The sequence below is a fragment of the Loktanella sp. 3ANDIMAR09 genome (assembly GCF_001420005.1).
In the GTDB taxonomy this organism is placed as follows: domain Bacteria; phylum Pseudomonadota; class Alphaproteobacteria; order Rhodobacterales; family Rhodobacteraceae; genus Loktanella.
On sequence record NZ_LJAK01000010.1, the window covers coordinates 1 to 56,657 of the forward strand.

60 protein-coding genes (1 of these 60 running past the window's edge) are annotated in these 56,657 nt (G+C 60.6%); 38 read left to right on the forward strand and 22 right to left on the reverse strand.

The features are described from left to right. Positions 1–127 precede the first annotated feature (127 nt). Entirely contained in the window at positions 128–766 is a 639-nt protein-coding gene (locus AN189_RS13845) for a LysE family transporter (RefSeq protein WP_157057500.1), read from the reverse strand. A gap of 307 nt (positions 767–1,073) precedes the next feature. Here AN189_RS13845 and AN189_RS13850 point away from each other — a divergent pair, with 307 nt between their 5' ends. The 6 genes from AN189_RS13850 to AN189_RS13875 all read left to right on the forward strand — a co-directional run bounded on the left by AN189_RS13850 (position 1,074) and on the right by AN189_RS13875 (position 5,987). After that, positions 1,074–1,463, forward strand: coding sequence for a DUF3768 domain-containing protein (locus AN189_RS13850; protein ID WP_055296357.1), 390 nt, complete (start codon positions 1,074–1,076; stop codon positions 1,461–1,463). A gap of 155 nt (positions 1,464–1,618) precedes the next feature. Further along, a complete protein-coding gene (locus tag AN189_RS13855) occupies positions 1,619–3,601 on the forward strand; it encodes a ParB/RepB/Spo0J family partition protein (RefSeq protein WP_056037011.1) in 1,983 nt (660 codons plus the stop codon). A 72-nt stretch (positions 3,602–3,673) separates the two neighbouring features. Beyond that, complete coding sequence (locus AN189_RS13860; RefSeq protein WP_056037014.1) at positions 3,674–4,366, forward strand: hypothetical protein; 693 nt, start codon at positions 3,674–3,676, stop codon at positions 4,364–4,366. Beyond that, a complete protein-coding gene (locus tag AN189_RS13865) occupies positions 4,366–5,019 on the forward strand; it encodes a hypothetical protein (RefSeq protein WP_056037017.1) in 654 nt (217 codons plus the stop codon). Before AN189_RS13860 ends, AN189_RS13865 begins: the two co-directional genes overlap by 1 nt. Before the next feature lie 126 nt (positions 5,020–5,145). Next, positions 5,146–5,472, forward strand: coding sequence for a type II toxin-antitoxin system PrlF family antitoxin (locus AN189_RS13870; RefSeq protein ID WP_056037020.1), 327 nt, complete (start codon positions 5,146–5,148; stop codon positions 5,470–5,472). Beyond that, a complete protein-coding gene (locus AN189_RS13875; protein ID WP_056037023.1) occupies positions 5,469–5,987 on the forward strand; it encodes a type II toxin-antitoxin system YhaV family toxin in 519 nt (172 codons plus the stop codon). The genes AN189_RS13870 and AN189_RS13875 overlap by 4 nt, the downstream gene beginning before the upstream one ends. A gap of 269 nt (positions 5,988–6,256) precedes the next feature. Here the strand turns inward: AN189_RS13875 and AN189_RS13880 are convergent, their stop codons facing one another. Next, a complete protein-coding gene (locus tag AN189_RS13880) occupies positions 6,257–6,670 on the reverse strand; it encodes a helix-turn-helix domain-containing protein (protein ID WP_172794922.1) in 414 nt (137 codons plus the stop codon). Between the two features lie 16 nt (positions 6,671–6,686). On the opposite strand from AN189_RS13880, the gene AN189_RS13885 reads away from it, so the two are divergent. The 10 genes from AN189_RS13885 to AN189_RS13925 all read left to right on the forward strand — a co-directional run bounded on the left by AN189_RS13885 (position 6,687) and on the right by AN189_RS13925 (position 13,494). Beyond that, the gene (locus AN189_RS13885) at positions 6,687–7,154 is read left to right on the forward strand and encodes a mercuric transporter MerT family protein (RefSeq protein ID WP_230798174.1); all 468 of its coding nucleotides are present in this window, start codon (positions 6,687–6,689) and stop codon (positions 7,152–7,154) included. Between the two features lie 15 nt (positions 7,155–7,169). After that, positions 7,170–7,475, forward strand: a complete 306-nt coding sequence (locus AN189_RS13890) for a heavy-metal-associated domain-containing protein (protein ID WP_037275594.1) — start codon at positions 7,170–7,172, stop codon at positions 7,473–7,475. A gap of 17 nt (positions 7,476–7,492) precedes the next feature. Then, positions 7,493–7,747, forward strand: a complete 255-nt coding sequence (locus AN189_RS13895) for a hypothetical protein (protein WP_045685387.1) — start codon at positions 7,493–7,495, stop codon at positions 7,745–7,747. Continuing rightward, positions 7,744–8,130, forward strand: a complete 387-nt coding sequence (gene merF, locus AN189_RS13900; protein WP_037275593.1) for a mercury resistance system transport protein MerF — start codon at positions 7,744–7,746, stop codon at positions 8,128–8,130. The genes AN189_RS13895 and merF overlap by 4 nt, the downstream gene beginning before the upstream one ends. Beyond that, complete coding sequence (locus tag AN189_RS19180; RefSeq protein WP_157057501.1) at positions 8,127–8,264, forward strand: hypothetical protein; 138 nt, start codon at positions 8,127–8,129, stop codon at positions 8,262–8,264. The genes merF and AN189_RS19180 overlap by 4 nt, the downstream gene beginning before the upstream one ends. 1 nt (position 8,265) lies before the next feature. Then, entirely contained in the window at positions 8,266–9,696 is a 1,431-nt protein-coding gene (gene merA, locus AN189_RS13905; protein ID WP_037275592.1) for a mercury(II) reductase, read from the forward strand. Between the two features lie 23 nt (positions 9,697–9,719). Continuing rightward, entirely contained in the window at positions 9,720–11,072 is a 1,353-nt protein-coding gene (locus AN189_RS13910; RefSeq protein ID WP_037275590.1) for an NAD(P)/FAD-dependent oxidoreductase, read from the forward strand. Positions 11,073–11,201: 129 nt separating this feature from the next. Continuing rightward, on the forward strand, positions 11,202–11,870 hold the full coding sequence (locus tag AN189_RS13915) for a cytochrome c biogenesis protein CcdA (RefSeq protein ID WP_037275588.1): 669 nt from the start codon (positions 11,202–11,204) through the stop codon (positions 11,868–11,870). Next, positions 11,867–13,105, forward strand: coding sequence for an MFS transporter (locus tag AN189_RS13920; RefSeq protein ID WP_037275586.1), 1,239 nt, complete (start codon positions 11,867–11,869; stop codon positions 13,103–13,105). Before AN189_RS13915 ends, AN189_RS13920 begins: the two co-directional genes overlap by 4 nt. Before the next feature lie 32 nt (positions 13,106–13,137). After that, positions 13,138–13,494: a YnfA family protein gene (locus AN189_RS13925; RefSeq protein WP_037275584.1), complete on the forward strand. Its 357-nt coding sequence runs from the start codon at positions 13,138–13,140 to the stop codon at positions 13,492–13,494. Between the two features lie 9 nt (positions 13,495–13,503). On the opposite strand, the gene AN189_RS19385 is transcribed toward AN189_RS13925, so the two are convergent. Then, positions 13,504–13,689: a hypothetical protein gene (locus tag AN189_RS19385; RefSeq protein ID WP_172794923.1), complete on the reverse strand. Its 186-nt coding sequence runs from the start codon at positions 13,687–13,689 to the stop codon at positions 13,504–13,506. A gap of 162 nt (positions 13,690–13,851) precedes the next feature. Between AN189_RS19385 and AN189_RS13930 the strand changes: the two genes are divergently transcribed. The 3 genes from AN189_RS13930 (at position 13,852) to AN189_RS13940 (ending at position 19,299) form a co-directional block, all read left to right on the forward strand. Continuing rightward, positions 13,852–18,126 (forward strand): strawberry notch family protein, encoded by a 4,275-nt coding sequence (locus tag AN189_RS13930; RefSeq protein ID WP_056037025.1) that lies wholly within the window; start codon positions 13,852–13,854, stop codon positions 18,124–18,126. Positions 18,127–18,140: 14 nt separating this feature from the next. Next, positions 18,141–18,446, forward strand: a complete 306-nt coding sequence (locus AN189_RS13935) for a hypothetical protein (protein WP_056037027.1) — start codon at positions 18,141–18,143, stop codon at positions 18,444–18,446. A 124-nt stretch (positions 18,447–18,570) separates the two neighbouring features. After that, on the forward strand, positions 18,571–19,299 hold the full coding sequence (locus AN189_RS13940) for a DUF736 family protein (RefSeq protein ID WP_056037030.1): 729 nt from the start codon (positions 18,571–18,573) through the stop codon (positions 19,297–19,299). A gap of 140 nt (positions 19,300–19,439) precedes the next feature. Here AN189_RS13940 and AN189_RS13945 read toward each other — a convergent pair whose 3' ends face one another. From AN189_RS13945 to AN189_RS13955, 3 genes are read right to left on the reverse strand one after another with little or no spacing between them, the layout of a single operon-like run. Beyond that, complete coding sequence (locus tag AN189_RS13945; RefSeq protein ID WP_056037034.1) at positions 19,440–19,916, reverse strand: hypothetical protein; 477 nt, start codon at positions 19,914–19,916, stop codon at positions 19,440–19,442. 5 nt (positions 19,917–19,921) lie between these two features. Beyond that, a complete protein-coding gene (locus AN189_RS13950; protein WP_056037037.1) occupies positions 19,922–21,121 on the reverse strand; it encodes a nucleotidyltransferase in 1,200 nt (399 codons plus the stop codon). Further along, on the reverse strand, positions 21,118–22,104 hold the full coding sequence (locus tag AN189_RS13955; protein WP_056037047.1) for a CBASS cGAMP-activated phospholipase: 987 nt from the start codon (positions 22,102–22,104) through the stop codon (positions 21,118–21,120). The genes AN189_RS13950 and AN189_RS13955 overlap by 4 nt, the downstream gene beginning before the upstream one ends. A 285-nt stretch (positions 22,105–22,389) precedes the next feature. On the opposite strand from AN189_RS13955, the gene AN189_RS13960 reads away from it, so the two are divergent. From AN189_RS13960 to AN189_RS13990, 7 genes are all read left to right on the forward strand, one after another. Then, complete coding sequence (locus tag AN189_RS13960; protein WP_056037051.1) at positions 22,390–23,451, forward strand: ImmA/IrrE family metallo-endopeptidase; 1,062 nt, start codon at positions 22,390–22,392, stop codon at positions 23,449–23,451. A 7-nt stretch (positions 23,452–23,458) separates the two neighbouring features. Next, positions 23,459–23,944, forward strand: a complete 486-nt coding sequence (locus AN189_RS13965; protein WP_056037054.1) for a hypothetical protein — start codon at positions 23,459–23,461, stop codon at positions 23,942–23,944. A gap of 596 nt (positions 23,945–24,540) precedes the next feature. Continuing rightward, entirely contained in the window at positions 24,541–25,470 is a 930-nt protein-coding gene (locus AN189_RS13970) for a DUF2493 domain-containing protein (RefSeq protein ID WP_056037056.1), read from the forward strand. 538 nt (positions 25,471–26,008) lie between these two features. After that, positions 26,009–26,215 (forward strand): hypothetical protein, encoded by a 207-nt coding sequence (locus AN189_RS13975; RefSeq protein WP_056037059.1) that lies wholly within the window; start codon positions 26,009–26,011, stop codon positions 26,213–26,215. Positions 26,216–26,730: 515 nt separating this feature from the next. Next, complete coding sequence (locus tag AN189_RS13980; RefSeq protein WP_056037061.1) at positions 26,731–27,324, forward strand: helix-turn-helix domain-containing protein; 594 nt, start codon at positions 26,731–26,733, stop codon at positions 27,322–27,324. Continuing rightward, positions 27,311–29,644 carry a relaxase/mobilization nuclease domain-containing protein gene (locus AN189_RS13985; RefSeq protein WP_056037064.1) on the forward strand — a complete coding sequence of 778 codons (2,334 nt, stop codon included), beginning with the start codon at positions 27,311–27,313 and terminating at the stop codon, positions 29,642–29,644. Before AN189_RS13980 ends, AN189_RS13985 begins: the two co-directional genes overlap by 14 nt. 65 nt (positions 29,645–29,709) lie before the next feature. Then, on the forward strand, positions 29,710–31,653 hold the full coding sequence (locus AN189_RS13990) for a type IV secretory system conjugative DNA transfer family protein (RefSeq protein WP_056037263.1): 1,944 nt from the start codon (positions 29,710–29,712) through the stop codon (positions 31,651–31,653). 197 nt (positions 31,654–31,850) lie between these two features. Here the strand turns inward: AN189_RS13990 and AN189_RS13995 are convergent, their stop codons facing one another. Then, positions 31,851–32,723, reverse strand: a complete 873-nt coding sequence (locus AN189_RS13995) for a LysR family transcriptional regulator (RefSeq protein WP_056037067.1) — start codon at positions 32,721–32,723, stop codon at positions 31,851–31,853. 235 nt (positions 32,724–32,958) lie between these two features. Here AN189_RS13995 and AN189_RS14000 point away from each other — a divergent pair, with 235 nt between their 5' ends. Beyond that, positions 32,959–33,603: a hypothetical protein gene (locus AN189_RS14000; protein WP_253279626.1), complete on the forward strand. Its 645-nt coding sequence runs from the start codon at positions 32,959–32,961 to the stop codon at positions 33,601–33,603. Positions 33,604–33,799: 196 nt separating this feature from the next. Here the strand turns inward: AN189_RS14000 and AN189_RS14005 are convergent, their stop codons facing one another. The 14 genes from AN189_RS14005 to AN189_RS14075 form a co-directional block, all read right to left on the reverse strand. Next, complete coding sequence (locus AN189_RS14005) at positions 33,800–34,876, reverse strand: type IV secretion system protein (RefSeq protein ID WP_056037075.1); 1,077 nt, start codon at positions 34,874–34,876, stop codon at positions 33,800–33,802. Between the two features lie 12 nt (positions 34,877–34,888). Then, positions 34,889–35,299, reverse strand: coding sequence for a hypothetical protein (locus tag AN189_RS14010; RefSeq protein ID WP_056037079.1), 411 nt, complete (start codon positions 35,297–35,299; stop codon positions 34,889–34,891). Further along, positions 35,296–35,490, reverse strand: coding sequence for a DUF4177 domain-containing protein (locus AN189_RS14015; RefSeq protein ID WP_056037081.1), 195 nt, complete (start codon positions 35,488–35,490; stop codon positions 35,296–35,298). The genes AN189_RS14010 and AN189_RS14015 overlap by 4 nt, the downstream gene beginning before the upstream one ends. Further along, positions 35,487–36,473, reverse strand: a complete 987-nt coding sequence (locus AN189_RS14020) for an ATPase, T2SS/T4P/T4SS family (RefSeq protein WP_056037084.1) — start codon at positions 36,471–36,473, stop codon at positions 35,487–35,489. Before AN189_RS14020 ends, AN189_RS14015 begins: the two co-directional genes overlap by 4 nt. A gap of 4 nt (positions 36,474–36,477) precedes the next feature. After that, the gene (locus tag AN189_RS14025) at positions 36,478–37,857 is read right to left on the reverse strand and encodes a TrbI/VirB10 family protein (RefSeq protein ID WP_056037087.1); all 1,380 of its coding nucleotides are present in this window, start codon (positions 37,855–37,857) and stop codon (positions 36,478–36,480) included. After that, on the reverse strand, positions 37,854–38,549 hold the full coding sequence (locus AN189_RS14030; protein ID WP_056037089.1) for a TrbG/VirB9 family P-type conjugative transfer protein: 696 nt from the start codon (positions 38,547–38,549) through the stop codon (positions 37,854–37,856). Before AN189_RS14030 ends, AN189_RS14025 begins: the two co-directional genes overlap by 4 nt. 2 nt (positions 38,550–38,551) lie before the next feature. Next, positions 38,552–39,208 carry a virB8 family protein gene (locus AN189_RS14035; RefSeq protein ID WP_036562862.1) on the reverse strand — a complete coding sequence of 219 codons (657 nt, stop codon included), beginning with the start codon at positions 39,206–39,208 and terminating at the stop codon, positions 38,552–38,554. A 14-nt stretch (positions 39,209–39,222) separates the two neighbouring features. Further along, positions 39,223–40,032, reverse strand: a complete 810-nt coding sequence (locus AN189_RS14040; RefSeq protein ID WP_056037266.1) for a type IV secretion system protein — start codon at positions 40,030–40,032, stop codon at positions 39,223–39,225. Further along, positions 40,032–41,186 (reverse strand): lytic transglycosylase domain-containing protein, encoded by a 1,155-nt coding sequence (locus AN189_RS14045; protein WP_172794924.1) that lies wholly within the window; start codon positions 41,184–41,186, stop codon positions 40,032–40,034. Before AN189_RS14045 ends, AN189_RS14040 begins: the two co-directional genes overlap by 1 nt. A 255-nt stretch (positions 41,187–41,441) precedes the next feature. Then, entirely contained in the window at positions 41,442–43,817 is a 2,376-nt protein-coding gene (locus AN189_RS14055) for a type IV secretion system DNA-binding domain-containing protein (RefSeq protein WP_056037095.1), read from the reverse strand. Further along, positions 43,807–44,085: a type IV secretion system protein VirB3 gene (locus tag AN189_RS14060; protein WP_012187324.1), complete on the reverse strand. Its 279-nt coding sequence runs from the start codon at positions 44,083–44,085 to the stop codon at positions 43,807–43,809. Before AN189_RS14060 ends, AN189_RS14055 begins: the two co-directional genes overlap by 11 nt. Then, on the reverse strand, positions 44,078–44,362 hold the full coding sequence (locus tag AN189_RS14065) for a TrbC/VirB2 family protein (protein WP_027246639.1): 285 nt from the start codon (positions 44,360–44,362) through the stop codon (positions 44,078–44,080). The genes AN189_RS14060 and AN189_RS14065 overlap by 8 nt, the downstream gene beginning before the upstream one ends. Positions 44,363–44,469: 107 nt before the next feature. Then, on the reverse strand, positions 44,470–45,084 hold the full coding sequence (locus tag AN189_RS14070; RefSeq protein ID WP_056037098.1) for a lytic transglycosylase domain-containing protein: 615 nt from the start codon (positions 45,082–45,084) through the stop codon (positions 44,470–44,472). 43 nt (positions 45,085–45,127) lie between these two features. Next, on the reverse strand, positions 45,128–45,496 hold the full coding sequence (locus AN189_RS14075; RefSeq protein ID WP_056037100.1) for a hypothetical protein: 369 nt from the start codon (positions 45,494–45,496) through the stop codon (positions 45,128–45,130). Between the two features lie 201 nt (positions 45,497–45,697). Between AN189_RS14075 and AN189_RS19735 the strand changes: the two genes are divergently transcribed. The 3 genes from AN189_RS19735 (at position 45,698) to AN189_RS14090 (ending at position 46,731) form a co-directional block, all read left to right on the forward strand. Further along, positions 45,698–45,958, forward strand: coding sequence for a hypothetical protein (locus AN189_RS19735; protein ID WP_056037269.1), 261 nt, complete (start codon positions 45,698–45,700; stop codon positions 45,956–45,958). Between the two features lie 124 nt (positions 45,959–46,082). Further along, a complete protein-coding gene (locus AN189_RS14085) occupies positions 46,083–46,340 on the forward strand; it encodes a helix-turn-helix transcriptional regulator (RefSeq protein WP_056037104.1) in 258 nt (85 codons plus the stop codon). Between the two features lie 166 nt (positions 46,341–46,506). Then, positions 46,507–46,731: a hypothetical protein gene (locus tag AN189_RS14090; protein WP_056037107.1), complete on the forward strand. Its 225-nt coding sequence runs from the start codon at positions 46,507–46,509 to the stop codon at positions 46,729–46,731. Between the two features lie 103 nt (positions 46,732–46,834). On the opposite strand, the gene AN189_RS19500 is transcribed toward AN189_RS14090, so the two are convergent. After that, positions 46,835–47,590, reverse strand: coding sequence for a hypothetical protein (locus AN189_RS19500; RefSeq protein ID WP_216597749.1), 756 nt, complete (start codon positions 47,588–47,590; stop codon positions 46,835–46,837). A gap of 202 nt (positions 47,591–47,792) precedes the next feature. Between AN189_RS19500 and AN189_RS14100 the strand changes: the two genes are divergently transcribed. The 8 genes from AN189_RS14100 to AN189_RS14130 form a co-directional block, all read left to right on the forward strand. Further along, on the forward strand, positions 47,793–48,041 hold the full coding sequence (locus AN189_RS14100) for a hypothetical protein (RefSeq protein WP_054540688.1): 249 nt from the start codon (positions 47,793–47,795) through the stop codon (positions 48,039–48,041). A 3-nt stretch (positions 48,042–48,044) separates the two neighbouring features. Then, a complete protein-coding gene (locus AN189_RS14105) occupies positions 48,045–48,467 on the forward strand; it encodes a type II toxin-antitoxin system VapC family toxin (protein WP_056037110.1) in 423 nt (140 codons plus the stop codon). After that, on the forward strand, positions 48,464–51,196 hold the full coding sequence (locus tag AN189_RS14110; RefSeq protein WP_056037114.1) for a DNA methyltransferase: 2,733 nt from the start codon (positions 48,464–48,466) through the stop codon (positions 51,194–51,196). The genes AN189_RS14105 and AN189_RS14110 overlap by 4 nt, the downstream gene beginning before the upstream one ends. Next, on the forward strand, positions 51,193–51,720 hold the full coding sequence (locus tag AN189_RS14115; protein WP_056037117.1) for a HEPN domain-containing protein: 528 nt from the start codon (positions 51,193–51,195) through the stop codon (positions 51,718–51,720). Before AN189_RS14110 ends, AN189_RS14115 begins: the two co-directional genes overlap by 4 nt. A 13-nt stretch (positions 51,721–51,733) precedes the next feature. Next, positions 51,734–51,871 (forward strand): hypothetical protein, encoded by a 138-nt coding sequence (locus AN189_RS19185; RefSeq protein WP_157057502.1) that lies wholly within the window; start codon positions 51,734–51,736, stop codon positions 51,869–51,871. Between the two features lie 25 nt (positions 51,872–51,896). Continuing rightward, positions 51,897–53,351, forward strand: coding sequence for an ATP-binding protein (locus AN189_RS14120; protein WP_056037120.1), 1,455 nt, complete (start codon positions 51,897–51,899; stop codon positions 53,349–53,351). A gap of 175 nt (positions 53,352–53,526) precedes the next feature. Continuing rightward, positions 53,527–55,575 (forward strand): pseudomurein-binding repeat-containing protein, encoded by a 2,049-nt coding sequence (locus AN189_RS14125; RefSeq protein WP_056037125.1) that lies wholly within the window; start codon positions 53,527–53,529, stop codon positions 55,573–55,575. Continuing rightward, positions 55,568–56,657 carry the 5' portion of a GIY-YIG nuclease family protein gene (locus AN189_RS14130; RefSeq protein ID WP_056037127.1) on the forward strand. It continues 116 nt past the right edge of the window, so 1,090 of the gene's 1,206 nt are visible here — the first part of the coding sequence; its start codon is at positions 55,568–55,570; its stop codon lies beyond the right edge, outside the window. Before AN189_RS14125 ends, AN189_RS14130 begins: the two co-directional genes overlap by 8 nt.

Genomic DNA, 56,657 nt, shown 5'->3' on the forward strand with positions numbered 1-56,657 from the left:
AGTGACGCATGTGGTGATGACCACGAATGACGGCTGTGCGCAGGGAGCTGACTTTGCAAAGTTTGGCCCGTTTACCGACAGCGGACCTTCGTGCCATGCGTGGCGAATTCGGGCTTTGAGCCCACACCTACTGGGTACGACGCAGCGCAGCGTAGGCGATAGATCCACCTAAACCGACAAAGATTGCACCGAAGGTATAGGAAATCGCGGTTTGAAATCTATGAAACACACGCATGGCGATTTTTGTGGAAAATACTGTTGCCGTGATCGAATGTAGGACCACCGCGAGTAGCCCACAGATAAAAACGACTAAGGCCAAAAACCAGTTCGACGCCGTGGTCGGTATAAAGGCTGTCATAACTGATCCAAAGAAAAGCGCAGCTTTTGGATTAGTCATGCTGACAACGAACCCTGATGTGAACGATTGCTTGATCGTCCGGTCCGGTGCTTCGGTCAAGCTCATGGCATCATTTTGTTTTCTGGCGGCATTTATAGATTTGAAACCGAGCCAAATGAGATAAGCGGCACCGGCGAGCTTGAGGGCAATCACGGCTCTTGGGAACAGATCAAATAGGATCGCAACTCCTAAAACTGCGAAAATTGACCAGATCAACGCTCCACATGCCAGACCAAAACCCGTTGCCAAGCCGTGCTTGCGTCCAAGCGTTAACGATGCAGTCATGACCGCAAGCATATTGGGACCGGGCGTTATCCAAGCGGCAACATTCACAAGAATTATCGTTCCGAGAGAGAGCACAAAACCCACAGCGCAAGTCCTTTATGTCACATATTAAACGCCAAATGTGTATTTTGCCAATGGCGGCTTCGTCCGCATCTTTCCCCTTCATAACCCGCGTGGTGAAGGTCAGCTATCGCAAATGCGCACAGAGGGGCATGGGTCCGCTTCGGGCTGGGAGCGGTCGTTGCTTCTGAAAGCCCAATAGCCGCATATCCCGCACACCTGACTTTTGGATTTATTCGGGTCGGGTAGGTTCTGTATGGGTCCTTCCGCCAAGCGGAAAAGAAAATGCGGGCTTTGAGAAGGGTGTTTCAACTTCTCAAAGGAGATCCACATGTCCATGAATGTTCAACCCCAGCCAGACCTTCCGGATCCGACCGTGATCGCGGCGCAAAACGACGCGTTTCGCAAGCTCGCGTGCCTTGGGGTGCCGCCTGCGCCGCCCATCCAGGGCCGCATGCATGTCACCCGCGCGCTTATGGAGGCCGGTGACGGCTTCATGGCCGAGGCGGTGAAGGCAACCGGTGAGTTTGCCACGTTCGAGCCTGAGAATGACCCAGAAGGCTGGCATGATTTCGGGGCGGTCGAGATCCGGGGCGAGACCGTGTTCTGGAAAATCGATCTCTATGAGGCGGATTCGGACTTCCGCTATGGGGCGGAGACCCCAGACAATCCCGCCACCACCGTCCGCGTGCTCACCATCATGCTGGCGCGCGACTGGTAGGGCAGGGGACACCCCCTCCTGAAACCCCAGGCGATGAAGGCCCACTGACCCCTCAAAGGGAAAGTGGGCCTTTTGTCGTGGTGATCCCTGAAGCCGGGGATTGGTCACGCGCGTGAGCGCGCGGGCCACACCTCACCCTCCTGGAAGGATATCCCATGACCACAAGCTTTGCTCCCCTTACCGTCGCTATCGGCGATCTCGTCCCGCATCCCGCCAATGTGCGCAGCAACTCTCCGGAAACTTATGACCCCGAGAACATCGCGCATCTGAAGGCCAGCATCGCCGTTCTGGGTCTCCTGCAGCCGCTCCTGGTCCAGAAGCTTGACGGCAAATATGCTGTCCTCGCCGGCGGACGGCGCCATGCAGCCCTGAAGGAGCTGATCGCCGACAAGGCCACCAAGGGGTTCACCGCGAAAACCAAGATCGACTGCCGCCTCGTGCCGGAAGACTGCGACGTCACCACGGCGCTGTCGCTCGCCGAGAACATCACCCAAGCACCGATGAATGCCATCGACGAGTTCGAGGCCTTCGCCCGGATGATGGAGGTCGACGGCCAGACGCCCGAGACGATCGCAAAGACCTTCGGCACCACGGTGGCGGCCGTGAAAGGCCGGTTGCGCTATGGCCTGATCCACCCCGACATCCGCGCCGCGGCCCGGGGCAAGGTGATCACGCTCGACACGATGAAGGCCTTCGCCGAGCACCCGAGCCAGGAGGTGCAGCGCGAGGTCTTCGAGGCGCTCACGAAAGACGGCGGCTATTTGCAGGCCTACACGGTCCGTCAGGCCCTCAAATCCCGCGGTGTGCAGGTCAGTGACGATATCGGAGCTTTCGTGCGCGCGGACTATGAAGCGCGCGGCGGTGCCGTCGCTGCTGACCTTCTGGAAGAGCATTCCGTGCTCGAGGATGCGGCGCTGGTCGAGACCATCCTGCTCGAGAAGCTCGGTGCTGCTGCCGAAGAGGCCCGTATGAGGCTGGGATTTGCCTGGGCCGATGCGATGGTGCGCTATGATTACGCGACCATGGCCGACTACGGCCGCGTCTATCCCGGCCCGATCGAGCCGGATGAGGCTGCCCAGAAGCGCATTGATGAGATTACCGCCGAGCTTGAGAAATTGCAGCTCGAGATGGAGAATGAGGGGCTCGAGGACGGTGCCTACAATGCCCTTTACGACCGCGTCGACGCTCTGGAAGAGGAAGCCCGCGACCTGCAGGAGGCCTACAGCACCGAGGACCTCGCGCGGTCCGGGGTGATCGCGTCGTGGCAGGGTGGGCAGATCACGCTCCATGTTGGCCTCGTCCGCCCCGAGGACACCGTCAAAGAGGAGGGCGCACGCGGCTCCTCAAGTAACCCGACGGGGGAGGAGGCACCGGACGCCGGCGAAATCACCTACCCGGCCTCACTGGCTGAGGACCTCAAGACCGAGCGAGCCATGGCGCTTGGGGCCGCGATGGCGCTGCATCCGGAAGCCACGCTCGATCTGACGCTCTTCAAGCTGGTGAGCGACGTTCTGGCCAGCGGCATGAGTGTCACGCAGGCGATCAAGATCGATGCCCGCAAGGAATACCGCAGCCATGCCAAGATGGACGAGATCGACGAGACCTCGCTTGAGCAGGTGGCGGCGGCGCATGATGCGCTTGATCTGTCCTGGCTCGATGACAGCCGCGCGCCCGCCGATCAGTTTGCGGCGTTTCGCGCGCTGAAGGCCGGCGAGAAGGCCAAGCTCGTCGCCTATGCCACGGCCAGCACCACGCAGTCCTGCTTCGCGCGGGACCGATCGCGCGACAGACTGATGCATGCGTTCGAGATCGAGATCATGCCCGATATCCGCGCCCACTGGATACCGAATGCGGCGCTCTTCAACCGCTTCAAGAAGGCCTGGCTCCTGAAGATCCTCGGCGAGGATCTGGGTCTCGCCCAGGAGGCGGTGACGCTGGCCTCGTCGAGCAAGAAGGAAATCGTCGCCTTCTGCGACAAGCTCTTTGCAGAGCCCTTCGCCACGCTCACGGACGCGCAGCGCGCTGCCGTGGCCGCCTGGTGCCCGCCGATGATGCAGACCGCCGGTATCGCCTTTGATGAGGCGGAGCCAACTTCGGAAACCCCGGAACCTGACGGCGAGGTCGCGCAAGCGGCCTGAGTCCTCACGCGACCCGCGCGAGGCATTCCCCGCGCGGGTCGACCCTCCCACACCCAACCGAAAGACATCCTCATGGCTATTCTCAAGTTCTCTGCGTCCGCTGTTGCGGCACAGATCGCCCATGCGCGCGCCTGCAAAACCTTCCTGCCCAACTGGAACGGGCCCGTGGACAGGCCCGCCCTGATCCTGATCGTCGGCAATGGTGTGCATCTGCGCTCAAACGGCATCGATGGCACGACCACCCGAATCGTCACCACCGAACAGGCCGATCCCTCTTTCGCCTTCGCCGACGGCATGAACCCGTTTCGGGACACCGACTGGATGGCGCAGCGCCGCATGGCGTTTCGCGATCTGACCGGCCAGTTCTACACCGACATCCTGGATGACGTGCAGGTGCTCATCGACCGGGGGCGGGGGGCCATCCGGCTGGCCACCGATGGCCACGGCATCCGCGTCTTCGTGCGCCGGGCCTCGGACTATCTCATCGGCGGGACCTACGAGGTGCCCTCGGGCCTCGGCGGCACCTTCCGGGTCATCCTCAAGGATGCCTGCGACACCTTCGCGATCGTGCAGAACTGCGGCAATTCGGCGTTTTGGGAATTCGAAGAAGATGATGCAGCGCCAATGTCCCGAGAGCGCGAAGCGCGGCAGGGTATTGGTGCTTCAACTCATTCCCATAAACGCTGCGAGGATTTCGACGCCATGCAGCCCTACCGCGTGCCGCTCGATGCGCTGATGGAGATCGACGATCGGAGGGCGGCATAGTGGGATGGCTTTTCTACACCAACCGCCGTATCAAATCCTACGCGGATGAGAAGGCGGAAATTACACGGCTCTGCACCTTCGAGGGCGACACGCGCAAAACTGAACTGGTCAAGGCCTGCAAGGTCGCCTCCACCTGGTATGCGGCGGCAAGGGTCACCAATCTCGACGGCACCGCTGTCGAAGACGCGACCTATATGACCGATGCGGATGGCTCCATCACGTTCGGGGCTGTCTTCCTCACCCGATACGATGACGGCTGCTGGGGCTACAAGGACATGGAGGAAAGTGCTGGCCCGAACGAGTCTCGTGCTCCCATTGGGCTGATCGAGCTTCTCTCCGACCTGAAAGACCCGGACAGCTACGCCCAGGACTGGCGCCAGCGCTGCCGGGATTGGGCAGCGATCCCGGACTACGAGGAAGGCGACAAGATCAGGCTCGCCACGCCCGTGACGCTCACCGATGGCAGTACATGCCAGATCGTCACCGCGACGCACTACAAGCGGGGGCGGCAAAAACGCCGCTGCTACCGCATCGAGGAAACCGGTGGGCTCGTACGCCTGTCGAAGGCCTCGCTTGCGGGCTCGGAGCTGCTCAGTTCCGCAAAAGGTGCTGCAAGCCCGGTGCTGGCGGAGTATCTCGCGGGGCGACATTAGGTCCTGCGCCGGACGGTTCATCGGCCTGCCCGGCGACAGCAGATCCTGCGGCTTATCTTGACATGGCAATGCGAATGCATTACCTATCGCAGGCAGCAAAGCCCCCCATTCTTTCAGGAGACTGCCATGACAGCGCTCGCACAAGACGTCTCGAAACTCACGGATCGGTATCAGACGACCGTGCCGGCGGGTGTGCGAAAACAGCTCAAGCTGGGCAAGGGCGACCAGATTCGTTACTGCACCGAGCCGAGTGGCAGGGTCTATATCGAGCCCGTGCGCAGCGACGAGGAAGATCCTGTGCTCGGCGCCTTTCTCGATTTTGTCGAGGCCGATATCAAGGCGCATCCGGACCGCATTCGGGCGTTCGATGGGGCTTTGCATGACCATCTTGCAGCACTGGTCGGAGACGTTGATGTCGATCTCGATGCGCCGCTATCGCTCGAGGATGAATGAGCGGCGATAGCGTGCCCGCCCAAGCGCCCCTTGTCGTAAACGGATGGTCGATTTATGCGCATCCGCTCTTTCTGGAACAGCTCGAAGGGCTGATTGAAGAGGTCGAGGCGCGTAAGGCACGCGATCCTAAGACCTGGCGCAAGAAGAATTCCACGAAACGGCTGGCCGCCATCTTCAAGCTGGTCACCGAGGCCATACCGGCAGATCCGGGTGCCGCCGCCTTCCGGCAAGGCGGCACACTCGGCGATCACCGCAAGCACTGGTTCCGGGCGAAATTCTTCCAGCAGTATCGGTTGTTCTACCGGTTCAACAGCGATGCGAAGGTCATCGTGGTGGCTTGGGTGAACGACGACAAGACTCTGCGCGCCTATGGCAGTAAGACGGATGCCTATGCGACGTTCAAAGGGATGCTGGAAGATGGCAACCCACCTGACAATTTCGACGCGCTCTTGAAAGAAGCAGTGGCGGCGGACAAGCGGTTCGAGACGTCCCTTGAAGCGGCGCCTGATCGGTAAGTGGGGTCGAATTCCGGAGGGGGCAGAATCCCCCGCTAAGGCTGCCAGTAAGGGGCTCGTTCTGCGATATTATCTCCCGTCACCCTTGAGCCGAGTGAAAGAGGCGACATTGGTGTGTCATATGGCTGGTACGATGAAATTCTCAGAAGTCCCTCCCTATCCGTACACCTGCCGTTCGCTGCATCGTGTACGAACTGGTAAGATGCGGACTTTCCGGGCTTTCGCTGCGCGATGCACGAAGGTCCGTTGTTCCCTTTTTTCAGGGTGGACTAACCTTCGAGAAGTGCGTCAATCACCGCACATTCTGGTGCGGCGTCGCCTGTACATCGAGCGACGGTTTCCGACAGGACACGTTCGATCCGCGTGAGATCGGCTATTTTCGCCTGCACATCTTCAAGATGCGTCTCAGCAACGGTCTGGACCTGAGCGCAGGTTTGAGACCGGTCATCGACCAACCCGAGCAGCCCGCGAATTTCTTCCAGGGAGAAACCGAGATCGCGGGACCGCATGACGAACTTCAACCGTTTGACATGAATATCATCATAGCTTCGATACCCTTTTGCGGTGCGCGGTGGGTCGGGCATGATACCGACCGTCTCGTAGTAGCGGATGGTTTCGAGATTGCAGCCCGTGGCCCGTGCTAGATCGACCCGCCGGAGTGCTTTCACGCTTCTGTTATCCATTATCCGCAGAAATCCCTTGAGCCTGTATCAACTACAGACCGTAGAACGATGGAAAGAACAGAACAAGGGCGATTCGATGGAGCAAAGTATTTCAGACCATAAATCCGGCCACGTGCGTCAGGTTGGCGATGACACCGCGAAAGGCTGGGGTGCGACCGGCTTCGGCGTTCTCGGTGCGTTGGCGATGACCTCGTGCTGTATTCTGCCGCTTGTGCTGGTGAGTTTCGGCGTGACTGGCGTCTTCATCGCGCAGCTCGGGGCGTTCTATGCCTACAAATGGTACACTTTCGCGCTAAGTGCCGCGTTTCTCGGATACGGGTTCTACAAGGCATACAAGCCGGTGAATACGGACGCCTGCGCCGATGGCACCTGTGCCCGGCCAATCAACCGGACTGTGATGCGGGTGACACTTTGGGCCGCCGCCGCAATCGTCGCGGTAGCGATGGCCTTTCCCTACATCACGCCCTTCATTCTGAAATTCTAAACAAGGAACAAAATCATGAAACACGTACTGTTATCGTCAACGCTGGCCATTGCTGCGTTTGCCCCAGCGGCTTTTGCCGAAGAGCGCACCGTCGAGATTGCAGTCGGCGAACTGACCTGCCCCTCCTGTTCGTTCATCGTTGCCAGTTCGATGCGCGGCGTTCCATCGGTCCAGATCGACGACTTCGTTGACGGTCCCGAGTATGGACAGGGCGTTTACAGTGTCACCTTCGATGATGCCGAGACCAGCGTGGACAGCATCATCGATGCAGTGGCGGCAAATGGCTACCCCGCCCAGGCTCTGCCGGACACGGCGTCCTAACCACGGGGAAATTTGCAATGCGTGACAACCTTATGGGCGGGCTACTGGGTTTCGGAGTTGCGACTCCGGTCGTGATCGTGTGCTGCGGTGGCGGCACAGCTCTGCTTGCTGCGGCGTTCGGCGGCCTCGCAGCGTGGATGTCGGGGCTTGGCTGGATAGCCGTCGCACTGGTTGTGGCGCTCGCCTTCCTTGTCGTTCGTGAATTCCGGCGGTCCGCCAATGGCCGCACCTCGATTTCCAATCATTCTCCAGAAAGAAAGAGCGCTACTTGACCCAGAACATTGAGAACCCCGACCGCTTGCTAAAATGGGGGCTGGGTGGCGCACTCTTTGCGGCCCTGTGCTGCTTCACACCCCTCCTGGTCGTCGTTGTGGCCGGTGTCGGCCTGTCGGCTTTGACCGGTTGGCTCGACTACGCGCTGTTCCCACTTTTGTTCTTTTGCCTTGCCGTCGTGGCGCAAGCGCTCTGGCTGCGCGCCGGGCGCGTGGGGCCGAACCCGAAACTCTGGGCGACGGCGATTGCCGCTGCTCTGTCGATCCTCATCATCTGGATCGAGTTCCGTTTCGCGCTGCGCATTACGGTCGGCGCTTTCGTGGCTGTCGGCGTCTACGCTTTCTACCTCAATAAAATGAAATCCAAGGAAGCGACACAATGATGATGGGATCTTGCACAGGGATTGGCATGTTCTTCGGAATGCTTGGCATGCTGACACCGCTCATAGCCATTGGTGCGATCATTTATCTGGTCGTTGCCAAACGAAAAAACTCTGATCTGCACGAGGCGCGCTGAAATGAAAGATATCAACAAGAATGATGATGGAAATGGCGGATACGACCTTATCGTCATCGGCGCAGGCTCGGCGGGTTTCTCCGCTTCAATCACCGCTGCTGACGCGGGAAAACGTGTCGCACTTGTCGGGCATGGCACCATCGGCGGCACCTGCGTGAACGTCGGCTGTGTGCCGTCCAAGGCAATGATCCGCGCCGCTGAGGCGATCCATGGCGCACATGCCGCCAAGCGGTTTCCTGGCCTGTCCGGTCACGCACAACTCGATGACTGGCACACGCTGATCGAGTCGAAAGACGATCTGGTCGCGACCTTGCGTCAGAAGAAATACGCAGACCTGCTGCCGGAATACGCGGGTGTCGATTATATCGATACTGGTCCGGCGCGGCTGATCGAGGGTGGCGTCATCGTCGGGGGTCGCACGTTGACCGCAATGAAAATGATCATTGCAACCGGTGGTCATCCGGTCCTGCCGACGATTGACGGAATCGAGGAGGTCGGCGCACTCGATAGCACCAGCTTGCTGGAGCTTGAAACCCTGCCGGAAAGTCTGATTTTTATCGGGGCGGGCTACATCGGGGCGGAACTGGCGCAGATGATGAGCCGGATGGGCGTGAAGGTCACGCTGGTGACACGGTCACACCTGCTTCCCGGTGCCGAACCGGAAGTGTCCGGGGCTTTGACGGACGCTTTTGCCGCCGAGGGGATCACCCTGCTGACCGGCCTGAGTTATGAGAACGTCAGACGTGACGCGTCGGGCGTGACCTTGCGGGTTATGCAGGGCGGCGAGCCTGTCGAGGTCACGGCGGATCATCTTGTTTCGACCGCAGGTCGGCGTGCCAATACCGACAGTATGGGTTTGGACGAGGTCGGCGTGAAAACCGACGCGCGCGGGTCCATCGTCATCGGCGACGACATGCAGACGTCGGTGCCCGGCATCTATGCGGCGGGCGACGTGACAGACCGCGACCAGTTCGTCTATATGGCAGCCTACGGGGCAAAATTGGCTGTGAAGAACGCCGTTCTGGGCGATGATCAGCGCTATGACAATTCTGCCATGCCCTGGGTCGTGTTCTCCGATCCACAGATTGCCGGGGTCGGGCTGAGCGAGCAACAGGCTCGCGACGCAGGGTTCGACGTGAAGACTTCGGTCGTGCCACTCGATCAGGTCCCGCGCGCTCTTGCCGCCCGCGACACACGTGGATTGATCAAGCTTGTGGCGGATAAGAAAACCGACAAACTGCTTGGTGGCCAAATCATCGCACCCGAAGGATCGGACACGATCCAGACACTGGTCATGGCGTTGAAGTTCGGCATGACGACCAAAGACTTGGGCGCAACGATCTTTCCCTATCTGACGACGGTCGAGGGCCTGAAATTGGCCGCGCAGACTTTCGATATGGACGTGGCAAAACTTAGCTGCTGCGCCGGATAAAGACACGTAAGAAGGATCTAAATATGAGTGAGACGTATGACCTGATCGTTATCGGGGCGGGCATGGCCGGGGTTGCGGCGGCGAACAAATGCGGTGCGGCAGGCTGGCGCGTGGCCATCGTGGATGCGCTGCCCTACGGCGGCACCTGCGCCTTGCGTGGTTGCGATCCTAAGAAAATATTGCGGCGTGGCGCTGAAATCGTCGATGCCGCACGGTTGATGGACGGCAAAGGGATCGATCCCAGCGGACTAAAGATCAACTGGTCCGATCTGATGGCTCACAAACGTGGTTTTACCGATCCGGTGCCGGACAAGATGGAAAAGGGTCTGACCGGAAACGGCGTCGAGACGTTGCACGGTGCCGCGCGGTTCACCGGTGCCAACGCGCTCGAAGTTGACGGGCAGTCCTATCAATCGAAACGTTTCCTTATCGCCGCTGGAGCGATCCCGAGACCTGTCACCTTCGCCGGTGCCGATCTGATGATCGACAGCACGGATTTTCTCAATCTTGAGGCTTTGCCCAAGCGCATCCTGTTTGTCGGTGGCGGCTTCGTATCTTTTGAGTTTGCGCATATCGCCGCACGTGCTGGGGCCGAGCCTGTCATCGTAGATCGCGGTGCCCGCCCGCTGAACGCTTTTGACCCTGATCTGGTCGAGATGCTGATCGCGCGCAGTGCCGCTGTTGGTGTGGACCTGCAACGAGAAACCGAAATCGTCTCGATCACAACCTCCGGTGCGGGTTTTGCCGTTGAAGTGAAGACAGGCGACAACACAACGACCATTGAGACCGATCTGGTCGTGCATGGCGCGGGTCGCATCGCCGCTCTTGCCGATCTGAACCTTGAGGCCGCCGATGTCGCGTATGGCGACAAGGGCATCGTTGTGGCTCCGCATCTGCAAAGTACGACGAACGCCGCCGTCTTTGCAGCTGGAGATTCCGCCGATACCAAGGGAATGCCGCTGACGCCCGTTGCCGTGATCGAAGGTAAGGTCGCGGCCTCGAACATGCTCAAGGATCAGAAGATCTTGCCGGATTATTCCGGCATCCCGACCGCAGTGTTTACGGTACCCGAACTGGCCCGCGTCGGCATGTTGGAGGCTGAAGCCAAAGAGGCCGGTTATGATGTCGATGTCCGGTTCACTGATACGGGCGGCTGGTATTCCAACTACCGAATTGGAGAAAAATCCGCCGCCGCAAAGGTGTTGGTGGATAGGTCGGACGGCAAGTTGCTCGGCGCACACCTATTCGGACCGGAATATGGTGAGTTGATCAACTTTTTCGGCTTGGCGATGAAGTTGGGACTGACCGCAAAGCAGCTCAAGTCGATGACCGCCGTCTATCCCAGCGTCGGATCGGATTTGGGCTCGCTGCTCTGATTTGAAAGTTGGCGGAACCCACTGAACGCGCGGTCAAATACAAATGCCTGCTTGGCATCAAGAACAGCGCTTGACCTTATGGTTGGTGGAAGGCCCATCATCAAACTTATCATACAATGAAAGACATTTATGGATCTCACCTATCAGGCCCTGTTGCTTGCATTTGGCCTTGGCCTGCTCGGTTTCATCGAACCCTGCACGATCGGCGCTCACATGTTGTTTCTGGGAGGCCAGAGGTCTCGCCCGATGGGGCAGCGGTTCGGCGCGGCGATGACCTTTCTTCTGGCCAGGCTCGTCGTGATGGGGGGATTTGGCGGGATGATCGTCGTGCTGGGCCAACGCCTTATCGGTGTACAGACTGGCGCGTGGCTCATTTTTGGTGCAATTTACCTCGGCCTTGGTCTTGCGATCTTCGCGGGGTGGGACAAATCGATGCGCCGCCGCATTGGATTCGCGCCGGAGCGCTGGAAGGCGGCATCCAACCCGCTCGTTCAGGGGTTGGCGTTCGGACTTAACATTCCGGCCTGCGCAGCCCCAATCCTGTTTGGATTGATGGGTGCCGCAACTGTAAGCGGGTCGGCCATGACCGGGTTTGTGATGATGGCGGTCTTCGCCTTCGCGCTGTCGCTCCCGTTGTTGCCACTCTCTATTGTTCCCAGCCTTGCCAGGCCCCTTGATCGGCTTGCCGATTGGCTGCGACCGCGTCGTTGGCTATTGGGCGCGATCTTCGTCGGGCTTGGCATCTGGTCTGTTTGGTTTGGTCTGTTTGTCGAGCCCATCAATTGGAGCGGGATATGACGCCTCGCCGTCGCTTCTGGCACGTAGCTGGCGCAGGCACCGCGTTCCAGGCAGGATCGGCGGCGGTGGACAGCGCAACGGTGATGTCGGCGCTGGTTTATCAACTTACTGGAAGTTCGGTCGCCGTAGGCGCGGTGTCTACGATTTTGCGCCTCGGCTGGCTTCTGCCCCAACTCTTCGTTGGCTACTTCGCCGGTCGCGGTGCGTCTTCAATGCCATTCTATGTCGTCGGTGCGTTTGGACGGACGGCGGCCATTGCAATCCTCGCAATTGTTCTCTGGATTGGCGCGACCGCTGGTTGGGCTCATGTCACACTCGGTGCCGCGACCCTTGGACTTTGGGTTCTTTACGCTTTCCTCAGCGGCATCGTCGGTGTTCCTTACAATGATATCGTTGCCCGATCCGTCCCGTCAGAACACCGGAGCAGGATGCTTTCGATCCGCTTCTTCGGCGGAGGGGTCATAGCGCTTTTCGTCGCGGCGTTGGCAGACAGGCTGTTGCGGACGCTTGAATTTCCAGCATCCTATGCCGCCGTGCTGGGGATCGCGGCGATCCTGATGTTGCTTTCGTCTTTCATCTTCACCGTGATGGGCGAGCCTGAGCGAAATACACCCCTCAAAGTGGCCGGGAGTTTTACCGCCTACCTGCGTGAGGGTGCTGTGACCTTCCGAGAAGACCCAGTGTTCCGCCGCTTCGTTTTTGCGCAATGGTGCGGAGGTGCAGTTCTCATCGCAGCGCCGTTCTTTATCGTCGCCGCCGACAAGCTTGGGGTGGGGTTTGAAAACGTAGCACTTCTGCTCGGTGCCCAGACCATCGGGGCCCTCGTGGGCAATCCACTTTGGGGCTGGTGGGGCGATAGCCGGGGCAAACTGAGCCTGATGCGCGGGATCGCAGTTGCCCGCACCGCACCGCCAATCGCCCTTCTGGTTCTTTTGCTCATACCCGTTCCGGCGGAGGCACTCGTACCAATCCTGCTTGTCGTATTCTTCGTTCTCGGCGCATTAATGAATGGGCTGACGATTGCCGTCATCGGGCTGCTGATGGAGATCTCGCCGGACGACCAACGTCCAGCCTATAGCGGGTATTTCAACGCGCTTACGGCACCCGCTTTCGTTCTCCCGCTCGTCGGAGGCTTTGCCGTCGCCGCACTGGGAACATGGATAGTCTTCGCGACTGCTCTGTTAGCGGCATTTGGACAAGCCATCATTCTCGCGCGAATGGATGTTAAGGAATAGACCCGATTGCTTGGATACGTAAGTCTGACCCAATGAAAACAATTCTGATTTACTTCGTGGCCGCGCTGGCCGAAATCGCCGGATGTTTTGCCTTCTGGGCTTGGTTTCGGCTGGACAAGAGCGTGTTCTGGGTGGTGCCGGGGATGCTGTCCCTCGCGGCTTTTGCATGGCTTTTGACCCTCAGTCCGGCTGACCAGGCGGGACGCGCCTATGCTGTTTACGGGGGCATCTACATCGTATCGTCCCTGTTGTGGCTATGGGGTGTGGAAGGCCATCGCCCTGATCAATTGGATGTTATCGGAGCGGTAATTTGCCTTGTCGGTGCAGGTATTATTCTCTGGGCACCGCGCAGTATTAGAGAGGCGGCCGCAGACGGGGTGAAGCGCTGAAACGTTCGATTAGATCGCCTTCTGCTTCACGCGTTCCAACAGATCGGCTGCGCTTTCCTTCCGCTCGCGGCAGCGATCAAGCAGGTTTTCTACCGCCCTCGAAAGCAGCCATACATCCTTTGTGCAGCATCGGTCAAAGTGGGCTCCTAGCGGCCGGTCGCCGCGCGCCGCCTCAATGTCGGCTTTATTGATCAACAAGTTCGGCGGTTTTGCTGCGTGGCTTTCTCTTTGTTGCTGAGGAGGGCGGATTGCGTTGACGGCCCGCCCTTCTTAATAGCTTTTGGGCCGGATCCCCTGAAAAGCGAAAGCGGGCTTTTTGTCCTTTGGAACTCAGACCCTGATCCAAAGGAAACCCCCATGACCAAGCCCAATCCGGCAAACCCGGCATTCCCAATCTCCGACACTGATCTCGTCTCTGCCATCGCGCAGATCGGCGCGGAGGTCGACCACCAACCCCTGCGCAGCTCAGCGCTCGCGCGCATCATGCGCGAGACGTTTCATGGCAGCGATGCCGGCGGTGCCTGGGACTGGCGCATGGCATATGACCTGATGCAGGCCGCGGCTGTCCAGGTGCTGCTGCGTGGGGACGGCGCGGCAGGTGACATGGCCGCTGCAAAGCTGCTTGCCTCACGGCTCCTGACGGAAACGCGCCGGTCAGAGCAGCAAATCCGGCTCCAGCAGTTTTCCACGCCGCTGGCATTCGCGGCGCTGGTCTTACGGGCGGCGGCGATCCGCAAGGGCGAGACCGTGCTGGAACCCTCGGCTGGCACTGGTGCCCTGGCCGCTTTCGCTGCCCGGGCCGGTGCCACGCTTGTGCTCAATGAAATCGACCCCTTTCGCCAGCGCCTCCTGCGCGCGGTTTTCGGCGGCGAGGTCACAGGCCATGACGGCGAGCATATCGATGATCTGCTGCAGACGCCGGTTCTACCCGACGTCGTGGTGATGAACCCGCCCTTCGCCTCCTCGGTCGATCGCTCCCGAGACAAGCACATCGCCGCCAAACATCTCATCGCGGCAGCAAAGCGCCTGGCGCCCGGTGGGCGGCTGGTGGCGATCATGCCGCCGGGATTCACGCCCGAACGCGATGCCGCGCATTGGTCACGCGCCTGCGGTCTCCTGACGCCGCGCTTGGCGTTGACGATGCCGGGGCAGGTCTACCGCAAGCTCGGCACCTCTGTCGAAACCCAGCTCATGGTCTTCGACAAGGTGCAGGAGGGCGGCGAGATGATCCGCGCCAATGTCCGGGATCTGGATGAAGCCTTGGCATATGTCGACGCCGTGGCCGCAACCCGGCCCGAGATGCGCCCCGCCCAACGGGCGGCGGCGATCCCTAACGGGCGGCCGACCGTTCCATCATCTGCCCCGCGCAAGACCGCCGCTTCGCCTGTCGCCGCCTCCAAACCCCGGGCCAATGCCGTCCGTCCGCTCAGCTTCACAAGCTTTGAGACCCCGCGCGACAACACGCCCATCTCGGACATCTATGCGCGCTACCGTCCGCAGCGGATCGAGATTGCGGGTGCGCAGGAACATCCCACGCCGCTCGTTGAAAGCATCGCCATGGCCTCGGTTGCCCCGCCCATGCCCTCAAACACGGGCAGTGATGACTTGCGCCTGCCCGCACGGTTGATCGAGGAGGGACATCTCTCCGAGGCGCAGCTCGAGACCATCGTCATGGCGCATGATGCCCACGGGCGCGATCTGCCGGGGCGGATGCGCCTAGATGATGACCAGACCAAGATGACGCGCGCCGATGATGACCCGGATGCACGGGCCTATCGCCTCGGCTATTTCCTCGGGGACGGCACCGGCTGCGGCAAGGGCCGCGAATGCGCGGGGCTCATTCTCGTGAACTGGCTGGCCGGGCGCAGAAAGGCGATCTGGGTCTCCAAATCCGCCACGCTCATCGAGGACGCCATCCGCGACTGGAGCGATCTCGGCGGCTCGCCCGCCGACATCCAGCCGCTCTCCAAATGGAAACCGGACCAGCCCATCCCGATGGGCGACGGTATCCTCTTCGTCACCTACGCCACGCTGCGGTCCGCGGGCAAATGCGGCACCACGCGGCTGAGCCAGATCCTCGACTGGATGGGCGAAGACTTTGAAGGCGTCCTCGCTTTTGATGAGGCCCATGCCATGCAGAACGCGGCCGGGTCCGAGCAGGGCAGGGGGGTCAAACCCTCGCAGCAGGGCCTTGCGGGCCTGCGGCTGCAACTGGCAGCACCCCGCGCTCGCGTCTTCTATATCTCGGCCACGGGCGCCACGAGCGTGCACAACCTGGCCTATGCCGCGCGTCTCGGTCTCTGGGGGCAGGGGCCGGAATACCCCTTCCCGAGCCGCGAGGGTTTCGTTTCAGCGATGGAAGCCGGCGGCGTGGCTGCCATGGAGGTGGTCGCGCGTGATCTCAAGACGCTCGGCCTCTACACTGCCCGCGCCCTCAGCTTTGATGGCGTGGAGTATGACGTGCTCGAACACGCGCTCACCCCGGCCCAGATCGAGATCTACGACGCCTATGCCGGCGCCTTCCGGACGATCCATCACAATCTCGAGGCGGCGCTGACCGCGACAGGCGTCAATGATGCCTCCGGTCAGACGAATGCCTCCGCCGCAAAGGCCTCGGCCAAGTCCCGTTTCGAGAGCACGAAGCAGCGTTTCTTCAATCATCTCCTGATGGGCATGAAGGCTCCAAGCATCATCCGCGCCATCGAGGACGATCTGGCGGCGGGCAAGGCTTGCGTCATCCAGGTGGTTTCGACAGGCGAGAGCCTGCTGAAACGCCGGCTTGAGACGATGGACCCCGAGGATGAACTCGTCGAGGGTGCCTTGACGCCGCGCGATTACGTCCTGGGCTACCTCGAACAGGCCTTCCCGATTCATGCGCAAAAGCTCGTGGAGATCGACGGTAATATGGTGGCTGAACCCTTGCGCGACGCCAATGGCGCGCTGGTTGTCTCCCGCGAAGCGCTTGCCCTGCGCGATGCGGCCATGATGGAGTTGATGACGCTCGCCCCGATCCCTTCGGCGCTGGATCAGATCCTCTGTGCCTTTGGCGACGATGCCGTTGCCGAAGTGACCGGAAGGTCGATCCGACCTCTGAAGGCGGACGATGGCCACCTCTTCATCGAGAAGCGCGCCGCCAGCAGCAATTCGTCCGAGACCCAAGCCTTTATGGATGGTGAGAAGGATATCCTAATCTTCTCCGATGCGGGCGGGACGGGCCGGTCCTATCACGCGGCGCAAACGGCGAAGAACCAGAAGCGACGGCGGCACTATCTTCTGGAGCCCGGCTGGCGCGCGGATGCGGCCATCCAGGGGCTCGGGCGCACGCATCGCTCGGCTCAGGTCAGCGCGCCCTTCTTCCGGGTCTGCACCTCGGATGTGCATGGCGAAAAGCGTTTCACCTCGACTATAGCCAAGCGCCTCGACCAGCTAGGGGCCTTGACCAAGGGTCAGCGCGAGACCGGCTCGCAAGGCATGTTCCGGGAGGAGGACAATCTCGAAAGCCCGATCGCGCGGGCCGCACTACGTGGGTATTTCGCCGATCTTGCCGCCGGGCGCGCTGAAGCGATGAGCTACGAGAGCTTCACCGACTGGACAACCCTGCGGCTGATCGACAAGGACGGGGTGCTCCTTGAGGAGCTTCCCCCGATCCAGCGGTTTCTCAACCGGGTTCTGGCCCTTCCCATCCACATGCAGAACGCACTCTTTGCCGAGTTCATGCGCCGGATTGCCGATCAGACGGAACGGGCGCGCGCTGCGGGCACACTCGATCTCGGGGTGGAAACCCTGCGCGGCGAAAAGATCGAACAGGTCTCCACGGAGGATCTCTGGACCTGCCCGAAATCCGGCGCCGTGACGCGGATCATCGGACTTGAGGTGACCGACCCGGTCCACGTCCTTGGGGCCGCAGAGGCCATGTCGCGCAATCCCGACAAGCTACCCATGGTAAATCGCGCCTCCGGTCGCGCGGCGCTCATCTCGGCGCGGCCCATGCAGATGTATGACGAGGACATCGTCACGCTGATGCGCAAGGTGGTGCGGCCAAACGGGTCGAGCTATCTGGAGGAGACGCGGTTCGGGTCCTCGGCCTGGGAAGACATCGAAAGGCCCGAGTTTGTAACGCTTTGGGATGCCGAGGCTGCGTCCCTTCCAAAAACCACCACGACCAAGCTCTACCTGCTGACCGGGCTTCTGCTGCCGATCTGGAAGGATATTCCGACCACCAATGAGCGCATCTACCGGGTCACGCCGGACGGGGCGGCCGCCATGATCGGGCGCACGCTGAGCGAGGAAGGTGCGGCCGCGCTGCGCGCCCGCTTCCTCGTCTCCAATCCGCAAACGCCACAGGAGATGTTGACCGCCGCCCTCGGCACCACCGCACCTGTCGATCTGGGCCGGGGTCTCACCCTGACCCGTCGCCGGGTCGCAGGCGAGATGCGTCTCGAGCTGGGCGGTGCGGATCGGGGCATGATTGAACGTCTCAAGGCCATGGGGTGTTTCACCGAGATCATCGCCTTCCAGCTGCGGGTGTTCCTGCCGCACGGGGACGGGATCGACGCGGGAAGCATTCTGGCCCGGATCGTGGGAACCGAAACGTTCGCCGCGCAGGACGTGGCTTCAGTGGCAGCGGAATAGGTACGGAGGCGATCATGACACTCGAAGAGATCAAAGCCGCCATCGATGCCGGTCTGACCGTGCATTGGGCCAACACCGGCTACCGCGTGCACAAGGACAGCTTCGGCCAATACCTGATTACGTTTGAGCCGAACGGTAGCACCATCGGGCTGACCGACCGGAGCGGGCAGCGGTTGAACGGGGAGGAAGCAGAGTTCTTTATCGCTGGACCGGAGGGTGGCGACGAGAAGAGCCAGGACAGCCAACTGAGACCAGACGGGCAGGGGAGGGGCGTCGTACCCGGCGGGGAGGTGGCACAGTCTCTCAGGCGCCAGCGCTGAACTGAAGGTTGGGAAGAAAGGAAAGCGAGCTTTCTGGTTTGTGATCCCATGAGGGGTCGAAAAAGCAATCCCGGTTGTGCTGGCAAGGACGTCAGGCACCGGCCAATCCAAAAGGAACCATCCCATGTTCGCAGGAACCCTGACCCGCAACACCGAAACCGCAGCCGCCCAATACTCCGGCATGATCCATTCGACACGTTTCGACATCGCCATCCAGCTCGAAACCCGCCCGAAGATGTCCGAGCGCAGCCCGGATTACGACGTGACCGCGGTCAACAAGTCTGGCCGCAAGGTGCGCATCGGAACCGCATGGAACGAGACCGGCAATACAAGCGGCAACCCCTACATCTCGATGCAGATCGATGTCGGTCTCGGCCCGTTCCGCGTCAATGCGGTGCAGACGAAAGAAGCGCGCGCAGCCAAGAGCGGCGAGTTCGAGATCATCCCGCTGGTCTCCAACGGCTTCATGAAATCCGGCTCGATCTCGGGCGAACTGACCGCGATGGACGCCGACAACGCCTTCGCGGGTTACATCGCCAACATGATGTTCGACCTCGATTTCATGCTGATCGAGAACGACTACAAGTCCGTGGACACCCATCCCGATTACCGGGTCGAGGTCAGCTCGCCCCGCGGCAAGCCGATCCGCGTCGGGTCTGCCTGGATGGCCAAGAGCAGCCGCACGGGCAATAACTACCTGTCGCTGCTGATCAACACGCCCGATGGCGATCTGCGGGTCAACGCCGTGCAGAACGAAGAACAGCGCGGCGGGCAGACCTTCTCGATCATCCCGTTCATCGACAGCGGTGAGCAGCCGCAGGACGCGGGCGCGGGGCTCTCCTTGGTCGCCTAATCGGCGCGCGAGGGGGAGACGATCTGAACCCAAAGGGGAACCGTGGGATCACGGTTCCCCTTTTTCCGTGTCCGTTGGCGTGAAGGACGCCACCCGCTTACGATCAGGTTCAAATCATACGATGAGTATAGCAGCGAATTTTAGCGCTGTCGTTGAAGGCTGCGGCGTAACGCGCGGTTGCCCTCGTCTGGGTCATCCTCCCCGGGGTGTTTTCCCCCGCCCTTCCAGTCGTCCGACACGAGCCACTCCTCGAAATAGATCAGCCAGAGGTGGGTCCAGGGGATAATGGTGAGGTCCAAACGCTTGCTGGCGTCCCATTGTCCGGTTCCGGGCAGATACAGACAGAGACGATCCGGGTCATGGTAGATATGCGGCAGGTCTCGCCCACCGGCGAGCAACCTCAAATCAGGGTCTACGACCCGAACATCCGGCGTTCCGTCCCTCTTCAGAACAAGCGTGACCTGATATGACCGGGAAAGCGGCGTGGGTTGCGCCAGAAACCGCCACTCCAAACGGCCGGGCCCGAGCACACCTTCGCCGGAAATCGTCTTCGACCCCTGGAGGAATAGGTACTGCTGGGGGAGTGACAGCCGGTTTCTCGTGGTCGATCCCGCCATCGCGCCTAGTCCCCGAAAAACTCGTTCTTGGGAACGGGCGTCGAAGCGGCCGATTTTTGGGTGGTGAGGCCAACACCCGCACCAAGCATGAGAGCGCCCGTCTTCCGCCCCTCGTTCAGCGCGTCCATCCGCCGGTTCATGGTTCGGGCAACAAGTTTGTCGCCTAGACTGTCCTTCATGGAGCCGACAATGGCGTCTAGGCCGACGAGGTCACGAAGGGATTCGAAATCCGCAAGTGCCTTGCTATGCCATTTGTAGAAAGCCTCGACCCGCGCGGGTTCTTCATTCCATCGCTCGGCAAAATTTTCGCCTTCGGTGGTCTCGTTCCAGACCGCGTAGATCTGGCGACCATTCACCAGGGGCCGCTCGATGAAAACCGGCATCAGGCGGATCGTGTCGATCAGAACCTGAAGCTCGTCGGCGAAAACGTGACGCCTGACGCACATCTCATAGGATCGCATTGCGAGGGTCGTGATGATGATCGAGATCGGCGCAATTTCTTCCTGCACATGCAAGAATTCCAGATCCCGGTGACGCTTCAGGAGCTGCACGGTCCGCCGCAGAATGCCTTTGATCGACTGGCGCACTGGGAAGGGCTCGGTCGTGGCCGCATCGCGCTGCGCCGCCATGACCGACTGCGTCATCCTCGGAACCATGGCCGCCCGCTCGTCGAAGAGGGCCCGATAGGCCCGAGGATTCGTCGCGTGCCAATCCCGCAGCTTGCGATCTGGCACCAGCTCACCGCCGTTCACGCAGTTCGGGTTGGCAATGGTTGGGGAGATGTCGAGGTGAAAATCGCCGGCGTAGTTCAGGCGCCAGCAGCGCTTCTTTTCTTCCAGGATAGAAGCATAGTAGGCGTGTTCGCGCAGGCGCTTGCCGATCGCAGCCTTCAGGCGTGCCGGTGCGATTTCCGGGCCAAGGCCGAGGATGAAGCTGATCAGGTCGACATCGAACTCGTCGCGCCCGATTGGTTTGATCGAGGTGCCGAGTGCGCCAGAGCCGTGAAGGTAGACATGAAGGGAAGCAAGCATCGGGTCACTCGATCCGGCCAACCAGTCCGCGACCGCTTCGTAGCTGGTGCGGGCCTTCTCGAACTGAGTCTGGGTCCATTCCAGCTCCTGGCAGATTTCTTCAAGGATCGTGAAGACCTGCGCCCGCCGCTGAATGGCGGTATCGGTGAGAGGGTGCGAGAAGATCTGGTTCATGCCGCGTTCCGTTCGAGTTGATGCACGGGCACGAACGGCTCGGCAGGTTGCTGGAAGAAGATGGGGGTCAGGGTGGGGCTCGCGTGCCGGGCGCTTGAGGCACCAAGCCCCTTGAGCCTCTGGATCTTGGTGGTGTCGTCGAGGGAAAAGAAACCCTCCGGTACGCTCGGCGAATACCGGTGAACAGCCATCCGGTCGTGCGGATCGCCTGTCAGATGACGGGCAATGCCGAGCGCACCGCGGGATTGCCCATCCATGAGAAGGCTGAGGGCCTTCAATCCTAGACCGGCCTTGCCGGGGGATTCAGAAAGCATGTAGACCTCGTCGACACAGCCGAGGCTCAGGATGTGCAGGTCCTGCGGAGACCAGCCAAGCATCGAGATCGCTTCGACGGTCGCGACGCCCACCGGATTGTTGCACCAGGTGCCGCCATCGAGAAGCCCGACATCATCCACCGTCTTGTGGCGCGCGAAATAGGTCGGAGCGGCAGACGTCGCCATCGCCGCGTCAAGGGCAGGCTTCCGGTAATCCTTGGTAAGCCGTGGATGATGTGACGTCTTGTAGATGTAGACGCTGCGCTGATCGGCATCCCAGGCCGGGATCAGCAACCGGGTCTCCGCTTCGCCGATGAGCTTGTCGCCAAGGACGGCGTGGAGCTCATCCCTTAGCGTCGATGCCTCGTGCTTCGGCTTGACCAAGTGACGCAGGGCCGCACGCGCATCCCGGGCCTTTTGCCCGAGCCAGCTCTTGTCTCCCGCTTGCCCGAAGATTGTCGGCCCGCGATTTTCGTAGAGTTCGAGGAGGGTCTTGGCCTTGATGCCGAGGGCTAGGCCGATCGCGAGAATACCCCCGGTTGACGTTCCCGCAATCAGGTCAAAGTAGCGGCCAATCGGTTCATCAAGGTCTTCTTCCAAACCCGCCAGAAAGGCCGCCGGTTGGGTGCCTTTGATGCCGCCACCATCGATGCTTAGGATACGTCTCATGATGCACCTCGCTTTTCGAGGGTTGGCTCAGCCAGCCCACCATCAGGCATTTCCACGATACTCTGAAACCTTGACGGCAGGTCGCCCGCAAACGGTATGTTCATGGCTGCTTCCTCGTTTCTTTGCCTGTTTAGCGCCTCTTGGGGCGATTTGGCGGTTTACAAATTTGCCTTTCCTTTGGCCTCATGTTACAATTTAGGGACAATCTGCCGCGCTTTCAAGCGTTGTAGTTTACAAAATATCAATCATATGGGTGAAATGTAAACCACCCACTGGGAGGACGTCATGATTGGCAAGAGACTCAAAGGAGCCCGGGCGGCATCTGGCCTCTCGCTCCGTGCACTTTCGGATGCCATGGAGAACAAGGTGTCCGCTCAAGCCATAGGCAAGTACGAGCGCAATGAAGACATGCCCGGATCGGGCGCGCTGCTAGGTCTTGCCCGAGCACTCGAGGTCTCTGTGGATTTCCTGCTGAGCGATGATGAGCTCGAGTTGGAGGGCGTGGAGTTTCGCAAGTCAGCCAGCTCGTCAGCCAAGGAGATCGCGACGATCGAAGCCAAGACGCTCAATATGGTTGAAAAGTACCTCGCCATCGAAAGCTTGCTGAATCTTTCGAGCCAGGAATGGGATGCCCCACATGAAGCGCCCTACTGGGTGACTGATGTTCGTGATGCCGAGGACGCAGCTCGTAACATGCGTGCTTCTTGGCAACTGGGTCACGATCCGATCCCAATGCTTGCCGAACTCCTCGAGGAGCACGGGATTAAGGTGCTGTCTTTGGACGTTGATCGGATCGATGGCCTTGCGGCCAAAGTCCGTCGAAAAGAGCATCACTCCGCGCGGGTGATCATGATCAAGAAGAAGACCTGGTCTGAACGGAAGCGCTTCAGTTTAGCTCACGAACTGGGCCACATGGTTCTTAAGGTCGCCGAAGGGTGCGATTCAGAACGCGCCGCAAATCGATTTGCTGGTGCGTTCCTCGTTCCGGCAGAAGTGCTACGGCAGGAGATTGGTGCCCGCAGAACGGACATAAGCATTGGTGAGCTCATTAGTCTGAAGGATCGGTTTGGCGTCAGCATTCAAGCGCTGACGTATCGATGCAAGGATTTGGAGATCATCAACCAGGCAACATTTGCGCGCCTTTTCAAGGTCTATAAGCAACGAGGTTGGCGGGATGAGCCGTTCGAGGAGCCGAATTCCATTCCTTGGGAACGAGAAGAACCGGACCGCTTTCAAAGGTTGTGTTTTCGTGCCCTCTCCGAGGGGTTGATTGGGTTGTCTCGTGCGGCTGAGCTTCTCGAAATACGAGTAAAAGAACTGGAAGAACGTTTGGACCACATGGCATAGTCGCTGTGTGCAAGTTCTTGTTTCTGATACCTCCGTCCTGATCGACATCGAGAGAGCCTCGCTGTCAGCGAGGCTCTTTGACCTCCCCTATGATTTTGTTGTTCCAGATATTCTTTATGAAGCGGAACTTCTCGACTGGATGGGCCCTGATCTGATCGATCTGGGACTAAGAGTGGAAGAGCTCACGCCGGAAGAAACTGCACGCGCGACTGAGCTTAAGCGGGCGAAAACTATGCTATCGACGCCAGATGTCTTTGCATTTTGCCTCGCGGCTGAGAGGGGTTGGGTTCTCCTTACCGGAGACGGAGCACTCAGGGTTGAGGCAGAGCGCCAAGAAATCGCGATGCACGGCGTCCTGTGGGTCTTCGACGAAATGGAACGTCACGAGGTTTGTTCGACCGTCCTCCTCAAGTCGGGCCTCGAGGCGGTTCGTGATCACCCGAGATGCAGACTTCCCATTAGGGAAATCAATAGGCGCCTTGCGAGATACTAGCTTGTTTATTCGGCTTGCTGGAAGGAAATTGTTGTGAAGCTCGTCTTCGCTTTAGCCTTGCGGCCTCCCCAGCTCGGCTTCGCGTGTCGCAGGGGAGAACGGCCCTTCGGTCCGTCGCGCATTCGGCCATGCGGCCTCACCGCGGCGTCGCGCCTGGCATCCCGGTTTGCCCGCCTCGCGAGCACGTCCCTCCCCGGCCGCTCCGCCGGATTGCGCTCTGGTCTGTTTTGGCCCGAGGCCAAAACGATCCCGCCGCTCCATCCGTCTCCCGCGTCCGGTCGGGCCATTTGCCTGCTCGTGTCGGGCAAACCTACCGTCAAAACACACACACATGAGTGCGGAAGCATATCCTCCGGATGGCCCCCAAATCAGCCCGCGTCAAGGATCGCAAAACTTTTCGGCGAGGGCGGGGCCTGTGGCGGGGGCGGTCCCGTGCGCGAGCGCGCGCATGTGTCCGGTGCCGCGCTCGGAAAACTTTTGCGCCCGGCAAGCCGGCGGCTGCGCCGTCCCTGACCCGGGCAGATTCGGAAACCAGGCATTCGGCCATGCCCCCACACTCACGTGGTGGCCTTGGAACCGAACACTGGAGACCAGACATGGCTTACGACACCGCAAACACCTACGAGACCATCGAGCTTTTTGGACTGACCGAGAAGGACGCGCAGCTGCCGATCCCGGAAGATCACATCCTGACCGACCACATCATCCGCGAGAGCTTCGAGGCTTTGCTCGGGCAGCTGCGCGGGACCGGGCTTGAAGCAGAAATCGAACCGCTGGCCCATGGGATCGCGACGATCCTCCAGCGCCGCAAGGTGGCGCTCGGCAAGGAGGTCGACCGCACCGCCGACAAGATCGGCGCGCTGGCAAAATCCCACGACGGATCGGAGATCGCCGAGACCGCGCTCGAAGAGGCGCAGGCGCGCTTTCTGCAGCTGCGCGAGATTGTCGGCGCCATCGAGGTGATGAGCGAGGCTGCGGCGGAATGCTACGAGATCGAGACGGGCCACGCCTTCATCCCGGCAGCCGGGTCGCGCGCGAGCGTCCGGGCGCAGGAGACCGGGGCGGTTTTCGAGGCGCGGCAGCTCCTGGAGCAGCACGACCGCGAAACCGCCGAGAAGTCGAAAGTCGAGGGGGTTCCCCTGATCGTCTCAGGCGCCACCGACTGGACCGATGTCGATGTGATCTTCAACACGCTCGACAAGGTTCGCGAGCGGATCAAGCAGAACCGCAATCAGGAGATCTTCCTCTGCCACAAGGGTGGCAAGCACGGGGCGGAGATGATTGCGGCTCGGTGGGCGCGCGCACGGGGTGTCGCACAAGCGCGCTTCGATCCGCGCTGGTCCGCGCATGGGCGGGCGGCACCGTTCAAGTGCAACGACGAAATGCTGGACGACAAGTTCGCGGCGACGGGGGTTGTTCTCTTCGGTGGCAACGGGGTCGCGCTGAACCTCGGGCAGAAGGCGGAAGCGAAAGGCCTGACGGTCATGCGGGTTGCTGACCCGGCGAAGAAGACTGCGCAGGATTGAAGAGAGGGGGTCGCGCTTGGCGCGGCCCTTTCGTCATGTCTCATGGCGCGTGCGATCGGTCATGCGTGATCGGCAGTCTGCGGCGGCCAGCACCCTTATCCCTCTACCCTGTCTGTCAGAGTGCGGCCCATCCGCATCGGTACGGGCTGGGGATGGTGCGCACCTCACGCACATCGTCAGCAGCGCAAGACGCGAGGGGTCGAGACGTCGCATATGAGGCTGAAGACCTGCATGTCCCTCGGGGCGTGTTTCGGAACATCGCATCCACGCGGGCGGGCTCCGTCAGCACCCCGGCCAGGCTCGGCGGGACGCGGACGCGGATGGTGGCGGCTGCGTGATGGCAAGGGTCATCCGGGTCTCTCCTTTTTGCTCATAGATGTGGATCGCACGGGGTCGGCCCGTCCGTGCCCTCAGCTCACGCTTCAGCAAGCACAAATACGGCTTCCACGGCTGGCCGCGGACCCTCCGCATTTGCGCTTGCGACCGGGCCTCTTGCCCCCGTGCCAGGTGATCCCCATCGCAACAAGGAGAGACCCAAATGACCAACCAATACGTCGCCACCGTCCCCGTCAAGTTCACCGATACCGATGGCCAGGAGCGCACCCGTTTTCAGCGCGTGGGTGCGATGTTCCGCAACACTCGCAACGGGGACGGCTCGGAGTTCTTCAGCCTCAAGCTCGACTTCCCGGTCGCGGTCTCGGAGCTGGTGATGTTCCCACCGAGCGCGAAAGATCCCCAGGACTAAATCCTCTGACGAGGATGGGCCGCCCCAGGACGATCTTGGGGCGGCCCGATCCCTGTTCCAGGGATGCTGGTCCTTGCGCGTTCAACGGACGCACTCCGCCCGGAATGACCAGGCCGCGACAGACCGGCCAGTCAGCCTCAAGGGGGCCATCCACAAAAACCTATCGGCCAGGGCCTCCCGGTTTTTGCGGCAGAGATTTGGGGACCCAAATCTGGCCCTGCTTGACCCTGCCTGTCCGCCCTGTCGGTGGGGTTTGCGCCCGTCCGCGGTTCCGTCCGAACACATGCGTGTTCGGCCAGAGCCTCGGGCGGGGCTGGCGGACCGGACCCCTAGGACAGGTGTCGCCCGGTGGTGAGGGCGGCAGAGCCGCGTCCCTGCGGGCCGCGGGGGAAGCGGACATCAAGGCTGCCTGAGCCTGGATGCGACGTAAGTATATAATTGACAGCTTGGTATATTATCGTAAGGTGGGGGCAGCCTTGGTGGAAGGTGGCAGGAAATAGGGGGTCTTTCTTCGCATGTCGCGCTCAAAACGTCTCACAGATGCGGACCGCATGGAGATCGTTCGCGAAGCTGCGGAAGGCGTTTCCACTTCAGTGCTGGCGGAACGGTTTGGCGTGTCGGCGCGGGCGATCCAGTACACGCTCAAAGCCGATGCCGAGCGCCAGACGGATGCCGCGATCCCGGTCTCCGCGGTCAGTGTGAAGGTGTCGGCCGCAGAGCTTGAGGCACTCGACGCGGTGTTGGCGAAGGCGGGGATCGAGAGCCGGGCCGAAGGGCTGCGGCGGCTCATTCAGGCGGCGGGTGGCGTGTTTGTCCCGGACGCGCAGATGGCGGTTGAGATGGCGCGCTATCGCGCCTCGCTGCACGAGGTCGGCAATGGGGTCGCGCAGATCGCCAAGCAGATGACGCGGGCCAACCGGATGGGGCAGGGGGTGAATGGCGGCACGAGTGCCGAGTTCACCGAATTGCGCCTTGCGCAGATGCGCGGGCTGGCGCGGTACATTCTGGATTCCGCTGACGAGATCGATCTGCTTCTGCGCCGCCGTCGCGATGGGATGCAACTGCAGGCCACGGCCGCGCTGAGGGAGTTTGCCCATGCGGCTGAATGATGCCGTCCATGCCGTCACGGGCGAGGTCTTCCGGGATGGCTGGAGCCGCGTCCGGGGCTCGATGCAAGGTCTGCACGTGGCCAAGCAGAGCCAGCTTGTGCGCGCGGCTGCGGGGCATCGGCCAGCGGTCTTCAAGGCGATCCGGGGCGGGGGTACGCATACCAAATCACAGCTCGCAAACCAGCTCGACTACCTCACCACCAAGTCCACCCATATCGTCGACAGTAGCGGGTTTCTGGATGGCAAGGCGAAGCTCGAGGCGGGCGACATCAAAGACCTCACCGAGCGCTTTGCGAAGCGCTGGGATGCGGGCTTCAAGCCCAAGCTGGGCCAGACGACCCATATGCTCATGTCGTTCCCCATCGGCACGCGCGGGGAGGATGTGCGCGACATCGCGACGGATGTGGCCGAGCGGTTCTTTCAGACCGACGAGGGGCATTTCGACTACATCATCGCGGTGCATGAGGACCGCGATCACCCCCATGCGCATCTGGTGCTGAACCGCCGCTCGCAGGAAGGCGAGTTCTTCTTTCTGGGGCGCAACCACCGCTTCAACTATGACGACTTCCGCCTCGCCATGGTCGAGGAGGCCGAGAAGTACGGTGTGCGGCTGGAGGCCACGCGGCGGGTGGATCGCGGCGTCGTGCAATACCCGGCCCGCACCAGCGAAGTTTATGCCGCGAAAGAAGAGGGGCGCGCGCCCCGCGAGCGCGAACGCGTGGGGCAGGACCTGACCCGGACGCTGGCGGAGATCGTCAACACCAGAACCGTCTACCATTCGCTTGCCGCAGAGGCCTCCCGGGAGGCCCGCGAGGATATTGCCGCGGCACTCTTCCGCGCGGGCGAGGTGTTGGCGCATGGCGGACAGATGGACCGAACAGGAGATGTGTATATGGCCGAGGATCAAAGCTTCGAGGATCTGAGAAGCCTCTATGCGGAAAAGCTCGCGCGAGTGCAGGGCATGATCGCCGAGAAGTCTGACGCGGAACGTCCCGTGCTGGAAAAACGCCTCATCGAGATCCAGACGCAGGTCCAGCACATGCAGCCCTTGGGGCTGCGCTCGGGTTCGCTCTTAGACGCGCCCTCGGAGGGTGGGATCTATTCTGAGGGCAATATCGACACCAACCAGCTCGCGCGTCTGGCGGAGCCCGACCTGAGATCGCGCATTGGCGCGGCACTACACGGCACCGGGATCAGCACATCGGAAGTGGTGGCCCGGATCGAGACGGGCGCCTCAAATGCAGCGCTCGAGCATCAATGGATCGCCAATGATCTCTCCAAAGTGGCCGAAGCGCGGGATCTCAACCTCGAGCGCCGCGCCGATCTGGAACAGGCGCGCGACATTCTCAACGATGTGCATGTCGCGCTTGGTACGCTTTTGGAACGGGAGAACGTGCTGCGCCGGGATGGCGTCATGGAAGCGGAACCGGTCAGCGAGCATTTCCATTATAATGAGGGCGCGGTGCGGGCGATGGAAGGGACAATCCGTCAGGAGATGCGCGCAGACGGCCTGACAGCGCAGCAGATCGAGGACCGGGACTGGGAGGTTGTCTCACGGGCGGAGCGCCGGATCGAGACGGAGCAGCGCGCATATCTCGAGGCACACCCAGATCTGCTCGCACGCCCTGGCGATGTGATCGACCGGTCTGAGCCCTACAGGGAGACCATCACCGATGCGGCCCGCGCCAGCGAGATCACCAGCGAGGTCGACCGCATCATGGAGGGACGCGACCTCCGCACGCCCGTTGCGGATGCAGTCACGGATGACTTGCGAGCGCGCTATCCGGACATGCCGTCCCATCTCGCCCGTGGGCTCGGTGCAACCTATGCCGCCGTCGTCGAGATACGCGACACAGAGGCCATCAATCAGGTCCGCCGCGAAAACGAGTTGCGCGAGGGGCTTGGGGTTGGCACGCGCGACGCACTCCTCGCAGCCCGCGGTGAAACTGCTTCGCAGTCTGGCCGTGCCGACCGCCTAGCAGACGAGATTGCGCGTGTCCTGGACCATGAGCGGGCCGGGGAATTGTCCGCGCCCTTCGAGACCGAGGCGGAGCTGGACGCCTTCCGCGGCGAGATTGCGCGGGTACTGGACGTTCGCCAACTCGATCGGCTCACATCCGGCGATGCCGATGCGCTGGACAAGGTTCTCGAGGACCGCCTCGACCGGCTCTATGTCGCCAAGGTCTATCTGCAATCGGATGCAGCAACGGCCAACACGGAGGCCTTGCGCCAGGTGGTCGATGATCTTGCCGACACCGAATATGAAAAACACCGCACCGCTGACGTGGATGGCGAGACCGAGCGGGGTCAGGTCCATTGAGCGCCTCCACGGGAAAAGCGCGGATCGCAACAGGGGTCTTGCTGGTGACGCTGGTGACCGGGGCCATGGGCTATACCATCGCCTCGGCGGTGCTGACCTACCAGGATCTCGGCTTCGGGGCCGAGATCGACTTTGCCTATATCGCGCAGAACTACATGGCGATCCTCGATCGCCGCCCGGAGGACGCCCAACTTATTCACCTGATCATCGGCAGCTTCGCCGCCGCCGGCCTCATGCTGAGCCTCGCCCTCTCGGGGTCGGCCCTGACACGCTTTGGCCAGACCCATTGGCAGAGCGCGCGCGAGATGAAGGCCAATGGGTTCTTCGGGGCGCCTGGCACCGGGTTTATCCTCGGCAAGCTGGGGCCGCCGGGCTCCCGGGCCAACTACATCTGCTCGAAGGTCTTCCCCCACGCGCTGATCGTGGCACCCACGGGCCGTGGCAAGACCACGGGCTTTGTCATCCCGAACCTGCTGACCTGGCAAGGCTCCGCCGTGACGCTCGATGTGAAGGGCGAGTGTTTTGAGGCCACGGCCCGGCACCGCGCCGCCCAAGGCGACAAGGTCTATCGCTTTGCCCCCACCGATTGGGAGGGTAAGCGCACGCATCGCTACAACCCGCTCCTGCGCATCTATCAACTGAAAGATCCCGCGCGCCAGCAGATGGAACTGCAGCTCCTGGCGACGCTGTTCCTGCAGAGCGACAATGACCGGGTGCAGGGCCTCCTCAAGGGCGGGATCGATCTCTTCGTGGCGGCAGGGCTCTTGGCCTTCCAGCGCAAGCGTCCGACCTTGGGCGAGATCTACCGCATCGCGGCCTCGGGCGGGAACAAGCAGAAGGAGTATTTCGCGCGGGGCCATGAGGTCGACAACAGGGCGGCCAAGCTGATCTTCACGCGGCTGGCGTCTACCAACAATGACACGCTAACCTCTTATGTTTCGCTCCTGATGACCTCGGGGCTTGACCAATGGCAGAACCCGGCCATCGATGAGGCGACGGCGGTGTCGGACTTTGATTTCCGGACAATCCGCAAGAAGCCCTTTTCGGTCTATCTCGTGGTCCAGCCCCTCATGGTGAAGCCGCTCGCACCCCTGATCCGGCTCTTCTTCTCTGATCTTCTCTCGGCCATGCAGGAAAAGGACCCAGGGCCGGATGAGCCCTGGCCCGTGATGATCATGCTCGACGAGTTCAATCGCCTCGGTAAGATGCCCATCGTGGTCGAAAGCATCGAGACCCTGCGCACCTATCGCGGTCACCTGGCCGTGGTCACGCAAACCATTCCCGCCCTCGATGAAATCTACGGCGAGAACACCCGTCGCGCCCTGCAAGGCAATGCCGGCGTGAAGCTCTACCTGACACCGTCAGATGAAAAGACTGTCGAGGAGCTCAGCAAGGCTGTTGGCAAGACCACGAAGACCGTCATCACGCGGTCCCAGTCCATCGGCAAGAACCCCTTTGAAGGGCGCAGCCAATCTACACGGACAGAAGAAAGTTCTCTGCTACCTGAAGATGAGGCGCGCCGCCTGCCGCTCGACGAGATCGTCATGGTTGTCGACGGCCAGATGCCGATCCGGGTCAAACGGATCCAGTATTTTGACGACCGGCTGTTCAAGGCGGTCCACGCGGCACAGACGGGGGAGTTGCCGTTTCCGGAGCCGGGGGGAGGTGGGTCGCAGGGCAATCTGCCGCTGAGTGTGCGCGCCATGCCGATGACTCCACCCGCGAACGGACCAGGTGGGTCTGACGCCGTTGTGGAGAGCGCAAGCCAAGCTGCTGGCAGTCAAACGTCAGGGCAAACCGACGTCGCCCCAAAAAAGACCGCGCCCGTCGTTCAAGCTGTTATCGCAGAGGAGCAGCGACAGATGGAGATGGATTTTGGCAGCGGCGTCGTGGATTCTGAAGCTGCGAGCGTAGCTGATGAGGCGCAGATGCGCTCTGCAGTCGATGGCTTGGACGAAATGGAAGCGATGCTGCGAGAGGAGGATGGTGAAAGGCTGGTTGCGCGATAGGGTGGCGGACATCGCCTGTTTGTCGGGGAGGGCGGACTGCTGCCGTTAGCTGGAGTCGCGAGCCAGACAGGCACGCCCCGCCAAAACAGACCTTCACCTATCGGTGGAACGGCAGGATATTCTGCGACGCCGCATGGCGGCACTGAGCCCAGAATCATTAATGCTGCGCGATGGGCAAATGTCGGTTACCGATCTCACTAAGTCGGCGTGCGCGCCATCTCACGGATCAGATCATTTGTTCCAGGTCTCATCGTTTGGTGCCGATATCGAAGGGCAAAAACAGTTCTTGATATTTCAAGGCCATCGATGGGTTTCGACACCAGGCCCATGTCTGATGGAATAGCGGTGGCTGGCAGGATCACCGCACCTGACCCTTGCCGCGCCAGCTCAACCAACCAATCCACGCGATTTGACCGATAGGCCGCGTAAAGTTCGTGATCATGATCCGCGCAGGTTCCATGCAAAGTATCCCGCATTTCGCAATTCAGTCGGTCAAGCATGTCAGTCTGAGCAAGCGTTGACAGAGAAATTGTATTTAGTTCAGACAACGGATGCGACTTTGACACCACGACCTTGTAGTCCTCTTCATAGAGGTGATCTATACGATAGAGGTCTTCACTGACCGTCTCTGCGGTGACGACAACGTCAAAGTCACCATCCCGCAACCCGGCAAGAAGCTCGTGGGATGATGCGACGATCAATTCGATTTCGGCTTGCGGCACGCGATTGCGCATACGCTCCATAGCTGCCGAAATTCTGTTGTGGCCAATCGTTTCGCCGACACCGACAGAGATTGGAACTCGTTCCAGGCGCATATGACGAACCGCCTCTGCCTTCGCCTGTCGCGTTTCATCGTGAGCCTTCCGCAATCGTGGCTGCATGAGTTTTCCCAGCGCCGTCAGCCTGCATCCCGCACGGTCCCTGACAAACAGCTCACCGCCAAGTTCGTCTTCGAGCTTCTTGATCGCCGTCGTCAAGGAAGGCTGGGAAACATTGGAGGCACTGGCGGCATGGGTGAAGTTTCGGTGCTCGCAAACAGCGAGAAAATACCTAATCTGGTTCATTTCCATCGCCGCAGTCTCCGTCACAGCTCAGTTTGCGCCATCTGAACAACTTCGATAGTCCGTGTCTATCAAAGAATAGCATTTTGGAATTGGTGTCTGACGCATCCGGCATGGGACAAGAAGGCGTCGAAACCAGACATGACGCATTTCTAATCAGGAGACGGCCATGAAAACGCAAATCCTTCAAACAGTCGCCGCAATGGTGCTGATCACAACTTCTGCAACTGCACAGGACAACCCAATGGAAAATCACACTGCCAGCTATATCGCCATGCCTGCCGCCGAAGGCCAGACCGAAGCCTTTGCGGAGTTTCTGGCGGGTGCCGCACCGATCGTGCGGGACACAGAGCCGGGCACCGTCCTCTGGTTTGCTCTGCAAGCCGATGAAACGCTCGCAATCTTTGACATATTCGCAGATGAAGCAGCGCGCGACGCTCACTTTGCGGGGGCGGTTGCCGCGGCTTTGAACCAAAACGCCGACGCGCTGGTTGACGGCGGATGGGATGACGGTGTCGTCGCGAATATCAACAACTCCGATGTCCTTTCGGTCAAGGCGCCGGTTGATCTCTCCACGGCAACGACCGCGACTTACATCAAGCTCGAAGCTGCACCGGGGAAAGGCCCCGAATTGGCCGCCTTGCTGACTGCCGCCGGCCCCATCGTCGCAGATACCGAACCCGAGACATTGTTCTGGGCGGCGCTGCAGATTGACGAGACCAATTTCGCCATATTCGACATCTTTGCCGACAACTCGGGCCGCGAAGCGCATTTTGCCGGACAGGTCGCCGGGCTGCTGAATGAAAGGGCTGCGGAATTGGTCGCAGGCGGATGGGGCGACGGTGTGGTGGCTAACATCCACAATTTCGACATTCTCGCTGCCAAGTAATTTCGAGGTGTTTTAGCAAGAAGTGCCCGGTGCAACCCATCGGGCGCTTTGCTGTTTGAATAACCGCAGCGAACTGGCGCTTCGTCCCGCTGTGCCGTCCTTCATCCTACGAAAATGCTGCACGATGGACGAATGGCCGGTCTGGTGAAGCTGCGCTGCAACGCCCATGACCTTGGCGCGCGGCCGCTCTGGGCCGTCACCGTCGCCCAAGCCTTCCCAGTCTCGCCAGCTGCGCCAGCATTTTTGATCCCGAGTCTGCGGATCCTGTGCCGCCTCCGGAACCCGTCTGTCCCATGCCTTGCCGCACTGGCATTTGCTGTACGCCAAAGAACTGCCGCGCCCTGAGGGCTGCGTATTCTGCGCCACTGGCCCCGCCGATGAGGTAGCGATTGTAGGCCTGCTGGCTTCCCATGGCGGCGCGGGCAAAGCTGTAGCCGCCGCCGAGGCCACCGGAGAGGGCGGGCATCATGATGTTGCCGGAGATCGCGCGGACGATGAAGGGCGTGGCGATAATGAAGCCCTTGGCCATGAGCACCATCATGAAGAAGGGGATGAGCGCGCCGATGTTTGAGGCTCCTTCGGGATCGCCTAGTTCACCGATGAGCGCGGAGGAAACGCCTGTGATCGTTGCGAACACGCCTGCGACGACGATGGGGTATAGCGCAAAGGAGATCAGCGCGGACAGCCAGCGCGCGAAATAATCCTTGGTGACCTCGAAGAGGGTCAGGAAAATCATCACCGGGGCGATCCCGATCAGAAGCGCGATCATCAGTCGGGAGGCCACGAGGATGAAGGCGGCCAGTCCGCCGAGGATTGAGAGCAGAAGCACACCGACGATGTCAAGCATGGCGCCAGCCATCCAGTTCAGCTCGGACCCGGCAGCGTTTAGATAGTCGCCCAGCTCCGCGATCAGCCGGTCGAATTCCTCCGCGAAGGTGCCTGAAGGGCCCGGGCTGCCGCCGCCGACGGAGGCCACGAGCGCGCCCGCGATACTGTCGATCCCATAGAGAATGGCAGATGAGAACGCGTTGAACTGCATCCAGTTGGTCGCGAATATCCCGATGAGCCCGATCTTGACCGCGAGCCAGAAGGCTGTGTGCCCATCCATGGCCCGGTATTGATAGATCATGTTGATTCCGACGAGGATCACCACCAACGTTGTCCCCAAAACCAGGAGCGTGCCGACCGTTGCCGCAACCGCACCAAACTGGGTCTCAGCGGCGGTGTCGAGATAGGCCTGGGAGGTTTCAACGAAGTAGGTGACGACACTCATCGCGGGATTGCCTTACCAATTGCCTGCGGCGTCGCAGATGGCCTTGGCGGCAGTTCGGGCGGCGTTGGCGCGGCGATTGTAGCCTTCCGAGGCTTCGAGCATTTCCCACCGTTCGTCGCTCGCGTAGCTCTCCCGAAACATCGCCTCGGCATCGTCCCAGGACGGGAACCGGATCTCGCAATCGCAGCTGCCAGTCTCGACGATGCGCTCAAGGTTTTGGGCGCGATAGATGTCCTGAACCAGAACCCGCTGATAGGCTTGGCGCAGGGGGATCTCCTGCATCCAGACGGGCTCGGCGGGCCGGTCCGGACAGACGTCAAAGCTGCGATCGAGGGTTGGCACTAGGTTGCGCTCGGCAACGGCGAAGGTAGGCATCAGGCTTAGGGCCAGCGCGGCCAAGGTGAGGTGCTGCGCCTGCCTCATGCCGTGGCTCCAGCGGGTGTAATTTCGCGCTTCAGGAAAACGGTGTGCCCGATATTGGCAAATTCCGAAGTGCTGATCGACACCACCTCCCACCCGTCTGCGCCCTTCTCGTTCAGGCTGGCCTGCATGTCGGAGAGGCTGGTCTTGCGGGTCATGGGAAAGGACAGGATATTGTATTCAAAGGTCTTCATGGGGAAGTTCCAATATCGGTTGCGCCGGGGAGGTAGAATTCGGTGATGCCGCGTTTGCCGTCATGGCGACCGGCCTGGATGATCACGTCGATGGAATTCTCGATGTACTGGATCATGTCGGCATAGGTCATCGGGATCTCGGTCTTTAGTGCTGCGATCGCGAGGCGCTGCACGGCAAGTTGGGGGGTTTCGGCATGCAGCGTGGTCATCGAGCCGCCATGGCCGGTGTTGATGGCTTCCAGAAAGGTCATGGCCTCCTTGCCGCGCACCTCGCCCAGGATGATCCGGTCGGGGCGCATGCGCAGCGTCGCAGTGAGAAGCACATCGGCGGTCTGGAATTCTGCGTCGCGATTGGCGATGAGGGTCACGGCATTTGGCTGGGTCGGCGACAGCTCGGCGGCTTCTTCAATGGTGACGATGCGTTCCTCGGCCGGTACGTGAGAGAGGATCTTGCGCGCGGCCACGGTCTTGCCGGTGGAGGTGCCGCCCGAGACGATCATGTTGAGTTTGTTCTCGACGCAGAAGGCGAGCGCATCATCGATCAAACCCGCGGCCACCACGGCGCGCAAGGCGCGCTTCTTTTCGACGCGCAGGTCTTCGAGCTTGCGCTCTTTTCCGTAGAGGAAATCGAGCGCAATGCCCTCGAGCGGCAGGCTCGAGAAGAACCGCAGGCTGATCGACATGGCCGAGAGCACGGCGGGCGGGGTGATGACCTGTGCGCGGATCGGGCGACCCTTATAGGTTATCGATACCGAGACGATGGGGCGGTCCTTGCTCATCGTGGTGTTGGCGGAGGAGGCGATCTGGTTGCCGAGGTCCCTGACCTGAACGCCGGTCAGCCTCTGGTCCAGCGCGCGCATGAAGTGATCGCCCTGGAATTCTCCCCAGCAGGTCCCGTCGGGGTTGATGCAGATCTCGATGACATCGTCGCGGGCGGCGGCGTCGATCCGGTCGAGCGAGGTTTCGAGATAACTCAGCGACATGGGCTCAGAATATCTCCAGATCGCGGTCGACCATCACTGTCACGCGGGCCCCCTGGTCGACATAGATGACGGGTCCGATGGAGAGGTAATCGCCAATGACGCTGTCCGTGGCATCTGCCAGATCATCGCCAACGTCTTCGAGAACGTCGGCGGCAGTCTCATCCTGGACCTCGGAGGCGGCGGCACTTGGCGCGGCCGAAATCAGCGAGATCAACGCCGCCGAGCCGAAACGCTCGGCAAAGCGCGTGTCCACGAAGCCGGTGACACCGGAGCGGCCCAGCTCGTCTCCCCCAAAGGAACTGATCTGGATGGTCTGGTTATCCGGCAGGATGATCCGGTCCCAGGCGATGGTGACACGCCGCTGCGCGATATCGACGCCAGCGCGGTAGCGCCCGATAAGGCGGGATCCGCGGGGGATCAAGAGGCGCGCGCCATCGACGCTGTAGACATCCTCGGACACCACGGCACGGGTCTGGCCGGGCAGGGAGCTGTCGAGGGCGGTTTCCATGACGGCCTGGATCATGGTGCCCTGAATGATGGTGTTGGACCGATTGGCAATCACTTCGGCCTGCGTCACCGTCGAGGGCAGCGCCCCGTTCAGCACGAAATCCGTCACCTCGCCAAAAGTGCGTTCGGTCAGAGCCGTTTCATTCGCTCCGGATGTGCCGCCAAAGGCGATGGTGGGCGAGGCGATGCGCCGCTCCTGGAAGGCGCGTTCCTCCGCGGCGCGGCGCTCCAGCTCGGCCATGCGCCGGGCTTCTTCCTCGCGGCGCAGTCGCTCTTGCTCGCGTGCGCGCAGCTCATCTTCCGTGGGGCCCACTGGCGCGGGTTGCGGTCGGCTGGCCTCGAGTTGGGCCAGTTCCAGATCCATGCGGAGTTGCTCAAGGCTGCGATCCCGCGCCGTCAGTTCGTCCTGGAATCGTTGCTGTGCTGCTTCCGAGGCGGCTTGTAGCGCCGCAATCTGAGCAGTCAGCGCGTCAATTGCCTCTGCGGCGGCGGTGTCTTCCTCGACAACTGGTTCAGGGGCGTTGCGCAACTCCTCGATCTGGGCCTGCAGCGCGGTGATCTGCGCCAGAAGCTCCGCGTTGGGCTCGACGGGGTCTGGTCCGACGAACACAACCTCGGGCTCGGGCGGGGGCAAGGTCTCGATAGCGCCAAAGCCATCCCCTTCGTTTTGGAAGACGTCCGGGGTGGCCGTCGGCAAGGCTTCCTCTTCGTCAGGCTGTGAGAGGAGAAAAAGCAGGGCACCACCCGCGCCGATGATGAGGACCACGATCAGCGCGAGAAGGGGCGACCGGCGCTGCGCCGCCGTGGGGGCGCGGGCACTGCCTTTCTCAAGAGCGGCGAGGCGTTTTTCCAGCTCGGTGTTCCCAGTATCACTCATGAGGCGGCCTCCGCGGGCGGAATCGCCTCGATGCAGACCACCTCTTCGCCAAGTCGCAGGACCCATTGGCGGTTTACGCCGCTGACACGGATCACGCCGTCTTCAGGGGTTTGCGTGTTGACCGTGCGTTCACGGCCGCCCGCGTAGCGGAAGATCGCGGGCACAGGCGCGTTTCTTGGAAACGCGAAATACGTGAACGTCCCGTCATCCCAGATGCGCGTTGGCGTGAACTCGGTCCGCGCGCTGGCGCCGTAATTGTAGTTCGGCGCTTGGGCCGCGATGGCCCGGGTCGGGCGCGCAGCGTCGTCCGGATAGCGGAACTGCACGACGTAGAAGGTCGGGCTGCGGACCTCCTGGACGTTGAAATAGTAGCTGCGCCTGTTCGTGTAGACGGTCACATTGGTATGGACACCGCGCGCAACGGGCTTGATTGCAAATGCCTGGCCTCCGGGCACGCCATCGATCTCGAAGCCTTCCGTGTCGCCCGCGATGATCGAACGGATGCTTTCGCCCTCCCCGAATTCGACCGTGGTGACATGGGTGAGCGACACGTTGAGGCGGTAGACCTGACCCTCCTGGTAGGTAGCCAAGCGCACCCGGTTGTCGTTGGGACCGCCACGCGGGATGGCTTCGGCAGAGGCGAAGCCGGGCAACAGGGCAATGACAAAAATAAGCGATCTTATAAACAACAACGTCAGTTCTCCAATCTGTCGGAGCGGATGGAATATTCGAGGACGGTGAAGCCGAATGGATTGGTCCAGACCTCATCGATGGAGCGGCGGGTCTCCGGGCGGAACTCGAAGAGAAGCGTCGCAGTGAAGAGGCCGGTCTGGGTGCCGTTGATGGAGGTCAGGCGCTTACGCAGGCGGACCGTCGCGCGGTTGGTTCCGATCCGGTTGATGCTGAGGATTTCCACGTCGAGCCGAGCATTGGGGCCATAGACCGTCGGCGGGTAATTCTCGTTGGCGCTGTTCCAGATCTGGCGCAGCCCGCTCTCGGCAGCTCCGTCCGAGCGGCGCAGGACGCTGCGGATGCGCAGATCGTTGTCGAGCTGGTTATAGACCTCCCGGTCGGTCACATAGCGGAACACCTCCGCCTCGATGATCGCCTGGTTGGCGGTCACCGAGGAGGCGCCCACCGAGGCTTCGGGGAGTGCAAAGCCGGTGGCGGGATCATAGGGGACAACGACGGGGGGCGGGTCGACATCGAGGATCGAGACAGCCGCGGCACTCAGACAGCCGATGATACCGAAGACAAGGCCCATCAGGCCAAGGCGTTGCCAGAGCCGTTCGCGGCGCAGGGCACCATAGACCAGTTCTTCCTCGATGATTTCTTGTTCAGTCGCCACCATTCATGCCCCCGCGATTACTCGGCCCGCAGGTCCGGCAAGGTGAAATCCATGAAGCGCTGTTCTTCGGCGATGGTGGCGGCATCGATCACGCCGCCGGTGCCATCGCCCACGGTCTGGATGGCTTCGAGTTGCCACATGGCGACCAGTGCAATGGCGAGCTCCGCAGTCACGCGCGTGTTGAGATCGATACTTTCCTTGAGTTCGTCCATGTCGTCGATGAGCCCGACAAGGCGGTCTACCCGCTCGAGCGATTGGCCGGCGTCCTCATAGCTGTTCTGGGCCGCCGCCGAGACAAGGGCACCGGTTGTTGCCTGCGTCGCCACACGGTTGGCCCCGGGATTGCCGCTCGTGGCCATGTCCGAGAGGGTGTCATCGTCAAATCCGAGATCGGCCAGCACCCGATCCATCTGGGTTTCGATCTCCCCCGCGCCAGAACCGGACAGGCCGGAGAAATCCCCAGTCTTGATCGCCTCAATCGTGGCGAGGATGTCCCCGAACTCTTGGTCGAGCAGACCGTTCAACTCGTCTTCCATTTCCGTCCGGATGATTTCGGGAAGCTCGGCGAGGCGGGTGAGGGCCTCGTAGGTTCTTTGCAGCTCCGCGAGTTGATCCGTGAGTGTGGCAAGCTGTTCGCGGAGCTGCGTCAGCTGCTCGTTTTGCAGGATCTCGTCTTCGATCATCTGCCGCAGCTGCTGGATGTTTTGCGCGATGTTCTGGGTATCGACGACGGGCACGCCTTGTGCTGCGACAGGGGATAGGGCTCCCAGATGCAGGCCAATTCCAAGCGTTGTGGCCAAGGCCGCTCTCAGAAACTTCCGTCTCATCATTCAATCTCCCTGATCGTAAAATCCATGAACGCGCCTTCGGTCATGCGGGCGCTGGCCTGGGCCAGCTCTTCGGCGGAGAGCACGCGGGTGCGGGCGGCCTGAAGCCGGATGCGGGCGGCTACGAGACGCACCAGTTCGGCGCGGGCATAGGTGTTGAGCGCGACGCTCTCCTGCACGTCCTCGGTTTCGGAAATCCGCTCGACGATGTCCGCAATACGGAAGGCGGCCTGCCTAATCGCCGCAGGGGAATTGTTGCCATAGAAGGCCGCCCCATGACCCGTGAGGGAGAGGTTTGCATTTGCCAGAAGCGCGGGGTCGATCGTACCGAGCGCTTCGATCCCGCCGATGCGGCCCAGGTAGAGATTGTAGCGTTCGGGGATGACCTGAACGTAGTGCTGGGTCTCGCGGAAGGGTGGCACGCCCCCATATTCGAACACGCGACCGGGTCCGGCGTTGTAGGCCGCGAGGGCGTTGATGATATTGCCGTCAAAGGTGTTGAGCTGGGTCGCGAGATAGCGCGCGCCGCCATGCACCTGTAGGTAGGGGCTGTCATAATATTCCGGGTTGATGCCGAGATCGCTGGCCGTGCCAGGCATGATCTGGGTGAGACCATAGGCGCCGACGGGAGACCGTGCCCCGATCGTAAACCGGCTTTCCTGCCAGATCAGCGCTTGCAGCAACGCGCGCCACTGGACGGGCGAGAGCCCTGCGCGGCCAACACCCACAAAGCCGCTGGTCTCCTGGGCGACCCGGATGATGAGCTGCTCGATGTTCTCAGACGCATCCCCGAACATCTGCGCACCGCCGCGATTGGGATCGATGTCGGCATTGCCATAGACCGCCTCGACTGACCGGGCCGGATCCCCGCTGCCGCTTTCCAGCCCCAAGACCATAGCCGGCAAGCCCTGACCGCCGAAGCTGGTCTGGGCATCGAGGATGCGTTGCAGGGTTTCCAGCTGCTCCCGTTCGATCTCGGCAATGAGTTCGCGCACGGCAAGCTTGTCCGCCTGAACGGCCAAGTCAGCCTCGCGATCGCCAGTCTCGACGATGTCACGCGCGGTCAGCCCACTGTCATTGGTCGGCACGCCTTGAGACAAGGCGAGACCGGGCAGCAGGCAAAGTGCCAGGATATGAGGCAGGCTAGACTTCAATGTCGCCCTCCGGGGTGCCAAGGGGCGTGAAGCTGCAATCCGGCGCGACGGGTGCCGTGGACGCAAGGAATGTGAAGCAGTTCGCCTGCGGCTCCCGGTACTGGGTGCAGGAGGCCAGCGCGCCGAGCGTAGTGAGAAGCAACAGTTTGGAGTTTCGAGATCGTTTTGAATCGTTTGTTCGCTGCCTCTCGCTTCGCTCGAACGCGAAAAACGATGCAGGTTTCTTTGATGTATTCTCAAAACGCCATATACGGATCATGAAAGCCTCCAGAAGTCAGCGCGGTCGCGGTAATCGGGGCCGACGAGCGCCTCACCTTTCTCCATGCCGCCGAGGATGGTGAGATTGGGCCCAAGGGCGCTCAGATCGGCATCGACGACGATCGAGCCCTGATCGTCACGGATGAGCGCCAAGCGGCTGTTGCTGCCGGTGTTGAGAAGGACGTCGAGCTCCTTCTCCGTGAGGTTCAGCATGGCGTAGTCCGCAGGCTGCGCGCGGATATTGGGCAGCAGGATCTGCGTCGGCACCGCCTCGACGATGGTCTTGCCGGTCCGGGTGCGCTCAAGCTGGCTTGCGTATTGCGTCATCATCACCGCGACCGTGTTCTGCTTGCGCGCGGTCACCAGCCAGTTCGACAGCCGTTCGGCGAAATACGCGTTGTCGAGGGCCTTCCAGGCCTCGTCGATCACGATGATGGTCGGGCGGCGATCCTCGATCTCGCGCTCGACCCGGCGGAAAAGATAGGAGAGGACCGCCAGCCGTTCCTTGTCGGCCTCGCTGTCGAGAATGCCGGTCAGATCGAAGCCCACCACATCGCCTTTGAGCGAAAAAGTGTCCTCAAGGCTCTGCCCGAAGATCCAGCCATAGCGGCCGTCTTCGGTCCACTCGAGCAGGCGCTGGTGCAGATCGCCGCCATCATCGGTGGACACAAAAAGCGATGCGAAATCCCGCCAGTTCCGCAGGGCCGGATTGGTGGCCTGGGCATTCTGGCGCACGACCTCCTGGATGCGGTTGGTCTGCGCCGGGGTCAGGGGCTTGTCGGCGCGGTAGAGCAGGGTTGTGAGCCAATCCGAGAGCCAGGCGGTGCCGCGCGCATCGGTCTCGGTCCAGAGCGGGTTGAGACCCGTGGGCTGGCCGGCGTTCAGGGAGGCGTAGCGCCCGCCATTGGCGCGGACCGCCATCTCCATGCCAAGACGGTAATCGAAGACGAAGATCCGCGCCCCTGCTCGACGGGCTTGGGTCATCAGGAAGGCCGACAACACCGATTTGCCCGACCCGGGCCGCCCCATGATCAGGGTATGCCCGCTGGTCGGTTCTTTGTCGGGCGAGCCTTGCTCGTGATAGGAGAACCGGTAGGCGCTCTGCTCCGGCGTGGGCAAATATGTGATGACCCGGCCCCAGGGGGTAAGTGCTGCGGGTTTTCCGAGCTGCGTCCGGTGGAAGGCCGCGAAATCCGCGAAGTTGCGATTGGTGACGGCGCTGGCGCGGACGCGCTTGGGCTGGTTGCCGGGATGCTGGCTGAGGTAATGCGCCTTGGCCGCGACCCGCTCGCCAATCATTTTCACGCCCTCGGTCGCGGCGGCGTTCACGATCTCGGCGCTGAGGGTTTGCAGTTCTTCGAGCGTGTCGCAAAAGAGCGTCACGACCATGTGATGCTCGCCGAAGCTTTGGCGCTTGGCCTCGAGATCATCGGCGGCGATGTCGAGGGCTTCCAGGAGCGAAAGGGCTGCGTCCTGGCTGGCCTGCATCTGGCGCTTTTGCCGCTTGATGCGGCCCGCCATGAGGTTCGAATTGATCGGCGTGAAGGAGTGCGTCACGATCATGTCGACCGGCAGGTTCAGCATGTCGAACATGGTGCAGGAGGTGCCTTCCGAGTATTCTCCGATGGTGAAGCTCTTGCCGTAGCGGTGGCCCACGACGCCCTCGGAAAGCTCGAAATGGTCGCCGTGAAACGTCACGCGGGTATTGGCGACGTTGAAGGACAAAAAGCCGTAGGTGTTGGCCGGGTAGAGCGGCAGCTCGGTGCCCGTGTTGAGCGCGCCCAGAAACCCCACCAACTCTCCCGATCCAGCTGACAGCAGGCGCGGCTTGAGCTCGGTAAGCCCCGAGAGGAAGACGTTCACGGCCTCGCCGAGGCGCTGCAGGCGCTTGCGGGTCTCCTCCTTCAACCGATCGGGCGCGCTGCGGCTGAGAAACGGCAGTAGGCTTTTGGGGGGCGGGCGGTGAATGACGGTGAGCGTCAGTGTTTTGTCGCGCAGCCCACTGGTCTCGAGTTTCGCGCGCCAGCGCCGGTCCACCTCGCCCGCGAAGCTGTCCTCACGGATGAGGTCGAGATCAGGTTTGATGGCCTTGGAGACCTTGTGGACGTAATAGCTGAATTCCGGCCCGAGTTGCGCGACGATGCGGGCAAAAAGCGCCGTCACCTTGTCGAGATAGGCATCGTCCGTCGTGTAGCTGTTGATCCCCTCGAGCCGGATGCAGCGGAAGAGTTCGTTCACCCGTGTCCGCACGGTCTGGTCGTCAACGAGGCTCACATAGGGCAGCATATGCGCGAGGCGGGTCTCGCGCGCATACCAGTCCGGCGTCATTGTGCGGGGGTCGAGCGCAGCATCACGAGCTTCATCACGGGGCATAGCTGTCCCCGCCATGGATGGACCTGTTGCGCGTGGGCGGTGTCTCCTGCAGGGCCGTCATCATCACGTCGATGAAACGCGGGTCCCAATCCGCGGCCTTCCACAGCACCGGATAGAGCAGGGCGGCGACACCCAGCACCGCGATGTGCTGGACCCAGACGAACAAGAGCACCGAGCCAAAGAGCCAGACCATCGCATACATGATGGGCAGGCCCAGAAGCTTGGGCGGCCGCACGAGGCCGAGAAAGAGAGGCGCGCGCTCAGCCACCGGCAAAGACCGCGGCAACGATCGTCGGGGCAGCCGCGACACCAGCGATGCCCACGAGGACCCAGAGCGCCTGGCGCAGATCGATGATGTTGAAGAACCAGCTGAGAAAGACCCCGAGAACGGCCAGCGTCGCGATGACAACGCCAAGTGGGCCGGTCAGCGCATCGACGATGCCCTGTAACAGGCTTTGGATCGGGGAGAGATCAATGCTCTGGGCGAGGGCGGGTTCGGCAATCAGCAGGAATAGCGCCAGCGAGGCGACAAAGAGGTTTGAAATCCAACTTGTTTGGAAAAAGCGGTATCGCCAATGCACTGCCGCGCTGCGCGCTCTCGTGACATTGCCGATAAGTGTTTTGAGTAATGATTTCCAAAAAAGTTGGGACATCATGAATTTGATCCTTCCAATCGGGCCACGACGGCCATGACGCGGGCCACGTGGTTCTGGGTTTCTCGGTAAGGGGGAATGCCACCGTGTTGGCGCACGGCGTCCGGACCCGCGTTGTAGGCCGCCAGCGCCAGATGCGGATCGCCGAAGCGCTCCAGCATCATCGCGAGGTAGCGGGCAGAGCCGTCGAGGTTCTGTTGGGGGTCACTCGGGTCAACGCCGAGGTCGCGCGCGGTGTCGGGCATCAGCTGACCAAGGCCAATGGCGCCCGCATGTGAGATCGCATCCTGCCGATAGCCGCTCTCCACTTCGATATTGGCGCGGTAGAGGCTCAGCCAGCCCGTGACGGAAAGCTCCGCGCGCCTTAGGCCGGGGTGGCTGGCATAACGCAGGGCCGTGGTCTGAATCCCGGAAAGGACATCGGCGCGGGGCAGGGGAGTCGGGCGGGCAAGCGCCGCGACTTGGACGCCCTCTTGCTCGGCCTCTACCTCGCCGAAGATCGCGATCCCATCGGAGGCCGAACTCTGACCAATCCCGTCATTGTAGTTTCGAGCAAAGCTGCTTTGGGAGCGGGACGGGGTCAGAGAGCCGTCGCCCTCCATGACCAGGACCATTTGCGCTGAGGCAGGTGCTGCGACCAGCCAGAGACAGACGAGGTTAGTTGTCAGCGCCCTTGTCTGATGGGGCTTTGTTTGGCGGGGCGAGTTTGTGCGTACGGCTTGTACCCGCCTCAAGCGGCAGGTCGACATGCGCAAAGCCAAGGCCAATGAAGAAAGACACCACGCCGGAGATCGTCTTGAACTCGCGGATCTTGATATCGTTGTAGGTCGTCCGCGTGCGGGCGGTGACGAGGAGCTTTTCCACCCCGTCATCAGAGACAACGCGCATGATCCAGACCCCGTAATAGCTGGGGCCTTTCTTGTGTGCCGACTCCTGGCACAGGATTTCTGCGCTATAGCCGCTTTCCACGAGCTCGCGGAACCTGGCTTCCGTAACCACATTTGGTGCTTCGATGTCCCAGTTCATGGCCCGGCTCACGCTTTCTCCAATGGCGCAACCCCGGGCATTCCCACTTGAAGCCCAGAGTTACGGTAGTATACTATCAACCGCAAGATGTAATATCGTGCTTTAGCTGTAGTTTGGTCACGCAAACACTAGTCACGGCCAGTGTCCGCGATCAAGGAGATAACAGGTTTGAGAAACCGCAGGTTGAGAGGCCAACACCTATTGCGGGCTGTACCGATACTCCTGGTTGTCCCTGGCGCGGGTTTCGCAGAGTCCTGCTTCGCCCCGGCCCGTCCTTTTCTGCCAAGTGATTCGCAGGCGGCGCGGGACTATGCGGACATCATCCGTGGCGATTTCGAAGACTACATCCAGGATATCCAGAGCTACTTCCGTTGCCTCGACAGCGAACGCGCCCGCGCGTTCGAGGAAGCGAGGGAGGTCAGTGAGGACTACGGCCGGTTTCTGCAATTGGTAGGGGATTGATGGGCAGCCTCGGGAGCATCAGACTTGCAGCCCATGGAAACCAGACGCCGATAACACCCTCAAATATCTACTTTTTAGATAACAGATTTCATCCGCTAGCGACGTCACAAAAGGTATGTGACGCGTGGCAAAAACAATCAGAACAAATGGCCAGTTGGCGCTCGTCCGTGCGTTGGTTGATGCACGTCAGAATGCGGGTCTCAGCCAGCAGCAGTTGGCGGCGAAGCTCAAACGCCACCAGTCGTTTGTGGCACGCCTCGAAAGCGGTGAGCGTCGTATCGACGTCGTGGAGTTTACAGTCCTGGCGAGGGTCATTGGCTTTGATAAGGATGAAGTCCTGGCGATCGTTGAAGCCGCCACGGAGCCCGACCACCGGATTTGAGCCATTTCAACTTTCGAGAACACGGGAGCTGACTTCTCCCGGTGTTTATACGTTACCGCGAGGACGAACAGTAACCGATTTTAACGAGGGCCGGCACACGGTTGCAGCAACCGCTTTGGATCTGAGCTGCTATCCGCAACGCCAAATTGCAGGAAGTCAGTAAACAGTGAACGAAAATGAGGTTGAAGGCATCGCGATCGCCAATTTGATTGCAGCCGATGAAGAAACCATTGTCGGCTGGGTTTATCGCTGGAACACAGGTGCTCTGGCAATCCGGTGGGACATGCATGGCCCACAGCGCGTGTCAAAGATTTACCCGGATCTCTGCGATGCCGATAAAGCTGAAATTGACTTCGCGTCTCTCACGCAGCTGCCCTGTCGCAACGACTGACTTAGTAGAATATGGCCATTATGGCCCTCGATTGTGTGAGTGTGCCTGCGTTGCAGGTTTGATTTCGTACGAGGCTCTGCGCGACGTCGCGGCGCCTCAACAGTCAGTAATTGACCTGCTCGAAGCCGTAATTCCCGCTATAGTCACGCCACTCAACGAAGACGGATCTGTGATAAATGTTCGGGCAGTGCTCGCCCCACCGCTCGAGACCGGCATGCGCAGCAGGAAGCGCTGCGGGTGACGACGCCCTCCAAGAAAAATCGCCCTGGATCCCGTAGGTGCCGAGGACAACGACGGCGCTGCGGTTGCAGTCGCCATCTCGCCCGGATTCATGCTGGCGGGCATAACGAACGTCAAAGACGCGGATGGAGCGCACGAAATTGAATTCCGGCCCGCTGATATCGATGTCGGCGCGGTCTTCTACGAGCTGGAGGGCGTAATCAGCCCGCGCGAGGTTCCCCCAGACAGCGTCGGAGCCTTTCAGCCCGAGCATTCCGCCTGCCTCGGCTGCCTGACCGAAGAGCGGGGCTGAAGAGTTTGGTGGGGTTCCTGAACCACTATATAGGGCATCGAAGATCCGGTCCGTGGGGCGCGACCTGGCAGGCCCATCGTAAGACGCACCCATGGGGCAGCGCCAAATCTGCAGCGGCGGCTCCACCGGCCAAGGTGTGATGCGCCGGATAAACTCGGCCCGCGCGCGTGCGCATGGCACGGAAGCCGGCCACCCACCGGACAAACACAACAGGATGGCGCAATCGATCTGATAGGTTTGGGCGAGTGCTTGCGTCGGAACTGTTGGGCCGGTCAAGGCGAGAGCTAAAAAGGCCACCAGAGGGAGGTTTTTGAATTCGAAACGCATGGCAAGGACCCTTGACGATCTTCACCCAGCATACATACGAAAATATACTATTGCAACATTGGTGATGTGTATTGCGGTTGCGGTGGTCGGCAAGATCGCGAGCCGACAGCGTCGGCTTGCCCACCCTGAGGAAGCCATGCGTTCCAGCGATTAGCCTTGATCGCATTGATTGCGATGATTACACTCCTATCAGGAGGAGATCATGGCAAGCATTACCATCCGGAACCTTGACGATGACGTGAAGCGCCGCCTTCGCATCCGTGCGGCTGAGCACGGCCGTTCGATGGAAGAGGAGGCGCGCGAGATCTTGCGCCATGTTGTCGGCGAAGCGAAGCCATCCCACGATCTTGCCGCGGCCATCCGCGCGCGGGTCGCGCCTCTGGGTGGCGTTGATCTCGACCTTCCGCAGCGTGAAGCCATGCGTGAACCGCCCGCGTTCGACCAGGCCTGACGCGTGATCATCCTCGACACGAATGTCCTCTCTGAGCTGTTGCGCCCGGCTCCCGAGCCGAGGGTCGAGCAATGGCTGTCGGCGCAGGACGGGCTCAACGTCTATCTGACCTCGATATCGGAAGCGGAACTGCGCTACGGCCTCGCGATAATGGGAAACGGCAAGCGGCGCGCCGCGCTGGTTGATGCAGTGGACAGCATCCTGCGTGAGGACCTTGCGGGGCGCATTCTGCCTTTCGACAGCGCCGCCGCGCAGTCCTATGCCGCCATCTCCGCCGCACGACGGTCCGCCGGGCGAACGATCGCCCAGGCCGATTGCCAGATTGCCTCAATTGCCCACACCCGTGGTGCCTCCGTCGCCACGCGTAACACGCCTGACTTCGAGGGTTGCGATATCGACCTGATCAACCCCTGGACAGCCGAATGAACGCCGTTGAAATCGAACAAGCCGTTTCCGAACTCGCCGAGCAGCCTTTTGACGCGGCCGAGTTTCCCTATGCCTTCCTCATGGCCTTCGGCAACAAGGACACCACCATCAAGCGCCTGCGTACCGGCGCGTCGAACAAGTCCGATATCGGCGGCATTCTGCAGACCAACAACATCCATCTTGCGACCTGCGCCCCGGGAGACATCGCGGCGACCCTGACCGCCCTTCGTGATAGCCCCGCCACCACTCGTGCCAAGGCGAAGTTCATCCTCGCCACCGATGGCATCGACCTCGAAGCCGAGGATATCACCACCGGCGAAACCATCGCCTGCCGCTACACCGATTTCCCCGACCATTTCGGCTTCTTCCTGCCGCTCGCTGGCATCTCCACCGTCAAGCAGATCCGAGAGAGCGCCTTTGACATCCGCGCGACCAGCCGCCTCAACCGGCTCTATGTCGAACTGATCAAGGACAACCCCGACTGGGGCAGCGCCGAAAAACGCCATGACATGAACCACTTTATGGCGCGGTTGATCTTCTGCTTCTTCGCCGAAGACACCGATATCTTCGTCAGCGACAACCTGTTCACCGCCACCATCGACCAGATGGCCAACCGCGACGGCTCGAACACGCACGAGGTCATCGGCGAAATCTTCCGTGCGATGAACACCGCCATCCCCAAACGGGCCGAGGCCAAGCTGCCCCGCTGGGCCGACACCTTTCCCTATGTGAACGGTGGCCTCTTCTCGGGCAGCACCGATGTGCCGCGCTTTTCCAAGATCGCGCAGCGCTACCTGTCGCATATCGGCAGCCTCGACTGGACTCAGATCAACCCCGACATTTTCGGCTCCATGATCCAGGCCGTCGCGGATGAGGAGGAACGCTCGGTCCTCGGCATGCACTACACCTCGGTGCCGAACATCCTGAAGGTGTTGAACCCGCTCTTCCTCGATGATCTGCGCACGGAACTGGAAGCTGCGGGCGACAACGCGCGCAAGCTGGCCAATCTGCGCGCCCGGATGGCCAAGATCCGCGTTTTCGATCCCGCCTGCGGGTCGGGCAACTTCCTTGTCATCGCCTACAAGGAAATGCGCGCACTGGAGTATGAGATCAACAAGCGCCGGGGCGAGCCGCAGCGCCGCACCGACATTCCCCTGACCAACTATCGCGGGATCGAGCTGCGCGACTTCTCGGCCGAGATCGCGCGGCTGGCGCTGATCATCGCGGAATACCAATGCGACGTGACCTATCGCGGCCAGAAAGAAGCGCTGGCCGAGTTCCTGCCGCTGGACGCGCAGAACTGGATCACCTGTGGCAACGCCCTGCGGCTGGATTGGCTGTCGGTCTGCCCGCCCACGGGGACGGGGGTGAAGTTTCAGGCCGATGACCTGTTCATGCAGCCAGCGGATCAGGCGCAGATCGACTTCGCGAACGAAGGGGGCGAGACCTATATTTGCGGGAACCCGCCCTATCTGGGCAGCCAGTGGCGAACAACAGAACAACAGGAAGACATGGAGCGAGTTTTTGCACCTATTGCAAAGACCTATCGTGACTTAGACTATGTCGCCTGCTGGTTCGCAAAAGCAGTCCAGTATGGTAAATTCGTTGACTGCAAATCCGCCTTTGTGGCAACGAAATCGGTCTGCCAAGGCATCCAAGTGGCGATGCTATGGCCATTCATTTTTTCGAGTGGAGCGGAGATCTTCTTCGCTCATCGACCATTCACTTGGCAGAACCTCGCGAAAGCAAACGCAGGCGTGACAGTTGTAATCGTTGGGCTTTCATTTGCCGTATCAGAGCGAAAACGTCTTTTCGACGCAGAAAATGAGATGAGCGTGCCAAATATTGGCCCTTACCTCATTCCTATGGCAAACACGATCGTCGCAAAATCGTCGCACTCTTTGAATGACCTCCCTGAAATGGACTATGGCAACAAGCCTTCAGATGGTGGTGAGCTCATTTTAAGCAGAGAAGATGTGCAAGTACTTCTTGAGGATTTTCCGGAGGCTTCAGTACTTGTGAAGAAATACGTTGGTGCTCAGGAGTTTACCAAATCAAGTCATAGATATTGCTTATGGATTGAGAACGACCAAGTTGCACTTGCTAAGGCAATTCCTCCTATCCAGCGAAGACTAGATTCCGTCCGAGAAATCCGCTTAAGTAGTAAAGGGCTACAGTCGCAGAGCAACGCTGATACACCACATCGTTTTGTGTATGCGCCCCACAGGCAGGGTAAAGCGCTAATCGTACCATCGATCACGTCGTCCAATAGAGAATACTTGCCGTGCGGTTTCATCGACGACTCAACTGTCGCATCTAACAAATGCGCAGTTGTGTACGACGCGGAGCCCTGGCTCTTGGGGATAGTGGCCAGCTCACTACATCTACAATGGATTGCTAGTGTTTGCGTTAGAATGAGGAACGATTTCAGCTATTCCAACACTCTCGGCTGGAATACCTTTCCCGTCCCGAAACTGACCGAAAAGAACCGCGCCGACCTGACAGCGGCAGCGGAAGGCATCCTTCTGGCCCGCGAGGCGCATTTCCCAGCCACCATCGCCGACCTCTACGACCCCGAAAAAATGCCCGCCAATCTCCGCGCCGCCCATGACCACAACGACGAGGTGCTGGAACGCATCTACATCGGCCGCCGCTTCCGCAACGACACCGAACGGCTGGAAAAACTGTTCGAGATGTATACGCGGATGACGACGAAGGTGAGCGCATGAGCGGTCACCTCGCAGATCAGAAGCTGTTCGAGGAAATAGACGAGCGCTGGCAGCGCGCCGACGAATGGTCTTTCCCGAAGTCCATTTCGATAGGTTGGCCGATAGATGGAACACCCAAGGCCGAGGATTTCCGGCGCGTCAGTATCCAGTATTATCAGGCGTCGCGATCCATCTGCGAAATGGTGTCTGGCAACAAGATCGAGGATTACGTTGCCAGTTATCCGGTCATCTACTTGTTTCGGCACTCAGTTGAACTGGCGTTGAAAGCGGTTGCCCTGCATCAGACTGGATCAAGCAAAGGCGGACATGACCTCGCGACGCTTGCTGGTATGATCAAAGGGCTGCCAGAATGGGCGAAAGCCTGGATTGCCGAACTGCACCGATTGGACAAGAGGTCGACCGGGTTGCGTTACCCAGATACGGACGTTGCATTTTTTGAGGCGGGCTCACTGCTTTCTGACTGGCTGGAAAAGACTGAGAGGCTTCATTCGGCTTTGCTCGGGATGAGCCAGACCCGAATTTGATGAAAGTGATTGTATGACCAAAGGTATCCCCTCCGTCTCCGTCAAATACGCCGCCCACGGCAGTTCGACCAAGTCGAACGAGCTGGTTATGCACGCGATGCAGGAACGCGCCTATGAGAAGCACCGGTCGGGCGTGATGGTCAGAAAGTGAACATACAATGACCCTTGACCCTGTCATGAGCGCGGAACGCACCCGCAGGCTGGTCGACGATCTGCGTGCCAAACCAGCGGAAACCACATGGATCGAGTTCAAGGAAAACAATGCCGACGGGCCGTTGATCGGCAAGCTGATCTCTGCCTTGTCCAATGCTGCACGGCTGGCAGATCAGCACTATGCCTATGTGGTCTGGGGGGTGCGCGACGGCGATCATGCGGCTGTCGGCACGAGTTTCGAGCCGACCGTGAAAAAGGAGAAGGGGCAGCCGCTCGAACTGTGGGTGGCCAACCACCTCCAGCCGGGCATCGAGTTCCGGTTCGAAGAGGTCGATCATGACGGGCAGCGCCTGATCCTGCTGACTATCCCCGCCGCCGCAACCGCTCCGGTAGAGTTTGACCGGACCGCCTATTTGCGCATCGGCAGTGCCACGCCGCGCCTGTCCGACCATCCGGAACGCCTGCGTGCCCTCTGGGCCAAGTTGCAGCCCTACGCTTGGGAGACAGGGATAGCGGCCCAGTTCCTGACCGGTGACGATGTTCTTGAGCGGCTGAATTACGCCAACTACTTCGATCTTACGGGCCAGCCCTTGCCGGATAACAGGCAGGGGATCTTCGACAGGCTATTGGCGGATCGCCTGATCCAGAAAGATATAAGCGATCGTTGGAACATCACCAATCTAGGTGCAATCCTGTATGCCAAGAAACTTGCCGATTTCGGCCCCTCTGTGGAGCGCAAAGGCGTCCGTTTCGTGGCCTATGCCGGCACCGGACGTGCAGATGACGTGAGTCACCGCCAGGATGGCCAGCGCGGCTATGCAGCGGGTTTTCAGGGTTTGGTGGACTATATCGACGGTCTTCTGCCCCGCAACGAACTGATTGGTAAAGCGTTCCGCGAGGAGCGACCGCTTTACCCGTCGATAGCGATCCGCGAATTGATCGCCAACGCATTGATCCACCAAGACATGACAATCACCGGCGCAGGACCACTCATCGAGTTGTTCAGTGATCGAATGGAGATCACGAACCCGGGCGCCCCCTTGGTTAGCCCCGACCGGTTTTTGGACTCGCCGCCGCGTTCCCGAAATGAAGCCCTTGCGTCGTTGATGCGGCGGATGAAACTTTGCGAAGAACAAGGCACCGGCATCGACAAGGTGATCTCGGCGGTTGAGCTACACCAGTTGCCACCACCGGATTTCCGCATGGAGGGAGACGCCGTGCGCGTGGTTCTGTTTGCACCACGCCGATTTGCGGACATGACACCGGAAGAAGCCGTGCGAGCGTGTTACCAACATGCCGCGCTCAAATACGTAGGCGGTCAAAAGATGACGAACGCGACACTTCGGGAGCGGCTTGGCATCGACGACCAGAACGCTGCGCAGGCATCGCGGGTTATTCGCGCAACGCTGGATGCTGATCTGATCCGTCCTGCGGATGCTGAACGCCCTCGGGCCGGATATGTCCCCTCATGGGCGTGACGGGGACAACATTTGATCGGGTTTTGATTGTGCGTATGTGGGCTAGAGGGCGTAAGTTGGAAAATACATATAAATCATACTGTTACGATAGGCAGGGTGCGGTATCGCTACTTGATCGGGTTTTGATTGCCTGCCCCAAAGCGAATGATTCCGCGCCCCTCAGAAGGAAAACATCATGACACAGCAGGTTCCTTCCGTCTCTGTCAATTACGCGGCCAATGGAAGCTCGACCAAATCGAACGAGCTTGGCATGCGCGAAATGCAGGAGGGTGCCTATGAGAAGCGGGGCGAGCAATACCTGCTGATCAAGTCGCCCCCGGCCTCGGGCAAGAGCCGCGCGCTGATGTTCATCGCGCTCGACAAGCTGCACAATCAGGGCCTGCGCCAGGCCATCGTCGTGGTGCCGGAAAAATCCATCGGGTCCAGCTTCAACGACGAGCCGCTGAGCAAGTACGGCTTCTGGGCAGATTGGACCGTGCAACCGCGATGGAACCTATGCAACGCTCCCGGCGGGGATGACGGCAAGGTCGGCGCTGTCGGCAAGTTTCTGGCGAGCGACGACAAGATTCTGGTCTGCACCCACGCGACCTTTCGGTTCGCCGTGGACAAGTTCGGGATTGAAGCGTTTGATGATCGGCTCATCGCGGTAGACGAGTTTCACCACGTCTCTGCCAACCCTGATAACAAGCTGGGCACGCATCTGGGCGCACTGGTCGCGCGCGACAAGGTGCATCTGGTTGCGATGACCGGGTCCTATTTCCGCGGCGATGCCGAAGCCGTTCTGTCGCCCGAAGATGAGGCAAAGTTCGATACCTTCACCTATACCTACTATCAGCAGTTGAATGGTTACAAATACCTCAAGACGCTCAACATCGGGTATTTCTTCTATTCCGGGTCCTATGCGGACGACATCCTCAAGGTTCTGGATCCGACCGAGAAGACAATCCTTCACATCCCGAACGTGAACTCGCGCGAAAGCACCAAGGACAAGCATCGCGAGGTCGAGCATATCATTGACGCCCTGGGCGATTGGCAGGGAGCGGATCCCATCACAGGCTTTCAGCTGGTCAAGACGCCCGACGAGCGAGTCTTACGCATCGCCGATCTGGTGGACGACGAGCCATCCAAGCGTGACAAGGTTTCCGCCGCGCTGAAAGACTCCACGCAGAAGAACAACCGCGATCATGTCGACATCATCATTGCCCTGGGTATGGCGAAAGAAGGGTTCGATTGGATCTGGTGCGAACACGCCCTGACGGTGGGCTATCGTGCCAGCCTGACGGAGATCGTGCAGATCATCGGCCGCGCCACCCGCGATGCCGAGGGCAAGACCCGAGCGCGGTTCACCAACCTTATCGCGGAGCCCGACGCCGCGGCCGAAGCTGTGACCGAGGCAGTCAACGATACACTGAAGGCGATCGCTGCAAGCCTGCTGATGGAGCAGGTGCTGGCCCCACGTTTCAACTTCACGCCCAAGACCGTGAAAAGTGGCCCTGTCGAAGGGTTCGATTACGGCGAGGGCGGCTATGACCCCAACAAAGAGAACGTTGGCTTCAGCGAGGCCAGCGGACAGTTCCAGATCGAAATCAAAGGCCTGGTCGAACCCAAGAGCAAGGAAGCCAAGCGCATCTGCCAAGAGGACCTCAATGAGGTGATCACAGCTTTCGTTCAGGACAAGACTACGATCGAACGGGGTCTCTTCGACGAAGAGCTGGTGCCGGAGGAACTGACGCAGGTTCGCATGGGCAAGATTGTCGGTGCCAGGTTCCCAGAGCTAGATGCAGAGGATCAGGAAGCGGTGCGCCAACACGCAGTTGCTGCGCTGAACCTGACCCAAAAGGCGAAAGAGATCGCGCTGTCGAACCGCGATGACACAGAAACAACCGGCAATACCGCCTTGATCGACGGGGTGCGCAAATTCGCAATGGACGTGCGCGAACTCGACATCGATCTGATTGATCGCATCAATCCGTTCGGCGAAGCCTACTCGATTCTGGCAAAGACGATGAGCGAGGAAAGCCTTCGGCAGGTTCAGGCCGTCATCTCGGCGAAAAAGGTGCAACTGTCACCGGACGAGGCGCGAGATCTGGCGAAACGCGCCGTCAAGTTCAAGCAGGAGCGGGGCCGTCTGCCTTCCATCACATCGCCTGATCCGTGGGAGAAGAAAATGGCCGAAGGCGTCGCCTATCTCGCGCGCATGAAGCAGGAGGCTACCAATGGCTAAGGGTTTCACCGACGAAGACGACGCCCTCCTTGCTGAGCTTGGCGTCGAGGTCGAGGTCAAGAAGCAGCTCAGCCGCACACCACGCGAAGAACGCATCATCGCAGGTTTTGAGGAAATCTTGCGATTTGCAGATGAGCATGGCCGGCCTCCCCAGCACGGGGAGGATCGTGATATCTTTGAACGCCTCTACGCCGTGCGTCTTGATCAGATCCGCGACTTGCAGGAATGCCGCGACCTCCTTGCCCCACTCGACGAGCAGGGCCTCCTAGCAAACACTCCTGCGCCCTCAGCATCAGACTCCGATGACCTCGATGACGATGCCCTCCTCGCCGAACTGGGCGTGGAAGTTGCTAAATCACCTCTCACGGAATTGAAGCATGTCCGGTCAACAGCCGAGAAAAAGGCCGCCGATGAAGTCGCAAACCGCGAGAAATGCAAGGATTTCGCGACGTTCAAACCCTTGTTCGAGCAGGTCCAGAAAGAACTGGATAGCGGCTTGCGCGAAACTCGCCCGTTCGAGATGAAAGCCGAGATCGAGAAGGGACGCTTCTTCATCGTCAGCGGTCAAAAGGCCTATGTCGCCGACAAGGGCGAGACCATCACCAACGAGCAAGGTCGCACGGATGCGCGTCTGCGGGTGATTTTCGACAACGGGACCGAGAGCAACATGCTGATGCGCTCGCTTCAGCGCGCGTTGAACAAGGACGACGCCGGACGGCGGATCACCGATCCTTCGGCAGGGCCACTTTTTTCCGATCAGACACTCGACGGTGATGAGGCGAGCGGGATCATTTATGTTCTTCGCAGCAAATCCGATCATCCACTCGTCACGGCAAACCGGGAACTCGTGCATAAGATCGGCGTCACCAATATGAGCGTTAATAAGCGGATTGCTGGCGCGCACTTACAGCCGACGTTTCTGATGGCGAACGTCGAGGTGGTTGCGACTTATGAACTCTACAACATCAACCGAACAAAACTGGAGAACCTGATCCATCGCATTTTCGAACCCGCACGGCTCGAGATCGAAATCATGGATCGCTTTGGAAGGCCTGTGGTCCCACGAGAATGGTTCCTCGTAC

Coding starts and splice junctions, on each gene's coding strand:
- AN189_RS13850 (WP_055296357.1), top strand. CDS start 1,074: ATGTCCATGAATGTTCAACCCCAGCCAGACCTTCCGGATCCGACCGTG.
- AN189_RS13855 (WP_056037011.1), top strand. CDS start 1,619: ATGACCACAAGCTTTGCTCCCCTTACCGTCGCTATCGGCGATCTCGTC.
- AN189_RS13860 (WP_056037014.1), top strand. CDS start 3,674: ATGGCTATTCTCAAGTTCTCTGCGTCCGCTGTTGCGGCACAGATCGCC.
- AN189_RS13870 (WP_056037020.1), top strand. CDS start 5,146: ATGACAGCGCTCGCACAAGACGTCTCGAAACTCACGGATCGGTATCAG.
- AN189_RS13875 (WP_056037023.1), top strand. CDS start 5,469: ATGAGCGGCGATAGCGTGCCCGCCCAAGCGCCCCTTGTCGTAAACGGA.
- AN189_RS13880 (WP_172794922.1), bottom strand. CDS start 6,670: ATGGATAACAGAAGCGTGAAAGCACTCCGGCGGGTCGATCTAGCACGG.
- AN189_RS13890 (WP_037275594.1), top strand. CDS start 7,170: ATGAAACACGTACTGTTATCGTCAACGCTGGCCATTGCTGCGTTTGCC.
- AN189_RS13895 (WP_045685387.1), top strand. CDS start 7,493: ATGCGTGACAACCTTATGGGCGGGCTACTGGGTTTCGGAGTTGCGACT.
- AN189_RS19180 (WP_157057501.1), top strand. CDS start 8,127: ATGATGATGGGATCTTGCACAGGGATTGGCATGTTCTTCGGAATGCTT.
- merA (WP_037275592.1), top strand. CDS start 8,266: ATGAAAGATATCAACAAGAATGATGATGGAAATGGCGGATACGACCTT.
- AN189_RS13910 (WP_037275590.1), top strand. CDS start 9,720: ATGAGTGAGACGTATGACCTGATCGTTATCGGGGCGGGCATGGCCGGG.
- AN189_RS13915 (WP_037275588.1), top strand. CDS start 11,202: ATGGATCTCACCTATCAGGCCCTGTTGCTTGCATTTGGCCTTGGCCTG.
- AN189_RS13920 (WP_037275586.1), top strand. CDS start 11,867: ATGACGCCTCGCCGTCGCTTCTGGCACGTAGCTGGCGCAGGCACCGCG.
- AN189_RS13925 (WP_037275584.1), top strand. CDS start 13,138: ATGAAAACAATTCTGATTTACTTCGTGGCCGCGCTGGCCGAAATCGCC.
- AN189_RS13930 (WP_056037025.1), top strand. CDS start 13,852: ATGACCAAGCCCAATCCGGCAAACCCGGCATTCCCAATCTCCGACACT.
- AN189_RS13935 (WP_056037027.1), top strand. CDS start 18,141: ATGACACTCGAAGAGATCAAAGCCGCCATCGATGCCGGTCTGACCGTG.
- AN189_RS13940 (WP_056037030.1), top strand. CDS start 18,571: ATGTTCGCAGGAACCCTGACCCGCAACACCGAAACCGCAGCCGCCCAA.
- AN189_RS13945 (WP_056037034.1), bottom strand. CDS start 19,916: ATGGCGGGATCGACCACGAGAAACCGGCTGTCACTCCCCCAGCAGTAC.
- AN189_RS13950 (WP_056037037.1), bottom strand. CDS start 21,121: ATGAACCAGATCTTCTCGCACCCTCTCACCGATACCGCCATTCAGCGG.
- AN189_RS13955 (WP_056037047.1), bottom strand. CDS start 22,104: ATGAGACGTATCCTAAGCATCGATGGTGGCGGCATCAAAGGCACCCAA.
- AN189_RS13960 (WP_056037051.1), top strand. CDS start 22,390: ATGATTGGCAAGAGACTCAAAGGAGCCCGGGCGGCATCTGGCCTCTCG.
- AN189_RS13970 (WP_056037056.1), top strand. CDS start 24,541: ATGGCTTACGACACCGCAAACACCTACGAGACCATCGAGCTTTTTGGA.
- AN189_RS13975 (WP_056037059.1), top strand. CDS start 26,009: ATGACCAACCAATACGTCGCCACCGTCCCCGTCAAGTTCACCGATACC.
- AN189_RS13980 (WP_056037061.1), top strand. CDS start 26,731: ATGTCGCGCTCAAAACGTCTCACAGATGCGGACCGCATGGAGATCGTT.
- AN189_RS13985 (WP_056037064.1), top strand. CDS start 27,311: ATGCGGCTGAATGATGCCGTCCATGCCGTCACGGGCGAGGTCTTCCGG.
- AN189_RS13990 (WP_056037263.1), top strand. CDS start 29,710: ATGGGCTATACCATCGCCTCGGCGGTGCTGACCTACCAGGATCTCGGC.
- AN189_RS13995 (WP_056037067.1), bottom strand. CDS start 32,723: ATGGAAATGAACCAGATTAGGTATTTTCTCGCTGTTTGCGAGCACCGA.
- AN189_RS14000 (WP_253279626.1), top strand. CDS start 32,959: ATGGAAAATCACACTGCCAGCTATATCGCCATGCCTGCCGCCGAAGGC.
- AN189_RS14005 (WP_056037075.1), bottom strand. CDS start 34,876: ATGAGTGTCGTCACCTACTTCGTTGAAACCTCCCAGGCCTATCTCGAC.
- AN189_RS14010 (WP_056037079.1), bottom strand. CDS start 35,299: ATGAGGCAGGCGCAGCACCTCACCTTGGCCGCGCTGGCCCTAAGCCTG.
- AN189_RS14015 (WP_056037081.1), bottom strand. CDS start 35,490: ATGAAGACCTTTGAATACAATATCCTGTCCTTTCCCATGACCCGCAAG.
- AN189_RS14020 (WP_056037084.1), bottom strand. CDS start 36,473: ATGTCGCTGAGTTATCTCGAAACCTCGCTCGACCGGATCGACGCCGCC.
- AN189_RS14025 (WP_056037087.1), bottom strand. CDS start 37,857: ATGAGTGATACTGGGAACACCGAGCTGGAAAAACGCCTCGCCGCTCTT.
- AN189_RS14035 (WP_036562862.1), bottom strand. CDS start 39,208: ATGGTGGCGACTGAACAAGAAATCATCGAGGAAGAACTGGTCTATGGT.
- AN189_RS14040 (WP_056037266.1), bottom strand. CDS start 40,032: ATGAGACGGAAGTTTCTGAGAGCGGCCTTGGCCACAACGCTTGGAATT.
- AN189_RS14055 (WP_056037095.1), bottom strand. CDS start 43,817: ATGCCCCGTGATGAAGCTCGTGATGCTGCGCTCGACCCCCGCACAATG.
- AN189_RS14070 (WP_056037098.1), bottom strand. CDS start 45,084: ATGGTCCTGGTCATGGAGGGCGACGGCTCTCTGACCCCGTCCCGCTCC.
- AN189_RS14075 (WP_056037100.1), bottom strand. CDS start 45,496: ATGAACTGGGACATCGAAGCACCAAATGTGGTTACGGAAGCCAGGTTC.
- AN189_RS19500 (WP_216597749.1), bottom strand. CDS start 47,590: ATGCGTTTCGAATTCAAAAACCTCCCTCTGGTGGCCTTTTTAGCTCTC.
- AN189_RS14100 (WP_054540688.1), top strand. CDS start 47,793: ATGGCAAGCATTACCATCCGGAACCTTGACGATGACGTGAAGCGCCGC.
- AN189_RS14110 (WP_056037114.1), top strand. CDS start 48,464: ATGAACGCCGTTGAAATCGAACAAGCCGTTTCCGAACTCGCCGAGCAG.
- AN189_RS14115 (WP_056037117.1), top strand. CDS start 51,193: ATGAGCGGTCACCTCGCAGATCAGAAGCTGTTCGAGGAAATAGACGAG.
- AN189_RS19185 (WP_157057502.1), top strand. CDS start 51,734: ATGACCAAAGGTATCCCCTCCGTCTCCGTCAAATACGCCGCCCACGGC.
- AN189_RS14120 (WP_056037120.1), top strand. CDS start 51,897: ATGAGCGCGGAACGCACCCGCAGGCTGGTCGACGATCTGCGTGCCAAA.
- AN189_RS14125 (WP_056037125.1), top strand. CDS start 53,527: ATGACACAGCAGGTTCCTTCCGTCTCTGTCAATTACGCGGCCAATGGA.